Raw genomic sequence first — 57,671 nt, 5'->3', positions numbered from 1 at the left:
GTCACTGGTGGCGCTTCTACACCTACACAAGCTCGACTGTGTATTATTGCTAATCCCATTTATCTACCCAACTTATTTTATTAAAGACCAATCTGTATTGATTTTATGTTTTTGTTATATATAAGCGCTAAATGAACGAGAATTGTGAATTAAATGATAGTTTTTTCTTGTCATGAGAGCCATGTCTGTGTTACCACTAAGTTAATGTAACGAAATATCAAAAAGAAAACGTTTACGGATAGATTAAATGACCTTTTTTGCTCAACTGAATATTCTGATTATTAACATTCTAGTGGTGATTCTGGTCACCGCTCGGGGATGTGTGAGCAAAAAATAGAGTTACAAGCACACTAAAAACCCCCAAGCCAACAAGCAAGGGGGTTTTTTTATAAGTTCAGGAAGAGAAATGGGGGCACATGATGTGCGAGAGAAAACAGACAACCACTCACGCAGGGAGCGAAAGAGTATGAATGGCTCACAGTTAGTAGTTAAAGCCTTAAGAGACGAAGGGATTAAAACTGTCTTTGGTTATCCTGGTGGGGCGATCATGCCTATTTATGATGCATTATATGATGGCGGCGTTGAGCACATCTTATGTCGTCATGAACAAGGTGCAGCAATGGCTGCAATAGGAATGGCAAGAGCAAGCAAAGATGTTGCGGTATGCCTTGCAACATCAGGTCCAGGAGCAACAAACCTAATTACAGGTCTTGCTGATGCCATGTTAGATTCAATTCCTCTTGTTGCTATCACAGGTCAAGTGGCGAGTAATTTAATCGGTACTGATGCTTTCCAAGAAATGGATGTCATCGGTATGTCTCTCTCATGTACTAAACACAGTTATTTGGTTACTGATATCAATGAACTTGCTCCTGTGATTGCTGAAGCATTTGAGGTAGCAAAATCAGGACGTCCCGGTCCAGTATTAATTGATATAGCCAAAGATGTGCAACTCGCTGAAGCCCCAGTTACTTCTCTTCCATATTTTGAAGCGCCTAGTATTCCTGTTGTTGTTCCTGAAGCAATTGAAGCAGCAGAAGTGCTGTTAAAAGCCAGCAATAAACCCGTATTGTATGTTGGTGGTGGTGTTCAACTGGCACACGCAACCGACTCTGTTCGTGATTTTTTAATTAATAATCCAATGCCTTCAGTAAGCACATTAAAAGGCTTAGGTTCTATCGAAAGACACGATCCTCACTATCTTGGTATGGTAGGTATGCACGGCACGAAAGCTGCTAACTTAATCGTTCAAGAATCCGATTTATTAATTGTTGTTGGTGCCCGTTTCGATGACCGTGTGACAGGAAAATTAGAAAGCTTTGCTCCTCATGCGAAAGTAATCCATATCGATATTGATGCCGCAGAATTCAATAAGCTTCGCCACGCTCATTCAACACTACGCGGTGATATCAAGGTTATTCTTCCTCAATTGAAACTAGAGCAAGACCTAACCCCTTGGTTAGAGCATGTATCTTCTCTTCGTTCTGAATTTAAATGGCGCTACGATCACCCAGGTGAATTAATTTATGCCCCTCTGCTACTAAAGCAACTTTCTGACATGATGCCAGACAGCTCTATCGTATCGACAGATGTAGGCCAACATCAAATGTGGGCAGCTCAACATATCCAACCTCGAGCTCCTGAAAATTACCTAACCTCCGCAGGCCTTGGCACCATGGGGTTTGGGTTACCCGCAGCGATGGGAGCAAAAGTGGCTCGTCCTGATGATCAATCTATTCTGATTTCAGGTGATGGTTCTTTCATGATGAATGTACAAGAACTCGGCACGATTAAGCGTAAACAAATCCCTGTAAAGATGGTTCTTATTAATAACCAACGTTTAGGCATGGTTCGCCAATGGCAATCATTATTTTTTGATGGCCGCCACAGTGAAACCATTCTTGATGATAATCCTGATTTTGTTGCTCTTGCTGCCGCCTTTGGCATTCCTGGAAAAACCATCACAATAAAAGAAGAAGTAGAACCCGCTCTAAAAGAAATGCTTGAAAGTGACACTGCTTATCTGCTGCATGTTCTTATTTCAGAAGAAGAAAACGTATGGCCTTTGGTTCCGCCAGGTGCTGCAAACCAAGATATGGTGGAGGGAGAATAATGCAACGTTATATTTTAGAGATTGAAGCTAACGATAGACCGGTTTTATTAGAACGTGTATTACGCGTCATTCGTCACCGTGGTTTTATCATCAAGCAAGTATTAGCAACACAAAATCAAGCCAGCAAAGTAGCTGCAATTGAAATCATCGTAGAAAGTGACCGACCAATTAGCCTTCTTACTAATCAAATAGAAAAGCTTTGGGATATTACCGCCGTTAACGTTTCTACATTACATCGCGCATAAGGATAGTGACAATGTCAAAGACAGCAGATTTTATTTGGTTTAATGGTGAGATGGTTCCTTGGGCAGACGCAAATGTGCACGTTCTGACTCACGCAATGCATTATGGAACATCCGTTTTTGAAGGGGTGCGTTGTTATAACACGCCAAATGGTCCAATTATTTTCCGCCACCCAGAACACGCAAAACGTTTAAAAAATTCCGCTAAAATTTATCGCTTCCCAATTCCATATACTGAAGAAGAAATTATGGAAGCAACACGTGAAACCTTACGTCAAAACAAACTCGATTCTGCTTATATTCGTCCTTTAGGCTTTGTAGGAAATGTAGGTTTAGGTGTTTGCCCACCAGAAAACACGGAAATGGAACTCATTATTGCTGCATTCCCATGGGGATCTTACCTAGGAGAAGAAGCATTAGAAAATGGGGTTGATGCCATGATTTCAAGTTGGAACCGTGCTGCACCAAATACCATTCCAACCGCAGCAAAAGCAGGTGGTAACTATTTATCTTCTTTATTGGTTGGTGGTGAAGCCCGCCGTCATGGTTACGATGAAGGTATTGCGTTAAGTGTTGATGGCTATCTTTCTGAAGGTGCTGGTGAAAACCTATTTGTTGTTCGTGATGGTATTCTTTCTACACCTCCTGCAACCAGTGCCATCTTACCGGGAATAACTCGAGATTCTATCATGACGCTTGCAAAAGATATGGGGTATGAAATTCGCGAAGAAAACATCGCACGCGAAGCGCTTTATCTTGCAGACGAAGTATTTATGACAGGCACAGCGGCTGAAATCGTTCCAGTACGCTCTGTTGACAAGATTACCGTTGGTGAAGGTAAACGTGGTCCTATCACAAAAGAGATCCAAGCCGCTTACTTTGGTCTGTTCAATGGAACAACCGAAGATAAATGGGGTTGGTTAGATTACGTATACCCAGAAAATGCACCATCAGCTAAATAATTTATAAGGATATAACAATGCCAACTTATCGTTCAGCCACCACAACTCACGGACGTAACATGGCCGGAGCACGCGCTTTATGGCGTGCAACTGGCGTTAAAGAAGATGACTTTGGTAAACCCATCATTGCTGTTGTTAACTCATTTACTCAATTTGTTCCGGGTCACGTACATCTTAAAGACATGGGACAACTTGTTGCTGGCGAAATAGAAAAAGCCGGCGGTATCGCCAAAGAGTTTAATACTATCGCCGTTGATGATGGTATCGCTATGGGTCACGGTGGCATGCTTTATTCTCTGCCATCACGCGAACTCATTGCAGACTCTGTTGAATACATGGTTAATGCACACTGTGCTGATGCTATGGTATGTATTTCTAACTGCGATAAAATTACCCCAGGAATGATGATGGCTGCAATGCGTCTTAACATTCCAGTGATTTTTGTGTCAGGCGGCCCAATGGAAGCAGGAAAAACTAAGCTTTCAGATCAAATAATCAAACTGGATCTTGTTGATGCAATGATCCAAGGTGCCGATCCCACAGTTTCCGATGCTCAAAGTGAGCAGATCGAGCGTTCTGCTTGTCCAACTTGTGGATCGTGTTCAGGAATGTTCACGGCTAACTCAATGAACTGTTTAACCGAAGCACTCGGTTTATCTCAACCAGGTAATGGCTCAATGCTCGCTACTCACGCCGATCGCGAGCAGCTGTTTATTAATGCTGGTAAACGTATTGTTGAATTAACAAAGCGTTATTATGAGCAAGATGATGAATCAGCACTTCCAAGAAATATTGCCGACCGTGCTGCATTTGAAAATGCCATGGCACTTGATATCGCAATGGGTGGTTCTAGTAATACCGTTCTTCACCTTTTAGCTTCCGCTCAAGAAGGCGAAATTGATTTCGATATGGGTGACATTGATGAGATGTCTCGTCGAGTACCTCACTTGTGTAAAGTCGCTCCATCAACACCTAAATACCATATGGAAGATGTTCACCGAGCAGGTGGTGTAATGGCTATCCTTGGTGAGTTAGATAGAGCAGGGCTTCTGAACAATCAAACAAAAACGGTTCTTGGCTTAACCATGCAAGAGCAACTTGCACAATACGATATTATGCAAACTGAAGACGAAGAGATCCTTAAATTCTTCCGGGCAGGACCAGCAGGGATCCGAACAACAAAAGCATTCTCGCAAGATTGCCGTTGGGATCGCCTTGATGACGACCGAAAAGAAGGATGTATTCGAACCAGAGAAAATGCCTTTAGCCAAGAAGGTGGTCTCGCCGTTCTATCTGGCAATATCGCGGTTGATGGTTGTATTGTAAAAACCGCCGGCGTTGATGAAGAAAATCTAAAATTCCAAGGTCCAGCCATTGTTTTTGAAAGCCAAGACTCAGCGGTAGAAGGTATTTTAGGTGGAAAAGTTAAAGCGGGTGAAGTCGTTGTTATTCGCTACGAAGGTCCAAAGGGTGGTCCGGGTATGCAAGAAATGCTTTACCCAACCACTTACTTGAAATCAATGGGCTTAGGCAAAGCATGTGCGCTTCTCACTGATGGTCGATTCTCTGGTGGTACATCAGGTCTATCTATAGGTCACGCATCTCCAGAAGCTGCAAGTGGTGGCACAATAGGTTTAGTTAACGATGGTGATATCATTACCATCGATATCCCAAGCCGCTCAATTACGCTTGATGTACCAGAATCAGAACTGCAAGCTCGTCGAGCGAAACAAGATGAACTCGGTTGGAAACCTGTGAATCGTCAGCGTGAAGTCTCTTTTGCACTAAAAGCCTATGCAAGTATGGCAACCAGTGCAGATAAAGGTGCTGTACGTGATAAATCGAAGTTAGAAGGGTAAGCCTATGAGCAACTCTTCATATCAAACTGGCGCAGAATATCTGCGTCAGATCTTACGAGCACCAATTTATGAAGTGGCAACAGTAACACCACTTCAAGATATGCCTCGTTTATCTGAGCGCATTAACAACCGAGTTCAGTTAAAGCGAGAAGACCGTCAACCAGTTCACTCCTTTAAACTTCGTGGTGCTTACAATATGGTTGCAAATCTAACCCAAGAGCAAAAAAATGCTGGGGTTATTGCTGCATCTGCAGGAAATCACGCTCAAGGTATGGCGCTTTCAGGAACCAAGCTAGGCATTCAAACGACAATTGTGATGCCCAAAACGACACCTGATATCAAAGTTGAAGCCGTAAAAGGTTTTGGTGGTAATGTGGTTCTACATGGCAGTAATTTCGATGAAGCCAAAGCAGAAGCAGAACGCTTATCACAACTCCATGGTTATACTTTTGTACCTCCGTTTGATCACCCACTGGTGATTGCAGGTCAAGGAACAATAGGTATGGAGATGCTGCAACAAAATGGTCATCTCGATTATATCTTTGTACCTGTTGGTGGTGGTGGTTTAGCCGCGGGTATTGCAGTGCTAATAAAACAACTCATGCCTGAAATAAAAGTCATCGCTGTTGAGCCTGAAGACTCTTCTTGTTTAAAAGCGGCTTTAGATGCTGGTGAGCCTGTCATTCTTGATCAAGTGAGTATGTTTGCCGATGGTGTCGCTGTTAAACGTATTGGTGATGAAACTTTCCGTCTATGTCAAAAATACCTTGATGGCCATATCAGCGTATCAAGTGATGAAATTTGTGCTGCGGTAAAAGATATTTTTGAAGATACAAGAGCGATTGCAGAACCCTCAGGGGCATTGGCATTAGCTGGTCTGAAAAAATTTGCAGATCAATATCAATTAGAAAACAAACAACTAGGAACCGTACTTTCTGGTGCAAACACTAACTTCCATGGTTTACGTTACGTATCTGAGCGCTGTGAGCTAGGTGAAAAACGAGAAGGGCTATTGGCTGTTACTATTCCTGAACGTCAAGGTGCCTTCTTTGAGTTTTGTAATCTGATTGGTGGTAGAGCTGTTACTGAATTTAACTACCGCTACAACGACGATAAGCTAGCTAACATTTTTGTTGGTGTTCGCTTACAAGAAGGGCAAGAAGAGCTTGATAACATCATTAATGATCTACAAAAGGGAGAATACCCGGTTGTTGATTTATCTGATGATGAAATGGCTAAGCTGCATATACGTTATATGATTGGTGGTAAACCATCAAAAACAATGCAAGAGCGTTTATACAGTTTTGAATTTCCAGAATACCCAGGAGCACTCGTTCGCTTCTTAAGTACTTTAGGTACTCACTGGAATATCAGTCTCTTCAATTATCGTAACCACGGTGCAGATTATGGACGTGTGTTATGTGGTTTTGAGCTAACGGATTCTGATCTTATTAGTTTTTCAAAACACCTTGAAGAGCTTGGTTATCAATGGAAAGATGAGACAGATAATCTAGCTTATCGATTCTTTTTATCCTAAGACCGTACGGCGTAATAAGGCTAAGTAAAATTTAGCCTTATTTTCATTCAAATTTGAAATTATGCTATACAATCGGTTAAAAAATGCTATTATTTTGCTCGGCCTGTAAACAGACCTATTTATCTGTAATATTATGCTTTTGAAACCTTCGTTATACTGCTTTACCAGTTATGCTTGAAGCTTTTTATACATATGTTTTACCTCAAATAAATAATTCTTTATGGCTACAACTTCGCATTATGCGAATTATTTAATTTAAAAAAATTAGGATTTATTATGTCTAAATCAACTGGTATCGTTAAGTGGTTCAACGAAGAGAAAGGTTTCGGTTTCATTACTCAAGATAACGGCGGCGCTGACGTATTCGTTCACTTCCGTGCTATCGCAACTGAAGGTTTCAAAACTCTGAAAGAAGGCCAAGCGGTAACTTTCACTGTTGAACAAGGTCAAAAAGGCCCACAAGCTGCAGACGTTACTCCAGCTTAATTCGAATTTTTCGAATAGAATTTTTAAAAATGCTGACTTCGGTCAGCATTTTTTTTATCTCGATTCTGTCTATAGACTAGACAGATATAAAAAAAGAAGCCTAATGGCTTCTTTTTTACTATCAATAGATTATCTATTAATTATTTTTTAGTTGGACGCTGCCAATTAGCAATGCGGCGCTCTTTAGCTCGGCTGATGTAAAGTTCATTTTCATTCACATCTTTAGTCACTGTAGAACCAGCACCAACCGTTGCACCATTAGCAACAGTAACAGGCGCGATTAACTGACTATCAGAACCAACAAACACGTCATCACCAATGATCGTCTTAAATTTATTAGCACCATCGTAATTACAAGTAATCACACCAGCACCTACATTTACACGCTTACCAATTTCCGCATCACCAAGGTATGTTAAGTGATTCGCTTTAGAACCTTCACCTAAACGAACGTTCTTCACTTCAACAAAGTTACCAACGTGTGCATCATTACATAATTCAGCACCAGGACGTAAACGAGTAAATGGACCAACCGTACACTCTTCACCAACTGTAGCACCTTCAATTACACTGTAAGGACGAATAACTGTATTATCATCGATCTCACAATCTTTAAGTACACAACCCGCACCGATAACCACGTTATCACCTAACGTTACATTACCCTCGATAATTACGTTTGCATCAATCTCGATATCCATACCGCATTGTAATGTACCACGAAGATCAAAACGGCTTGGATCTCGAAGCATAACACCTTGCTCTAATAACTTTTGAGCTTGAGCTGCTTGGTAAGCTCTTTCTAATCGAGCTAGCTGAGCGCGATCATTTACACCTTCAACTTCAATAGGGCTAACAGGGTGAACAGCTTCGACTGCACGACCTTCATCATGCGCTGCTGCAATAATATCGGTTAAGTAATATTCACCTTGCGCATTTTCATTTTTAAGTGCTGCTAGCCAACGTTTTAAATCACCGCCTGTAGCAACCATTACGCCCGTATTAATCTCTTTGATGAGCTTCTGTTCTTCAGTTGCATCTTTCTGCTCGACAATCGCGATTACAGGGCCATTACGACGAATAATACGTCCATAACCCATAGGGTTGTCTAGAACTACGGTTAGTAAAGCAATGCCGCCAGTAGGTTGTGCATCTAATAAGTTTTCTACGGTTTCAGCACTAATTAATGGAACATCACCATAAAGAACCAGTACTTTTTCATCATCAGCAAATTCTGGTGCAGCTTGGTTTACAGCATGGCCTGTACCTAATTGTTCAGCTTGAAGAACCCACTGAACACGCTCTTCACCCAATTCAGCTTTCATCTGATCACCACCGTGACCATACACTAAATGAATATTTTGAGCGCCAAGTCCTTCACATGTATCAATAACATGTTTGGCCATAGGTTTGCCCGCTAAAGTATGAAGTACCTTAGGTTTATTTGAGTACATGCGAGTGCCTTTACCCGCTGCTAAAATTACTGCACTGAAGTTCATGAAAAGCCCATTCTATTATTATGCTGACTTAATTTGCCTAGCTTGTTAAAAACCAAAATACGAAATCCATTACTTACTAACGCAATAGATAATGGAGTTGATACTAAAGGTAAATTATATGCTAAAAAACCGATCTTCGGGTGAGATAAAAATAAGAAATAAACAAAATTCAAAAGAAAAGGCGACCAATTGGCCGCCTTCTTTCTAATGGTGCTTGATTAACGCGAACGTTTTGTCAGCTCGATAACTCGAAGCTGTGCGATCGCTTTAGCCAAATCACTGGCCGCTTGAGCGAAGTTAATGTCGCCATGCTGATTTTGGATATTCTCCTCAGCCTTGCGCTTAGCTTCTTCTGCCTTAGCTGCGTCTAGGTCTTCACCACGGATTGCGGTATCTGCAAGAACAGTTGCCGAACCAGGTTGAACCTCAACAATACCACCAGAAACATAAATAATTTCTTCGTGGCCATGTTGTTTAACAATACGCACCATACCAGGCGTGATAGCGGTCAGCAGCGGTGTGTGTCCATGGAAAATACCAAGTTCACCTTCGCTACCGGTCACCTGAATCGTTTCAACCAGTCCTGAAAATAACTTTTTCTCAGCACTTACAACGTCTAGGTGAAAGGTCATTGCTGCCATATCGCCTCCTAATCAGCCTTATAGCTTCTTCGCCTTCTCAAGCGCGTCTTCAATCTTACCGCAGTACATGAAGGCTTGCTCAGGAACGTCATCGTAATCACCAGCAAGTAGACCTTTAAAGCCAGCTAATGTGTCTTTAAGTGGTACGTAAATACCTGGGTCACCAGTGAATACTTCTGCTACGTGGTAAGGTTGAGTTAAGAACTTCTCAATCTTACGAGCACGAGATACAACTTGCTTATCTTCTTCAGATAGCTCGTCCATACCTAGGATAGCAATGATGTCTTTTAGCTCTTTATAGCGTTGTAGTGTCGATTGAACACCACGAGCCACATCATAGTGCTCTTGACCAACAACTAGTGGATCAAGTTGACGAGATGTAGAATCTAACGGGTCAATCGCTGGGTATAGACCCATTGCTGCGATATTACGGTTAAGTACAACTGTCGCATCTAAGTGAGCAAACGTTGTTGCTGGAGATGGATCCGTCAAGTCATCCGCTGGTACGTATACTGCCTGTACAGACGTGATAGAACCTTGCTTAGTTGACGTGATACGTTCTTGAAGAACACCCATTTCTTCAGCTAGTGTAGGTTGGTAACCTACCGCTGATGGCATACGACCTAGAAGTGCTGATACTTCAGTACCTGCTAGTGTATAACGGTAAATGTTATCAACGAACAACAGAACGTCACGACCTTCGTCACGGAAACGCTCAGCCATTGTTAGACCAGTCAGTGCAACACGTAGACGGTTACCTGGTGGCTCGTTCATTTGACCGTAAACCATTGCTACTTTTGACTCTTCAGGTTTTTCGATGTTTACAACACCCGCTTCCTGCATTTCAAAGTAGAAGTCATTACCTTCACGAGTACGCTCACCTACACCTGCAAATACAGATAGGCCAGAGTGTTGTAGTGCGATGTTGTTGATAAGTTCCATCATGTTAACGGTCTTACCTACACCTGCACCACCAAATAGACCGATTTTACCACCCTTAGCGAATGGACATACTAAATCGATTACTTTAACACCGGTTTCTAGAAGTTCAGTCGAGTTTGACTGCTCTTCGTAGCTAGGTGCTTCACGGTGAATTGCGTAATGCTCTTCAGCATCAATATCACCACACTCATCAATCGCGTCACCAAGAACGTTCATGATACGACCTAGGGTCTTAGTACCTACTGGTACAGAAATTGGTGCACCAGTATTTTCTACTGTTAAGCCACGACGTAAACCATCTGAGCTACCCATTACGATACAGCGCACAACGCCGCCACCGATTTGCTGTTGTACTTCAAGAACAAGACGTTCTTGTGCATCAACAACATTCAGAGCATCGTATACACGAGGTACTTCGCCCTGTGGGAACTCTACATCGACTACCGCACCGATGATCTGTACGATCTTACCTGTAGTCATCGTTAATCCTCTAAACTGTTTAAATACCTATGCTTAAACCGCTGAAGCGCCTGAAACAATTTCAGAAAGCTCTTGTGTAATCGCCGCTTGACGGGCTTTGTTATACACAAGTTGCAGTTCATCAATAATGTCACCAGCGTTATCCGTCGCTGCTTTCATCGCAATCATTCGCGCTACGTGTTCGCAGGCTAAATTCTCAACCACGCCTTGATATACTTGTGATTCAACATAACGAACCAATAAAGCATCTAGTAGTGGTTTTGGCTCAGGCTCATAAATGTAGTCCCAAGCATGAGTGCGTTGCATTGCTTCATCTTCAGATTTAGGCAAAGGAAGTAATTGTTCAATAGCTGGCTCTTGTACCATAGTGTTGATGAACTTATTGTTCACAACATATAGTCGATCCAACTGGCCTTCATCGTATTTCTTTAGCATCACGCCAACAGTACCGATCAGTTCTTCTAGGCTAGGGTGATCCCCAAGGCCTGAGTTCTGAGCGACAACGTTACCGCCGTAGCTATTAAAAAATGCTGTTGCTTTTGAGCCAATAACGGCTAAATCAATTTCAACACCATCTTCTGACCATGTTTTCATTTCTGCCATGACTTTCTTAAACAAGTTAATGTTTAAGCCGCCACACAGGCCACGATCACTAGAAATAACGATGTAACCAACACGCTTAGCTTCACGTTCCTCAAGATACGGATGACGATACTCAAGGTTACCAAGCGCTAAATGACCGATTACTTTACGCATTGTGTCAGCATATGGACGAGACGCTTCCATCGACTCTTGCGAGCGACGCATTTTTGAAGCGGCTACCATTTCCATTGCTTTCGTGATCTTTTGAGTGCTTTTTACACTCCCGATCTTGTTACGAATCTCTTTCGCACCGGCCATCGTTACTCTCCGTTTTCGGGTGACCCATTACAGGCCACCAACGAATTACCAGGTCTGGGTTGCTTTGAAATCTTCAACCAGTTTCACGAACTGAGCTTCAATTTCATTATTCCAAGCACCCGATGTGTCGATCTCTTTTGCTAGATCGGCAAACTGACCACGAGCATACGACAGCAATGCTTCTTCAAAATCTGCAAGCTTAGCAAGCTCAACATCTTTCAAATAGCCTTTTTCAGCTGCGAAGATAACTAAAGCTTGGTCAAAAACAGACATTGGAGCGTACTGTTTCTGCTTCATAAGTTCAGTTACTTTCTCACCATGGTCTAGCTGCTTCTTAGTCGCGTCATCAAGATCAGATGAGAACTGAGCAAACGCTGCAAGTTCACGATACTGTGCAAGAGCAGTACGAATACCACCAGACAGTTTCTTAATGATCTTAGTTTGTGCAGCACCACCTACACGCGATACAGAGATACCAGGATCTACCGCAGGACGAACACCAGCAGTGAACAGTTCTGTTTGTAGGAAGATCTGACCATCAGTAATCGAGATTACGTTGGTTGGTACGAATGCAGATACGTCACCAGCTTGAGTTTCGATGATAGGTAGGGCAGTTAAAGAACCTGTTTTACCTGTCACTTCACCGTTAGTGAATCGCTCAACGTACGCTTCACTTACACGAGCAGCACGCTCTAGTAGGCGAGAGTGTAAGTAGAATACGTCACCTGGGAATGCTTCACGGCCCGGTGGACGTTTCAGTAGTAGAGAGATTTGACGGTAAGCTACCGCTTGTTTAGATAGGTCATCATAAACAATCAGAGCATCTTCACCGCGGTCACGGAAGTATTCACCCATCGCACAACCTGAGTACGGTGCAAGGTATTGCAGCGCAGCAGATTCAGAAGCCGATGCAACAACAACGATAGTGTTTGCTAGTGCGCCGTGCTCTTCTAGTTTGCGAACTACGTTAGCAATTGTTGATGCCTTTTGGCCAATCGCAACATAGATTGAGAAAATACCAGAATCTTTCTGGTTAATGATCGCATCGATCGCCATTGCTGTTTTACCAGTTTGACGGTCACCGATGATTAGCTCACGCTGACCACGGCCGATTGGGATCATTGAGTCAACTGACTTATAGCCAGTTTGTACTGGTTGGTCTACTGATTTACGATCGATTACACCAGGTGCAATCACTTCTACTGGAGAAGTCAATTTAGCTTCAATTGGACCTTTACCATCAATTGGCTCACCAAGTGTGTTAACAACACGACCTAGTAATTCAGGACCAACAGGAACTTCAAGGATACGACCAGTACCTGTTACTTTCATGCCTTCCTGTAGGTCAGCATATGGGCCCATTACTACCGCACCAACTGAATCACGATTCAAGTTAAGTGCTAGCGCGTAACGGCCACCCGGTAATTCAATCATTTCGCCTTGCATTACATCAGCAAGGCCGTGGATATTGATGATACCGTCGCTTACCGACACGATAGTACCTTCATTGCGAGCTTCAGTTACAACGTTGAATTTTTCAATACGTTGTTTGATTAGATCGCTAATTTCCGTGGAATTAAGTTGCATGCTCCATTCCCCATCAAGACTGCAATGTTTCGCTCAGACGACCTAAACGGCCACGTGCTGAGTTATCAATGACTAGGTCTCCGGCTCGAATAATAACCCCTGCTAGAAGGGTCTCATCTACGCTACAATTCAGCTTCACTTTACGCTCTAGACGAGCTTCAAGTTTGGCACCAATGTCAGCTTTCTGCTGCTCTGTTAGTTCAATTGCAGATGTAACATCTGCATCAATCACTTTTTCAAACTCATGTTGTAAAAGGATAAATTGCTCTAACACTCCTGGTAGAACTTTCAAACGACCGTTTTCAGCCATTACATGAATTAAGTTCTGTCCAAACTCGTTCAGTTGTTCGCCACAAATAGAAATAAAAATTTCAGCTAATTGCTCTGATGCTACTGCACCATCCAACAATTGAGCGACGTCTTTATTTTTCGCGACTTCTGAACAAAAAGTTAGCATTTGAGCCCATTGGCTCAATTCGCCTTTTTCGACCGCAAAGTCAAAAGCTGCTTTCGCGTAGGGGCGTGCGATGGTTGCCATTTCCGACATATCTTGGCCCCTTTTCTTTACAATTTCGCAGTGATGTTATCAAGAATATCTTTCTGCGCTTCTACATCAATAGAACGCTCTAAGATTTTCTCGGCACCGATCACAGCCAGAGTTGCAACTTGTTTACGCAGTTCATCGCGGGCACGGTTGCGTTCAGATTCAAGTTCAGCTTCACCTTGTGTAAGAATCTTCTGGCGTTCAACCAGAGCTTCTTCACGAGCTTCGTCTAAAATTTGACTTTTACGCTTGTTAGCCTGTTCGATGATCTCAGTTGCAGCGCGCTTTGCTTCTTTTAATTGATCAGAAGCATTAGCTTGTGCCAAATCAAGGTCTTTAGCTGCGCGTTCAGCGGCAGATAAACCGTCAGCAATTTTCTTCTGACGTTCCTCGATCGCTTCCATGATTGGTGGCCATACATATTTCATGCAGAACCAAACAAACAGTGTAAAAGCGATTGCTTGACCAAGCAGAGTTGCGTTCATATTCACAACAGCTACCCCTCGTTAAGAATCAGCTACAAAAATTCAATTAGCAATGGCTGGATTAGCCTGCTAGTTGACCAACAAATGGGTTAGCAAATGTGAATAGTAGCGCGATAACGATACCGATCATTGGAACCGCATCCAATAGACCAGCGATGATGAACATCTTAACTTGTAGCATTGGAGCCATTTCAGGTTGACGAGCTGCGCCTTCTAGGAATTTACCGCCAAGAAGTGCGAAACCAATCGCTGTACCAAGTGAAGCAAGACCTACAATAATGCCCACGGCGATTGCAGAAAAGCTCAGTAAAGTTTCCATTTACTTTCTCCAGTTTTATGTTGTCGGCAAAGTGCCATTGATAAATAAATTGTCTAAATTAGTGATCAGAGTCTTCATGTGCCATCGACAGATATACGATAGTCAGCATCATGAATACGAAAGCCTGAATCAAAATAACCAAAATGTGGAAGATAGCCCAAGGTAGTGCACCTACCCATTGTAAATACCACGGTAGCATTGCCGCAATAAGAATAAACACCACCTCACCAGCAAACATGTTACCAAACAAACGCATACCTAATGAAAGAGGTTTCGCTAATAGCGAGATAACTTCCAATAGTAGGTTGAATGGAATCATTATTGGGTGATTAAACGGGTGAAGTGCTAATTCTTTAGCGAACCCACCAAGTCCTTTCACTTTGATGCTGTAATAGATCATCAATGCAAAAACACCTAACGCCATTGCCATAGTGATATTCACATCAGCAGAAGGAACCACTTTAAGATAAGGGATACCCAACCAATGCTCTGCAGGATATGGTAAGAAATCGATAGGAACTAAATCCATCAAGTTCATTAAAATAACCCAGCAGAAGATAGTTAGTGCCAGTGGGGCGATCAACGGATTGCGTCCATGGAAAGTTTCTTTTACGTTGTCAGCAACGAATTCCACTATCATTTCAACAAAACATTGTAGCTTTCCTGGTACTCCTGTTGTTGCTTTCTTTGCTACAGAACGAAAAACCCAAAGGAATAACATCCCTGTAAACACAGAAAAGAACAGGCTATCTATATGTACGTTCCAGAAACTTGCTTCATCAGCTACCAGACCTAGCTTAGCTAAAGATAGATTTGTTAAGTGATGCTCAATGTAACCAGATTGTGTTAGCGCTTCGCCTGGCGCAGCCATAACTTTTCCTATTTTCTGTTGTTAATAAAGAGAACTGGTGCAAAGATATTAATACCTAGTACCAGCAAATAGGTTAGTTTGAGGGGAACAAGTTCCACCTCCATATACACGTAGGCAACAGAAAATAAGACTACTGTAATCAGAATTTTTAGCACTTCGCCAGTATAAAAAGATACTGCAACCTTTTTAGCAGCTCTTGCTCCACTGAACATAAATGCACACCCTGCAAATACCGCATTAGCAATGACAAAAATGCCGCCACCAATGAGTGCAGAGATCCCCCAGCTAGCACTAACGGCTAAGCTCATTCCTACTGCCATAAAAATAACCACGCTAAGCTGGATCATTATGAGTCGTTTGGCTAGCAAACGGCCTGGTCTGGCTAACGTAGTTACCATGTATTCTTCCTTTAAAGCATCTTTGCTTTGATTTAAATCAAGTTAAAACAAAGATTTTACAAAAATTATACGTTGAGCTGATATGAATGCAATCAAATAGCATTAAAAAGTTACATTTATGAGAACATAACGGTGACTTTTACGACGTAAAGTACGGTTTTTATATCAACACACGTTTTATATCACATTTAGCTTTCTAGCTTTGCGATAAGTTGTTCTAATTTGTGAGCCTCGTCAAAGGTAATCGTTACCTTTCCTTTACCCGCTGCATTTCGACTTATCACAACTTTAGAGCCAAGAGTTGATGATAATTTATCCGAAATTGTCATCATTTCAGTATCAACTTCTTTTGGTTCTTCCTCTTTTTGAGGAGCCAATAGCTCTTTTACTTTTTGTTCAGTTTGACGAACAGTCAGCTTCTTTTTGATTACAAGGTGAGCTAATTCAACTTGCTGTTCATTTTCTAATGCTAACAATGCACGAGCATGACCCATCTCAAGTTCTTTCTGTTCAACTAAGCTTTTCACTTCATCAGTCAATGCATTTAAACGCAATAAATTCGTTACTGTAGTTCGAGACTTACCAATAACATCTGAAATTTGTTGATGAGTTAATTCAAATTCTTGTTGTAAACGCTCTAATGCTTGTGCTTCTTCAATCGCATTCAAGTCTTCACGTTGAATATTTTCAATTAAAGCCATTGCGATTGCGGCTTTATCTTCAACAGATTTAACCACACATGGAACGTGTTTTAAGCCTGCTTTTTTAGCGGCACGGAAGCGTCGTTCGCCAGCAATGATTTCATATTGTTGAGGTGCAACTTCACGTACAACGATCGGTTGAATGATACCTTGAGAACGAATAGAAGCAGAAAGCTCTTCAAGGGCTTCTTCTTCCATTACTTTACGAGGTTGATATTGACCAGCACTCAATTGGTGAATGCCTAACTCAACCAATTGAGCATCTTTAGAAATGGACTCGCTTTGTGCAGCAGCTGTCTGCTTTTCACGTGCAATTGAACTTGTTGCTAATAGGGCATCTAATCCTTTGCCTAAACCACGTTTATTACTCATGAATTTCTGTTTCCCTTTCTTTTTCCATTTCGTCACGGCGAATTATCTCTCCGGCAAGGGCTAAATAAGCCTTTGCACCATTTGAGTATTTATCATAATACATTGCAGGTTTACCATGACTAGGCGCTTCTGCTAGGCGAACATTTCGAGGGATCACAGTGCGATACACTTTTTCACCAAAATGTTTTTTCAATTGATCAGATACATCATTCGCTAAGCGATTACGAGGATCAAACATGGTTCTAAGCAACCCTTCGATCTTTAAATCAGCATTCACTACAGCGGCTAATTTACCTATGGTATCAATTAAAGCCGTTAGTCCTTCAAGTGCGTAATACTCACATTGCATAGGAACTAATACAGAATCAGATGCTGCCATGGCGTTAATTGTAAGGAGATTTAGAGCGGGAGGGCAATCGATAAAGATGAAATCATAGTTACCACGAATTGGGTAGATCATGTTGCGCAAGCGAACTTCTCGCGCAAACACTTCCATTAACTTGATTTCAGCAGCAGTCACGTCACCATTGGCAGCAATTAAATCATAGCCACCAGAGGTTTCCTCTATCACAACTTTGTCAAAAGGCACTTCGTCAACCAACAACTCGTAAGCGGTTGCATCCACATCATATTTATCAACACCACTGGCCATGGTTGCATTGCCTTGGGCATCAAGGTCAATTAATAAGACCTTTCGATGTGTTGCAGCCATTGATGCTGCAAGATTCACCGCTGTTGTTGTTTTACCTACGCCACCTTTCTGGTTCGCAATAGAGATAATTTTTCCCACACTAACCTCATTCCATTATTTTTTTCCGGCTAAGGTGACTAAATGTCTTTCACCCTCTAACTCCGGAACGATCAATGTCGCTACATTTTTAACTGAGCACCATTCAGGAAGATCATTCGCTTCTTCTTCTGAATAAATACCTTTTAATGCTAAAAATACACCATCTTCTTCTTTCGGTAGATGATGACACCAATTCACCATGTCTGTCATTGATGCAAATGCACGACTTAGGACTGCATCAAACTTTTCTTCAGGTTGAAACTCTTCAACACGGCTTTGAATCGGTGTTACGTTGGTGATTTTTAGCTCATGAATAACTTGTTTAATAAAGCGAATTCGCTTTCCTAAACTATCCAATAGTGTAAATGATTTATCTGGATTCATGATAGCTAATGGGATACCTGGTAACCCAGGACCTGTACCAACATCAATAAAACGTTCACCAGATAATTTTGGACTAACGACAATACTGTCCAAAATGTGCTTAATCACCATTTCACTTGGATTTCTAACTGAGGTTAAGTTATACGCTTTATTCCACTTGTGGAGTAGCGCAACATAACCAAGGAGTTGTTCTTTTTGCAATTCAGAGACATTTAAGTCAGTTTGAGCAATTAAACGGTCGAATTGTTGAGATAAATCGGTCACGTTACTCACCTTTCTTTAATAAACCGTGTTTTTTCAAATGAACTAATAAAATTGAAATAGCAGCAGGTGTGATACCTGAAATACGAGAAGCAATACCAATAGTTTCTGGTTTTGCATCACTCAGTTTAGCCACAACTTCATTTGAAAGACCTTTTACTTCTTTGTAATCAAGATCAAACGGTAATTTTGTATTTTCATGACGTAATGATTTTTCAATTTCATCACGTTGACGTTGAATGTAACCCGCATATTTTACTTGGATTTCAACTTGCTCAGATGCTTGTGAATCTTCAAGAGCAGGACCAAAGCCATCAATTGAAACTAGAGATTGATAATTAACTTCCGGACGACGTAGAAGATCCTCACCACTCGCTTCACGAGCAATTGGCGTCTTTAGGATCGCATTAACTTGATCCACTTGTTCTGATTTTGGATTGATCCAAATATCTTTCAAGCGTTGACGCTCTTGTTCCATGTTCTCTACTTTTTCGTTAAAGCGAGCCCAACGAACATCATCAACAAGACCTAAATTACGACCTTGCTCAGTTAAACGTAGATCAGCATTATCTTCACGAAGTAATAAACGATATTCGGCACGAGATGTGAACATACGGTACGGTTCTTTAGTGCCTAATGTTGATAAATCATCAATCAATACACCCATGTAAGCTTCATCACGACGTGGACTCCAACCTTCTTTGCCTTGAGCAAACAAACTTGCGTTAAGACCAGCCATTAAACCTTGAGCAGCAGCTTCTTCGTAACCAGTCGTACCATTGATTTGACCGGCAAAGAATAGACCTTCAATAAACTTAGTTTCATAAGTTGATTTTAAATCTCGAGGATCAAAGAAATCATATTCGATCGCATAACCTGGGCGCACAATGTGTGCATTTTCAAAACCTTTCATTGAACGTACGATTTGCAGTTGTACGTCAAATGGTAAACTTGTTGAAATACCATTTGGATATAGTTCGTGTGTTGATAAACCTTCTGGCTCAATAAAGATTTGGTGACTGTCTTTATCAGCAAAACGCATCACTTTATCTTCAATTGAAGGGCAGTAACGAGGACCAATACCTTCGATAACCCCTGCATACATAGGGCTTCTATCAAGGTTATTACGAATTACATCATGTGTTTTTTCATTAGTATGAGTAATGAAACAGTTCACTTGTTGTGGGTGATGTTCACGCTTACCTAAAAATGAAAAGACAGGGGTTGGATTATCACCTGGTTGGGCTTCTAATCCTGAAAAATCAACTGAACGTGCATCAATACGTGGAGGTGTACCAGTTTTTAGACGATCAATTCTAAATGGACGCTCACGTAGACGTTGAGCAAGAGTGATCGAAGAAGGATCTCCTGCACGGCCTCCTGAGAAGTTTTCCATACCAATATGTATCTGACCCCCTAAAAAGGTTCCAGCGGTCAATACAACGGATTTAGCACGGAATTTAAGGCCCATTTGAGTTACAGCACCCATCACCTTATCGTTTTCGATAATAAGATCATCAACGGCTTGCTGAAATAGCGTTAAGTTTGGTTGGTTTTCTAATACTGAACGAACATAAGCTTTGTATAACGCTCTGTCTGCTTGTGCGCGAGTTGCTCGAACCGCTGGACCTTTTGAAGCATTCAATGTTCTAAATTGAATACCACTATGATCGATGGCTTGTGCCATTAAACCACCTAAGGCATCAACTTCCTTTACCAGATGTCCTTTGCCGATCCCACCAATTGCAGGGTTACACGACATTTGACCTAATGTATCAATGTTATGAGTGAGTAGAAGTGTATTTTGTCCTGTTCTTGCTGCAGCAAGTGCTGCTTCAGTACCAGCATGACCACCGCCAATAACAATGACATCAAAGTTGTCTTGGTAAAACATGATTCGACCTTAGGAGTAATGAAAAGAGTTAGAAGAATTTAACTTAAGAGATGTATTTTACCCTTTTTCTAGCTTGGAAAGAAATGAAAAAGTGATGAAGTTCAAAAAAGAAAGATCACTTAATATATATAAGATCTTTTAAAGAGATCTTTTATTAGATCTATTATATAGATCGTCGATCTCTGTGGATAAGTGATAAATGATCAATAGGATCATATACTTTAGATGGATCCAAAGTTGTTATCTTTCTTTGATCTTCGATCGGACAGCTTGAGGACAAAAGAGTTAGTTATCCACAAGGGGGGAGGGCGTTAGATCTTATTCAATGGATAACTATAACTTGATCACTGGATCTTTCTATAGTTATCCACATAGTAGGTATCATCTATTTAATAACTTTTATAGATCGGATAACACTTTTTATTAACAAATGTGTTGTTTTAGCCACAATTCTGCTGGTTCTTCTGGGATACTATTTTGAGTTACATCTATCTCTAATAGAGGGTACTTTTCGATAGCGCCATGCTCTTTTAAGGTATTTTGAAGTGATTTTCCTGCTGCGCAGAAAGTGTCATAACTTGAATCACCGATAGCAACAACAGCAAATTCAACGCTCGATAATGGCTGAGTCACGCTTTCTAACTGTTGAATAAATGGCTTAATATTGTCAGGATAATCGCCTGCACCATGAGTTGATACAACAAGAAGCCATAAGCTATTGGTATTAATATCATCTAAATTAGGTTGATTATGGATGTCTGTGGCAAAATCCATTTCTTCTAATAAATCAGCAAGATGGTCGCCAACATACTCAGCTCCACCAAGAGTACTTCCTGTAATAATAGATACTTTTTTCATGAATTTATCCTATAAAAAATGGGCCTACATCGGCCCATTATCAATCTTATTAGTATTGATATTATTTACCAATACAGAACGAAGTAAATATACGTCCAAGTAAATCATCTGAGGTAAATTCACCAGTGATCTCACTTAGATGTTGTTGTGCAATACGAAGTTCTTCTGCAAGGATTTCTCCTGCCATGTAACCTTCTAATTGCTGTTGACCTATATCAAGATGTTGAGCGGCTTTTTCTAACGCTTCTAGATGGCGTCGACGAGCCATAAAGCCACCTTCTTGGTTACCTGAGAAGCCCATGCACTCTTTTAAATGGTTACGTAGAGCATCAACCCCTTCACCCGTTTTTGCGGATAGACGAATCAATGTTGGATCATTTACATGACAAATACCGAGATCTTCACCGGTTTGATCTGCTTTATTTCTGATCACTGTCATGCCCATGTTTTTCGGTAGACGATCAAGGAATTCTGGCCAAATTAATTTAGGGTCTGTTGCGTCTGTTGTTGTTCCATCAACCATAAATAAAACACGATCAGCTTGGGCTATTTCATCCCAAGCTCTTTCAATACCAATGCGTTCAACCTCATCAGATGCTTCACGAAGGCCTGCGGTATCAATAATATGCAATGGCATACCATCAATATGAATGTGCTCTCTAAGCACGTCACGGGTTGTACCAGCTATGTCAGTAACGATGGCAGTATCTTTGCCTGATAATGCGTTAAGAAGGCTAGATTTACCTGCATTTGGACGACCTGCGATAACAACCTTCATACCCTCACGCATGATGGCGCCTTGGTTCGCTTCTTTACGAACCGCATTAAGGTTATCAATGATACCTTGTAAGTCACCACTGACTTTGCCATCAGCAAGAAAATCGATTTCCTCTTCAGGGAAGTCGATTGCTGCTTCAACGTAAATACGTAGATAGATAAGGGATTCAACTAAGGTATTAATCTTATTTGAGAAAACACCTTGTAATGAATTTAAGGCTGATTTAGCCGCTTCTTCAGAGCTTGCATCAATTAAATCAGCAATCGCTTCTGCTTGAGCTAAATCCATTTTGTCGTTTAAGAAAGCTCTTTCTGAGAACTCACCTGGACGTGCTGTACGGATGCCATCAATCTTTAGAATGCGTTTGATTAGCATATCCATGACGACAGGACCACCATGGCCTTGAAGTTCTAATACGTCTTCACCGGTAAATGAATGTGGGTTTGGGAAGTAAAGGGCAATACCCTGATCAAGCTCCAATCCATTTTCATCTTTAAATGGCGCATATTCTGCGTAACGAGGTTTTAGTTCTTTACCAATAACAGCAAGCGCAACGTCTTTTGCTTTTGGACCTGATACGCGAATGATACCAACGCCGCCTCGGCCTGGTGCTGTTGCTTGTGCAACAATGGTGTCTGTATGTAGTGTCATGATTATTCTTTATGTCTATTGCTTACTGATATTGTATGCTCATTGAACAAAAAAGGCGACCAATGGCCGCCTTTTGTTTTACTTCAAGAGTGAAAGGTTACTTAGAATGTAAGCCTTTTTTCTCTAGAGCACGGTAAATCAGAGTTTGCTGAATTAACGTTACGATGTTTGATACTAACCAGTAAAGAACTAGGCCAGATGGGAACCATAAGAAGAATACAGTGAACATAACAGGCATAAACGTCATGATCTTCTGTTGCATTGGATCCGTTACTGTTGTTGGGCTCATCTTCTGGATTAAGAACATACTTGCACCCATTAATAATGGCAGGATGTAGTATGGGTCTTGTGCTGATAAATCCGTGATCCAACCAAAGAATGGAGTATGACGAAGTTCAACAGATTCCATTAATGCCCAGTACAGTGAAATGAAGATTGGCATTTGAAGAAGAATTGGTAAACAACCACCTAGTGGGTTTACTTTTTCTTTCTTGTAAAGCTCCATCATTTCTTGGCTCATACGCTGACGGTCATCGCCAATACGTTCACGCATCGCTGTCAACTTAGGTTGAAGCATACGCATTTTAGCCATTGATGTGTATTGTGCTTTCGTTAGTGGGTACATTGCACCACGAACGATGAAAGTAAGAACAATGATTGCTAGACCCCAGTTCACAACGATGCCTTGGATGAAAGACAGTAGTTTATGAAGTGGTGAAGCGATAAACCATAACCAACCGTAATCAACTGTTAGGTCTAGGTAAGGTGCTGTTGCAGCCATTTCTTTCTGAAGTTTTGGACCAGTCCAAAGTGTTGCAGAAAGTGTTGCTTCTTGACCTGCTGGAATAGTTACAGAAGGCATACGAACGCCAATGTAACCATAGTCACCTGCTACGCGAGATGTCAGTTTTGCATCATTTACGTTGCGAGGGATCCAAGCTGAAGCGAAGTAGTGTTGTAGCATACCCGCCCAACCTTGACCGTTTGTCATGTCGATAGATAAGTTTTTATCTTCCATGTCGTCAAAGCTGTATTTTTTATAGCGTGTATCTTCTGTTGAATAAGCAGCACCACGGTATGTTGGCATAGTAAGACTACCACCATCATCCATTAAGTTTTGCTTTAGGTTTGTGTACATTTCAACAGTTGCTGGTGCTGAAGATTGGTTATCAACCGTGTAATCAACATCAATAGCGTAGCTGTCGCGTTTAAGGATTAGTGTTTTAGTATAAGTAATACCGTCTTTCACTAATGTTAAAGGAACGCGTAATTCGTTTTGGCCTTCAGCTAAAACGTAATCTGTTTTTTGTGCTGTAAATTGAGCACGGCCAGAGTTTGAATCGATACCTTGAGGACCGATTAGACCACTTTGAGCAACGTAGCTGTGTGTTGCGTCGTTCTTAAGAAGAACAAACTTAGCTTTAGAGTCTAGTTCTGCGTCGTATTTATTAAGAACAGATTCAATGATGTCACCACCCAATGTATCTACTTTTAAAGTAAGCACATCAGTTGTGATTGTGATCAGCTTATCAGACTGTGCTGAATCGGCTGGTGTATCACTGTTTGCTGTTGAAGAAGTTGGAACATCACCATCCGTTTGTGTTTGTTGAACGGTACTAACTGTAGCTGGTTGCTGCGGATTAGTTTCTACTTGCCATTGTTGGAAAAGTAAAAAAGAAACTAAAGCCAGTGCTAGCAACAGAATATTACGTTGGGTATCCATCGTTATTGTTCTCTGTCTTTATGCTGCTTGGGTGGGACGGGGTCATAGCCCCCATCATTCAAAGGATGACATTTTAATAGACGTTTGCCAGATAGCCAACACCCTTTTACTAAACCGTGTGACTTTAGTGCTTCAATTGCATAATGTGAACACGTTGGAGTAAATCGACAGCGAGGTCCAATCATTGGACTGATGACGAGTTGATAAAAACGGATGAGACCGATTGCTATCCACGAGAAGGGCGAGACAGGCGATGCCATAATTTGTCTAATAGCTTGTTGAAGTCTTCGTTACTCAATTCTTGAGCACTCTTTTTAGCGATAACTACAAAGTCTTTCGCAGGTAAGGAATGTTGCTTATTGCGGAAACTTTCACGAACGATACGTTTGAACTTGTTGCGACCAACAGCAGTTTTAATTTGCTTCTTAGGAACAGCGAGACCTAAACGAGGATGTGAAAGAGAGTTTTCTCTAGCAAGAATGGTGAAATGAGGCGAGCCAGCTCGATGAGCTTGCTTGAAGACAAATTTGTAATCTTCGGGAGTTAACAAGCGTAACTCCCGAGAGAAATCGTAATTCATCAAAATAATCTAGGATTACTTAGATAGACGCTTACGGCCTTTAGCACGACGAGCGTTAATTACGTTACGACCGTTCTTAGTAGCCATACGTGCACGGAAACCGTGAGAGCGTTTACGCTTAAGAACTGAAGGTTGGAAAGTGCGTTTCATTGGTATTACCTTATTACTGATCAGTAGTTATTAGGTTTAATTAAACCCGGCGTGGGACGTACATTCCGACGCCTCTCAACAAAGAGGCGGAATTGTAATCATTGACTCATAAATAGTCAACAAGAGGTTCCACGTATTTTCCGGATGGTGAATTATACGTTTTGTGAGCCAGAGCGCAAGGATCTTTATTCGATCCCAACTTGATTTAAGAATTTCTGCAATTTAGGATCCTGTGGATAACCAAAAATTTGCTCTGGCGTTCCTTGTTCGACGATCTTTCCATCAGACATATAGATGACACGATCGGCCACTTCTCTTGCAAATTGCATCTCATGAGTGACAACTAGCATCGTTTGGTGCTGTGTAGCCAGTTTCTTCATTAAAGTTAGCACTTCATTAACCCATTCAGGATCCAGTGCTGACGTGGGTTCATCAAAGAGTAAGAGCTCCGCCTCTAATGCCATAGCACGGCCAATACCGACTCGTTGTTGTTGGCCTCCTGATAAAGCGGCTGGGTAACTGTCTCCTTTATCACCGAGACCAATATCATCTAATATTTGCTGTGCTTTTTTGAGAGCGTCGTCTTTTTTCCACTTGTGGACAGTTATTAGACCTTCTGCAATGTTTTGACGAGCAGTTAAATGGGAAAAAAGAGCGTAGTTTTGAAAGATAAATCCTGTTTTTCTTCGTAATGCCAGTACTTCACTTTTTGTATGTTGTTCGCTATCGACGCTAACATCATCAATACTGATCACGCCTTTGTTTGCTGTTTCAAGAAAATTAATACAACGAAGTAGAGTGGATTTACCTGTCCCACTAGAACCGATAACAGCAATGATCTCTCCTTTATTTATTTCAAGATCGATTCCTGCAAGAACTTGAGTATCACCAAAGCTTTTATGTAAATTTTTAATTTTAATCATCGTACATACGCCTTATTTAGTTTTTCTTCAGCCCAAATCTGCACTCGAGTCAGAATAACAACAACCCCCCAATAAATAAGTGCTACGGCAAGAAAGGCTTCAAAGAATTTAAAGCTTGATGAAGCCTCCATTTGTGCTTTTGCCATGATTTCTGCCACACCTAAAGTAAAAGCTAGAGAGGTGGATTTGATCATATCGATGAAGTAATTCATTAAAGAAGGCAGAGCGACGCGAGTTGCTTGAGGTAAAATTATGCGGCGCATCGCCTGATAAGTCGTCATACCTATGGATAAACTTGCTTCCATTTGACTACGGTCAATACCAATAATCGCCGCACGAATGCTCTCAGCCATGTAGGCTGCAAAATGAAGAGTAAGGCCTATAACTGCGGCACTAAAAGCATCTAATCCTACAAAGATAGGAAAGACTTGAGGAAGTCCGTAATAAAGGAGGAAAAGCTGAACTAATAATGGCGTTCCTCGAAAGAAGCTAATATAAAGTTGGCTTAGTTGATCAAATACAGGCACTTTAAATACTCGTAAGTTAGCGAGTACTAACGCAAGGATTAAGGAAAAGAGTAATCCCCATAACGCCATTTCCATTGTGGTACCTAAATATTTAAATAATATAGGTAACAACTCAATCATGTAGGTAAAATCAAATCCCATAATGCTCTCTGTAATTATTTTTAGAAGTAAAGTGGGTAATTCAAAGAAAGATGAAACCCACTAGTAATATAGTGGGCTTATTTGATGAATGGTGAGTAATCGCTTACTTTGCGATCAGATTAGCTTATTGAGTGATGTCTGAATCGAACCATTTCTGAGAGATTTTTGCTAATGTACCATCCTCTCTCATGGCGTTTAATGCTTGATTCACTTCTTTTTGTAGCTTTTGGCCTTTTTCATTGTTTACAAATGGCCATGCATTCTCAATGGTTTCAAATGGTTTACCTGCTAGTTGCAAAGGAAGACCTGATTTCTTGATTAATTGAGCTGCAGAAAGGCGATCCATCACAAAAGCGTCTGCACGTCCTAAAGCAACATCATGCTCAATACCTGTATCGTATGTTTTGATATTGATTTGCTCTGATTTGTCGTGATCACGCAATAATTTCTCAAAGTTTGAACCTAAATTAACGGCAACGGTTTTACCATTTAAATCATCAATACTTTTGATGCTGTCATTACCTTTACGTACCGTAATTTGCGCACCATCTACGACATAAGGGTCAGCAAATAGATACTTTGCTTCTCGTTCTTTAGTTTTGGTTATTTGATTTGAAATCGTATCAATTCGACCCGTTTCTAATAAGCCGAACAGACCTGAAAAGCTAGCAGTTACGTATTCAACGTTATAATCGTTGCGGCGACCAATCTCATCCCATAAATCGACTTCAAATCCTTGCAGTTTATCTTGCTTCACAAAAGTAAATGGGAAATAGCGTCCTGACATTCCAACCTTAACTTCTGTTGCTGCTTGTGCAAATTGAGTTGCTGCTAATGTTAGTGCTAATCCTGCTAGGATATTTTTAGTCCATTTCATGATTGATACTCCTATTATTCATTCAGTATCAGGATGATACTTTTTTTGCGACTGAGCTCTAAATACCCGATGGTTATGTGTAATAACTAAATCATTAAATTATGATCATTTTTTCCGCATTGTTGATGGTTTTGGGTATAAGTCAGGTAAAAAGTGTGTTGATCTAGGTAAAAAAGCGTGATCAGTGTGAATAACTTCGATCTTATTCACTGGATCATCGATCTAACACTGGCACTATAGTTATCCACAGTATAAAATTAACGACCTTTTGAAATTAATTATGAGTGGGGTTGTCCGTGTCTTCATCGCTTTGGCTGCAGTGTTTACAGCGCCTTCAAGAAGAATTACCTTCCGCAGAATTCAGTATGTGGGTTAGACCACTACAAGCAGAATTAAATGACAATACCCTAACGCTATTTGCGCCGAATCGATTTGTACTCGATTGGGTACGTGATAAGTACTTAAATAGCATTAACTCATTATTAAATGAGTTCTGTGGTAATGATATTCCTACCTTACGTTTTGAGGTGGGGAGTAAACCTGTATCTGCTCCTGCTGTACCAAAGCAGACCGCTGCTGATGTTGCTGCGGCAACTTCGGCTCCAGCGCAGCTTCAAGCGCGTCAATCTGTCCATAAACCGTGGGAATCGGAGGGTGCAGGCCCTGTTGCTGCGGATCTAAACCATCGCTCAAACGTCAACCCTAAGCATAAATTTACTAACTTTGTTGAAGGTAAATCGAACCAACTTGGTTTGGCTGCGGCACGTCAGGTTTCTGATAATCCAGGTACAGCTTATAACCCTCTATTTTTATATGGTGGTACAGGTTTAGGTAAAACGCACTTACTGCATGCGGTAGGTAATGCGATTGTCGATAGTAAGCCTAATGCACGAGTGGTTTACATGCACTCTGAGCGTTTTGTTCAAGATATGGTTAAAGCACTACAAAATAACGCAATTGAAGAATTCAAACGTTATTACCGTAGTGTTGATGCTTTGCTTATCGATGATATTCAATTCTTCGCAAATAAAGAGCGTTCTCAAGAAGAGTTTTTCCATACCTTTAATGCGTTACTTGAAGGTAATCAACAAATCATTCTTACGTCAGATAGATACCCTAAAGAAATTAATGGGGTTGAAGATCGTCTTAAGTCTCGTTTTGGTTGGGGTCTTACAGTTGCGATTGAACCGCCAGAATTAGAAACCCGCGTTGCTATCTTGATGAAGAAAGCAGAAGATCACCAAATTCATTTAGCGGATGAAGTTGCCTTCTTTATTGCTAAGCGCTTACGTTCAAATGTACGTGAATTAGAAGGGGCATTAAATCGTGTTATTGCGAATGCCAATTTTACTGGTCGTGCAATTACGATTGATTTTGTACGTGAAGCATTACGTGATTTATTAGCGTTACAAGAAAAGCTAGTTACGATTGATAATATTCAAAAAACCGTTGCTGAATACTATAAGATCAAAATGGCGGATTTATTGTCTAAACGTCGTTCTCGTTCTGTTGCTCGTCCACGTCAACTTGCAATGGCGCTGTCAAAAGAGTTAACTAACCACAGCTTACCTGAGATTGGTGATGCGTTTGGTGGTCGTGACCATACAACGGTGCTACATGCTTGTCGCAAGATTGCGCAACTTCGCGAAGAAAGTCATGATATTAAAGAAGATTATTCTAATTTAATTCGTACATTGTCATCGTAAGCCATAACCTACTTTATATATAGACGAGTATTATGAAATTTTCTATTGAACGCAGTTTGTTACTAAAACCACTGCAACAAGTATCTGGTGCCCTTGGTGGCCGTCCATCACTGCCTATTTTAGGAAATATCTTACTTCAGGTTGAAAATGGTCAGTTGTCGATGACAGCAACCGATCTGGAAGTTGAGTTAATCAGCAAAATTACTCTAGAAGGCGATTTTGAAGCAGGTGCAATTACTGTTCCTTCTCGTAAGTTTTTAGATATTTGTCGTGGTTTGCCTGATAGTGCGAACATTACCATTGTATTAGAAGGTGATCGTGTTTTAGTTCGTTCAGGACGTAGTCGATTCACACTTGCTACATTACCAGCAAATGATTTTCCAAACATTGAAGGTTGGGAGAGTGAAGTTGAAATTACACTTTCTCAAGCACAACTTCGTAAGCTAATTGAGAGTACTCAATTCTCTATGGCTAACCAAGATGTTCGCTATTACCTAAATGGTATGATGTTTGAAACTCAAGGTAATATTTTCCGTTCAGTTGCGACAGATGGTCACCGAATGGCGGTATGTAACATGCCAGTTGAATCAGAATTACCTGAACAACAAGTGATCATGCCACGCAAAGGTATTCAAGAGCTGGTTCGCTTACTTGACTCACCCGATCAGAGTGTTACTTTACAGTTTGGTAATTCAAATGTGCGCGCAGAGGTGAATAACTTTGTCTTCACATCGAAGCTTGTTGATGGTCGTTTCCCTGATTATCGACGCGTAATGCCACAAAGTAGTAATAAGACGCTAGAAGCGGATTGTGATGAACTGCGTCAAGCATTTGCGCGTGCAGCGATTTTATCAAATGAAAAATTCCGTGGTGTTCGCGTTAATTTAGCAAATAACCAAATGCGTATTACAGCGAACAATCCAGAGCAAGAAGAAGCGGAAGAAATCCTTGATGTGGATTTCCAAGGCGATGATATCGAAATTGGTTTTAACGTAAGCTATGTATTAGATGTTCTGAATACTCTAAAATGTGAGCGTGTGCGAATTTCAATGACAACAGCTAATGCCAGTGCATTAGTGGAAGATTGTGCTAATGACGAAGCACAATACGTTGTTATGCCAATCCGTCTGTAGATTTTAACCGTCGATGCCATTATCTCGTTTAATCATTAATGATTTTCGTAATATAACAACGTGTGATATTCAATTATCACCTGGTTTTAATTTTGTTATTGGCCCTAATGGCAGTGGGAAAACCAGTGTCCTTGAAGCGATTTATTTGCTCGGACATGGTCGTTCATTTAAGAGCTCGTTAACAGGTCGAATTATTCGAAATGACTGTGACGAGCTTTTTATTCATGGACGATTCACCACTCCAGAGCTGTTTGAACTACCTATTGGTATAAATAAACAGCGTGATGGCACAACTGAGGTTAAAATAGGCGGAGAAAGTGGTCAAAAACTGGCACAATTAGCTAAAGTTTTACCACTTCAATTGATTCACCCTGAAGGGTTTGAATTAGTTACCGATGGCCCTAAATTTCGCCGTGCATTTATCGACTGGGGAGTGTTTCACGTGGAACCTGCATTTTATGATGCATGGAGCCGAGTGAAACGATTAACCAAACAACGTAATGCATTATTAAAAACGGCAAATAGCTATCGTGAATTGAGTTATTGGGATTTGGAACTTGCCCAACTGGCTGAGAAGATCGATCAGTGGCGAGTGGATTACATCAATCACATATCTGAAGCAACTCAACAAATATGTCAGGCATTCTTACCAGAATATGACATAAAGCTGTCATACTATCGCGGTTGGGACAGAGAAACCCCATACGCAGAATTGCTCAAGAAGAACTTTGAGCGTGATAAACAGCTGGGCTATACCGTTGGCGGCCCAAATAAAGCCGACTTAAGAATTAAAGTTGCAGGCACTCCTGTTGAGGATGTGTTGTCTCGCGGTCAACTTAAGTTGATGGTGTGTGCATTACGATTAGCACAAGGACAACATTTAACTGAGGCAACAGGAAAGCAGTGCATCTATTTAATAGACGATTTTGCTTCTGAACTGGATAGCCATCGTCGCCAATTGCTGGCTCAATATTTGAAACAGACAAAGGCGCAGGTGTTTATCAGTTCGATTACTGCTGAACAGATTGCAGATATGCATGATGATGAAAGCAAGATGTTCGAGATTGAACATGGCAAAATAGCCCAAGGATAAAAACGCGAGAGTAACTCATGTCAGAAAATTATGATTCATCGAGTATTAAAGTACTAAAAGGCCTAGATGCGGTACGTAAGCGTCCGGGTATGTATATCGGCGACACCGACGACGGTACAGGTCTTCACCACATGGTGTTTGAGGTTGTCGATAACTCAATCGATGAAGCTCTTGCTGGTCACTGTAAAGATATTATTGTAACTATCCACGAAGATAATTCAGTTTCAGTAAGTGATGATGGTCGTGGTATTCCTACGTCAATTCACGAAGAAGAAGGCGTATCAGCAGCAGAAGTTATCATGACGGTACTTCACGCTGGTGGTAAGTTCGATGATAACTCTTATAAAGTATCTGGTGGTCTTCATGGTGTAGGTGTTTCTGTTGTAAACGCCCTATCTGAAAAAGTAGAATTAACGATTCACCGTGCAGGTGAGATTCACCAACAAGTTTACCACCATGGTGAGCCAGAAGCGCCATTAGCGGTTATTGGTAAAACAGATACAACGGGTACTAAAATCCGTTTTTGGCCAAGTGAAGAAACATTTACTAACGTAGTATTTGTTTATGAAATTTTAGCTAAGCGTCTTCGTGAGCTGTCTTTCTTAAACTCTGGTGTATCTATCAAGCTACAAGATATGCGTGAAGAAGATAAAGCTGATCACTTCATGTATGAAGGTGGTATTCAAGCGTTTGTACAACACTTGAACCGTAATAAAACACCTATCCACCAAAAAGTATTCCACTTTGATTCAGAGCGTGAAGACGGTATCTCTGTTGAAGTGTCTATGCAATGGAACGATGGCTTCCAAGAGAACATCTACTGCTTTACTAATAACATCCCACAACGTGATGGTGGTACGCACTTAGCTGGCTTCCGTTCTGCGTTAACACGTACGTTAAACACGTTTATGGATAAAGAAGGTTTCTCTAAGAAAGCAAAAGCAGCGACATCTGGTGATGATGCTCGTGAAGGTCTAACAGCTGTTGTTTCTGTAAAAGTACCTGATCCAAAATTCTCAAGCCAAACAAAAGATAAGCTAGTTTCTTCTGAAGTTAAATCAGCAGTTGAATCAGCAATGGGTGAAAAACTGTCTGAATTCTTAGCAGAAAACCCAAGTGAAGCTAAGATGGTTTGTTCGAAGATCATTGATGCTGCCCGTGCGCGTGAAGCGGCTCGTAAAGCTCGTGAAATGACTCGTCGTAAAGGCGCGTTAGATATCGCAGGCCTTCCAGGTAAACTAGCTGATTGTCAGGAAAAAGATCCTGGTCTATCTGAACTATACATTGTGGAAGGGGACTCTGCTGGCGGTTCAGCTAAGCAGGGGCGTAACCGTAAAAACCAAGCGATTCTACCTCTTAAAGGTAAAATCCTAAACGTTGAGAAAGCACGCTTTGATAAAATGCTGTCTTCTCAAGAGGTGGGCACACTAATTACTGCACTTGGTTGTGGTATTGGTCGTGATGAATACAACCCAGACAAACTGCGTTACCACAACATCATCATCATGACCGATGCCGATGTCGATGGTTCTCACATTCGTACGCTTCTTCTGACGTTCTTCTACCGTCAAATGCCTGAACTTATTGAACGTGGTTACATCTATATTGCTCAGCCACCACTTTATAAAGTGAAGAAAGGTAAACAAGAACAATACATTAAAGATGAAGATGCAATGGCGGAATACCAAATTGCACTAGCTCTTGATAATGCTTCTCTATTTACTAACGCTGATGCACCAGCAATTGCAGGTCAAGCATTAGAAGATCTTGTAGTTCAATACAACAGTGTAATGAAGCTAATTGATCGTATGTCTCGTCGTTACCCAGTATCTGTGCTGAATCGTCTTGTTTACACAGGTCGCTTAACACAAGAAATGTGTGCTGATGAAGCGTCTGCACAAGCATGGACTGAAGCGTTTGTTGCTGAGTTAAATGCAAACGAAGTAGGTGCAAGCCAATACAATGCTGCTCTTTTATTTGATGAAGAAGCAAATGCATATCAACCTAAACTGGTTGTTCGTACTCACGGTGTTGAGCATGAATACGTACTAAGTATTGATCTACTGAACTCTAAAGAGTACGCACGTATTGCTGATTTAGCTGAAGCATTAGATGGTCTTCTAGAAGAAGGTGCTTACGCACAACGTGGTGAGCGTAAACAACCAGTTTCTAGCTTTGAAGATGCATTGGCATGGTTAACTAAAGAGTCTCGTCGTGGTTTCTCTCTACAACGATACAAAGGTCTGGGTGAGATGAACCCTGAGCAACTTTGGGAAACAACGATGGATCCAGAATCTCGTCGTATGATGCAAGTAACGATTAACGATGCAGTAGCGGCTGATGAGTTGTTTACTACATTGATGGGTGACCAAGTTGAACCTCGTCGTAACTTTATCGAAGAGAACGCATTACGCGTATCTAACTTAGATATCTAAGCTGAGTAAATATTTGCTGTAATCACTGATTTCTGCGTTGAAGGTGCTCACTTATGTTCATAAGCTCCGCGCCTTCTCCTTGAACTAAGCGATTACAGCGGCAATTTATCTCAACTTAGAATTTAGATATATGAGGAAGCACTGCTGTTGGCGGTGCTTTTTTTTATCTGAAATTTGAGGCGTTATTTTTATTTATTGTTCATAGAGTTAGTGGTGTTTTTGGTTTAAATCGAAAAATAAATAGCCTTTATCTCTTGAAAGTAAAAACAGTAAACCACATATCTAGTTATGAAGAGGATGCCGATAGGGTCTTCTGAAAATGACTTGTCCAAAAAGGAAAGTCTTACAATTTATTAGAGTCAACTAAAGACCCAAAGTTAGGGGTAGTTGTACTCACTATTGCTTAAATTAAAGGATAGTATTATGCGTAATGTAGATTTCACTCCACTGTACCGTTCAGCTATTGGTTTTGACCGTCTTTTCAATCAAATGGAAAATCATTCAGCTAAAACAAATGGCGGTTACCCTCCATACAACATTGAACAGCAATCTGAAAATAAATACCGTATTACAATGGCGGTAGCAGGCTTTGCTGATAATCAAATCGATTTAACTCAACACGAAAATATGCTGATTGTTCGTGGTGAACGTCCAAAAGACATTGAAGAAAAAACGTATTTATACCAAGGCATTGCTGAGCGTGACTTTGAACGTAAATTCCAATTAGCGGATTACGTGAAAGTGGTGGGCGCAACCATGGAAAATGGATTATTACACGTAGATTTAGAGCGTGAAATTCCAGAAGCGATGCAGCCTCGTAAGATTGCAATTAATGGTAATAACTTGCTTGAAGGCTAATCTGTTACTGTAAATACAGTATGCTTATAAATATATGTTGAAAGCTAAGTGAAATCACTTAGCTTTTTTTATTTTATTGTTGCTATATGAATAAAGTGTTTTTATGTGTGACATTTGGTGTTGAGATTGCTCTCTCTTCTGTTGAATTATTTTTAGTTTTATTTAAAGTTCGTTAACTATTGTACGATAAATTAAGCAGTTTGTTATATTGATTAAATACACAATAGGCTTAATTTATGATCAAGAGTATCTTTCTTAAAGTTTCAACAACTATTGTTGGTTGTTTCTTATTGATATGCTTATTAGTTTTTGGTGCGTTAAGTCAAAGTTTTGATTTAATTAATAAAAATTATAGTACGGCATTATTTGATAGTAGTAAAAAGGGACTACAGTCCTTTGTTTATCAAGCCATTTCGGGAATAGATGAAAAAAGCGGATTAAATTCAGATGAGTTTCGGGACTATATAGCGGCATTGCGTTTTGACGGTCATGAAAGTTCTTTTTTTTATGTTCATGATCTTCAAGGCAATGTGATAGCACATGGTCTAGAGGGTAATGTTGGTAAAAATCAAATAGATTTAAATATTAATGGAGTTTATTTAATTCGAGAAATCATTAAAAATACAACGACTGGAGATGGTTTTACAACGTTTAAAGGAATGAAACCAGGAGTTAATGGTCTAGTTGATAAAGTTTTATTTAGCTCATTTATCCCAAATACTCAGTGGATCTTAACAACAGGGATTTATTTAGATGATGTTTATAATGAAATTAATAAAATTAGTGAAATTAGTGAATCTCATCAAAAAACAACATTGAGTTACATTGTTCTTATATTGGTCGCTCTTAGTTTATTTATTTGTGGGATTTTATATTTTACATTGCTAACTAAAGTTAGAAATTCTGTTCTTGGTAGTGATTTAGAGTTATTCCAATCTGAATTTACAAATATGGCTAATGGCGGCTTTTATGTAAATAATGTGAGTGATAAGAGAGGGTTAATCAAGGTTCTTTATGAATTTAAGTCCATAATTAACCAAAAAGTATCTGGAATATTGTCGGTATTATCTTCAGTTTCTTCAAATCAAGTAGATATAGCTAGTGCTATTGAAGATAACTATAAGAACTCTCAAAAAGAACTTTCTTTGATTGAACAGGTTGCAACCGCAACAACGGAGCTTGCTTCTGTTGCTTCTGATATTGCACAAAATGCATCTACTGCAGATACGATAGCTTCAGATACCATGATGGTAATAACCGATAGCTCTGCTACGTTACAGCGTTCAGAAAAAGTAACAGAGCAAGTAAATAATTCTATGTTAGAGTCTTCAATTATAGTTAATGAATTGAGAGAGTACTCGGAGAAAATTAGCTCTGTTGTTGATGTGATTAATTCAATATCAGAACAGACAAATTTACTTGCATTGAATGCAGCTATTGAAGCCGCTAGAGCTGGTGAACAGGGTAGAGGTTTTGCCGTTGTTGCTGATGAAGTTCGTGCATTAGCATCGAAAACACAACAATCAACTATTAATATCCAAGAAATTATTCAGCAATTACAAGAGCAATCTAAAAAAGCTGATGAATCGATGCGTCATAATTCTGAATTAATGTCGTCTTTTAAAGTTGTAGCGAGTGAATTAACAGAAGCTTTTGAGTTGATAACTGAAAGAGTTTCACGCATTTCTGATATTAATACTCTAGTTGCAACTGCATCTGAAGAGCAAAGCTCCGTGACTCAAGATATATCTGTACAAATTGAAGATATTAATTGTATTGTTCAAAATAATTTAAATGCGATAGGTCAAACAAAGAATTCAAATGAACATATTTCAGAGTTAACTCAAGAACTTTGTAATGAGCTAACGTTCTTTAATATTAATAAAAATAGTTAATGTGGATTCATTAATGGAAGGAAGGCATCATTGCCTTCCTTTATGTTTGAATAATATCTAAATTGAATACGCTTTCAACACTTCTTCAGCAATGATATTAATGCCTTTTTGCATCATGTCTTCATCTTGAACGTAATTCATACGTAAGCATTGATGAGCGTGCTCCCAGCTGTCATCTTGCCCAATAAAAAAGTATTCACCCGGAACAATGAGTACACCACGCGCTTTCAAGCGTTTGTACAGTTCCATCGTCGTGATAGGCAGTTCATCAAACCATAGCCATAAGAAAATAGCACCTTCAGGTTTATGGATGCGGAAACGTGGATCAGTTATCGCTGTTTGTAGCATATTCACCGCTGTTTGCGACTTTTCACGATAGAAAGGCTGTATTACGTTTTCACTTAAACGCAATAAATCACCGGATTCAATCATGTGTAATCCCATTGCTGGACCAACACTACCAGGAGCAAGATTGATAATGCCGTTTAGATTTGTAATGGCTTCGGTCATCTTCTCATTTGCAATCACAATACCGCAGCGTAATCCCGGTAATCCTAACTTAGATAGGCTCATACATAGGATGGTATTGTCGTTCCAGAATGGTGTGACTTCTTCAAAGATAATGTTAGGGAAAGGGGTGCCATAAGCATTATCTAGAATCAGTGGGATGTTATTTTCACGCGCTAATTTATCCAGCTTAATCACTTCTTCGTCTGTAATTACATTACCTGTAGGGTTCGTAGGGCGAGAAACACAAATAGCTCCGATAGATTCATCAACGGTGAGTTGACTGAAATCGACGTGATATTTAAAGAGTCCGTTGTCTAATAATTCAATTTCAGGACGATAAGAAATAAAACTATCAAATTCCAACTCAGAATCGGCGTATCCAATGTATTCCGGAGCAAGAGGAAGCAATATTTTCTTTTTTGAACCGTCCGCGTAAGTACCAGCTAATAGATTGAATAAGCTAAAGAAAGCACTTTGAGATCCATTAGTTAAAGAGATGTTTTTTTCTGAAATATCCCAGCCGTAAGTCTCTTTTAATAGGTTTGCTAATGCTTTTACAAAGCTGTCTTTACCTTGAGGACCATCGTAGTTGGCCATTGCCGCAATGAGCTCACCAGAGTCGAGCATTTTTTGTGAGGCGTCTTTAAAGTAGTCGAGCATGGCGGGAATACCAGCAGGGTTACCACCGCCGAGCATGATGGCTCCTGGAGTACGTAAACCATCATTTAAATCATCCATTAATTGAGTGATCCCGCTGTAACGAGTAAATTTTTCGCCAAATTGAGTAAACTTCATTACGACTACCGCGCTAATTGTTGAGTCTGAGTATTGATTGTTTTAACAACATACCTCAACACCAAACAGAGATAAAGAGCCAAGATAAGCCCTTATTTTATTGATTAGGTCGTAAACTCACGGCGAATTTTGAGAAAGTGCTTATTTTTGCTACTCCCAAAGAGTCTCGTAAGGTATAGTTACTCGTTATATTTTTATTTATTACTAACGAATCGCGCGAATTAAATTATGCAAAAATACGATATCAAAACCTTCCAGGGAATGATCCTCGCGCTGCAGGATTATTGGGCACAAAACGGTTGTACTATTGTGCAGCCTCTAGATATGGAAGTAGGTGCAGGCACCTCTCACCCGATGACTTGTTTACGTGCACTTGGCCCAGAGCCAATGTCAACAGCTTACGTACAACCATCTCGTCGTCCTACTGATGGCCGTTACGGTGAAAACCCGAACCGTCTTCAGCACTACTACCAATTTCAAGTTGCTTTGAAACCATCGCCTGACAACATTCAAGAGTTGTACTTAGGCTCTCTAGAAGTGCTTGGTATCGACCCATTAGTTCACGATATTCGTTTCGTTGAAGACAACTGGGAAAACCCAACACTAGGTGCATGGGGTTTAGGTTGGGAAATCTGGCTAAACGGTATGGAAGTAACGCAATTTACTTACTTCCAACAAGTAGGTGGTCTTGAGTGTAAACCAGTAACGGGTGAAATCACTTACGGTATCGAGCGTCTTGCAATGTATATTCAAGAAGTAGACTCTGTTTACGATCTTGTATGGAACATTGGCCCAGATGGTACTGCAGTTACTTACGGTGACATTTTCCACCAAAACGAAGTTGAGCAATCGACTTATAACTTCGAGCACGCAGACGTTGATTTCTTATTTGGTTTCTTCGACCAATGTGAAAAAGAATCTAAAGCGCTTTTAGAGTTAGAAAAACCGCTTCCTCTTCCTGCTTATGAGCGCATCTTAAAAGCGGCTCACGCATTTAACTTATTAGATGCACGTAAAGCGATCTCTGTAACTGAACGTCAACGTTACATCCTTCGTATTCGTAACCTAACTAAAGCGGTTGCAGAAGCATACTATGCATCACGTGAAGCCCTAGGTTTCCCAATGTGTAAGAAGAACGAGGAGAAGTAATCATGGCGAAGAATTTTCTAATTGAATTAGGTACAGAAGAGCTTCCACCAACAGCACTTCGTTCATTAGCTGAAGCGTTTGCATCAAACTTTGAAGCAGAATTAAAAGCAGCTGATTTAGCACATCAAGGTGTTAAATGGTATGCCACACCACGTCGTTTAGCGCTTAAAATTGCTGAACTAGCAGAAAACCAAGCGGATAAAGTTGTTGAGAAGCGCGGTCCTGCTGTTTCTGCTGCATTTGATGCTGATGGCAACCCAACAAAAGCGGCTCAAGGTTGGGCTCGTGGTAATGGTATTACAGTTGAACAAGCTGATCGTCTAAAAACAGATAAAGGCGAGTGGTTACTTCATAAAGAAGAAGTAAAAGGTAAACCAGTACAAGAACTTGTTGTTGATTTTGCAGCAAAAGCATTAGCTGGCCTACCTATCCCTAAAGCAATGCGTTGGGGTAACTCTGACATTCAATTCATTCGTCCAGTAAAAACACTGACTATCCTATTAGGTGATGAACTTATTGAAGGTTCTATCTTAGGTGTGAGTTCTGCTCGTACTATTCGTGGTCACCGTTTTATGGGTGAGCGAGAGTTTACGATTGATTCGGCTGATCAATACCCTGCTATTTTAGAAGAGCGCGGTAAAGTAATGGCTGACTACGATGCGCGTAAAGCGATCATCCTTGCTGATTCTGAAAAAGCGGCAGCGGCAGTAGGCGGTAAAGCAGATTTAGAAGACGATCTTGTAGAAGAAGTCACGTCATTAGTTGAATGGCCTGTAGTTCTTACGGCTAAGTTTGAAGAAGAGTTCTTGAAAGTACCTTCTGAAGCATTAGTGTACACAATGAAGGGCGATCAGAAGTACTTCCCTGTATACGATGAGAACAAAAAACTGCTTCCTAACTTTATCTTTGTATCTAACATTGAGTCTAAAGAGCCTCGTCATGTTATCGAAGGTAACGAGAAGGTGGTTCGTCCACGCCTTGCTGATGCTGAATTCTTCTTCAATACAGACCGTAAGCGTCCGCTTATCGACCGTCTACCTGAATTAGAACAAGCTATCTTCCAGAAGCAATTAGGTACGATCAAAGATAAAACTGACCGTATTACTGAGCTTGCAGGTTACATTGCTGAACAAATCGGTGCTGATGTTGAGAAATCTCAACGTGCAGGTCTTTTAGCTAAATGTGACTTGATGACATCTATGGTATTTGAATTTACAGATACACAAGGTGTAATGGGTATGCACTACGCAACTCATGATGGTGAAGATGAGCAAGTAGCATTAGCTCTTTACGAGCAATACATGCCACGCTTTGCTGGTGATGATTTACCAAGTACTGATATTTCTGCATCAGTAGCAATGGCGGATAAATTAGATACGCTGGTTGGTATTTTCGGTATTGGCCAAGCACCTAAAGGCTCGGATCCATTTGCACTTCGTCGTGCGGCTCTAGGTGTTCTACGTATTATCGTTGAGAAAGAATACAACTTAGATTTAGTTGATCTTGTTGCAAAAGCACAATCTCTGTTTGGCGATAAACTATCGAATGCAAATGTAGCGACTGACGTAATTGACTTCATGTTAGGTCGTTTCCGTGCATGGTACCAAGATGAAGGTTTCAGTGTAGACATCATCCAAGCGGTTCTTGCTCGTCGTCCGACAAAACCAGCTGATTTCGATAAGCGTGTGAAAGCGGTATCTCACTTCCGTGAATTAGATGCAGCAGAATCACTAGCAGCAGCGAACAAGCGTGTTGGTAATATCCTAGCTAAATTTGATGGTGAGCTTGCTCAAGATATTGATCTTGCTCTTCTACAAGAAGATGCTGAGAAAGCATTAGCTGAGAAAGTTGAAATCTTAGCTGAAGCGTTAGAGCCAGTATTTGCAGCAGGTAACTACCAAGAAGCGTTAAGTCGTCTTGCAGAACTACGTGAGCCTGTAGATGCGTTCTTCGATAACGTAATGGTTATGGCTGATGATGAAGCGCTTAAGACAAACCGTCTAACACTTCTGAATAAGCTACGTAACTTATTCTTAGATATTGCTGATATTTCTCTTCTTCAAAAATAAGAAATAGCCTTATCAAATGAAATACCTCGCTAATGCGGGGTATTTTTTTGTCTAAATATCGTATTTTCGAAAATTAGAGATTAATAATGTTGTTAACAATGGCTACAATTGAGTCACTGTTATTATTTTTAGGTTTCTGATTTCGATGAAATTGTCTGTTTGTGCAACACTTATTTCGCTGTCTTTATTAGTTGGGTGTCAAAGTACGCCATCAACTGATAATTCTTCTTTATCAGAAAACTCATCAAATTCATCATCTGACATAGTTAAGTCAACTAATAACGATGCGGCTGATAGCGTAGATATCATTTGTCCTCAGCTGGGCATTCAACCTGTAACCGTCACTGTTTCTGATTTGTGGGCCGATGGTGAGGTTGTCACCGATGCTTACACTGGGCGTATTGCTCAAGTGAAAAATGGTAGCGTTACTTTAACGCCAAGTCGTCATAGTGGTGGCTTATTACTGTTAGAATCAAAAAAAGAAGAAGTCTCTTTTCAATGGAAGAATGCCACTTTCTACCACATCGCAACGGATAGATTCTTTAATGGTAACAGTTGGAATGATCACAGCTATGGCCGACAAAAAACGGCACAAGGTTTTCAAGGCGGTGATATCGCAGGACTTACTCAAAAGCTAGATTATTTAGCTGAGTTAGGTGTCGATGTTCTTTGGCTTTCGACGCCATTAGAGCAAGTACATGGTTGGCTTCCAGGGAAAAACGGTAATTCTCCTGAATATCCATATGCAGGTGGAGCTACATTAGATTGGACTCAGCTTGATACCAATATGGGTACTGAGCAAGAAATGAGAACATTTGTGGATTCAGCTCATCAGTTAGGTATGCGAGTTGTATGGAGTGTTGATACCGTTCCATCAGAGCCAAGCCTTGCAGACTTACAACAATTTAATATCCAACCTAAAGATACAAGTGACCTTCCTAGTTACTGGAATGAATGGCAACCGAAAGATGGCCAAAACCTGACTAATTATCTTGATGCATTTAAAGACGAAAATGGACAAATACCACAGTGGTGGTCACCTGCGTGGTCAGATCCTAACAGTGAAGGCAATATTTCAACGCCTGAGTTCTTTGCAAATAAACCCGTAACCAATGTAGCTCAAGTGAGCCGGGCTAAAAATGAATTACTAACTCAATGGATAACGATGTGGGTTGCTAAATTTGGCATTGATGGGGTGGTTTTATCGGATTCGACACCACAATTGACTCAAAAGATAGAGGCGAGTGCGAGTAAAAGTTTTGAATTATGGAAAACACATAATCAATATAAGGCGCTTGAATCCTCTTCTTTCCTAGTTGTTGATTTAAATGAGAAGGAACCATTTAAACCGCAAATAGTGTCGATGCAGAAAAATAAAGACCAGTGTTTTAGCCAATTTACTTATCGTTTATCTGCGACTGAGAAATCACATGAGTTATATGCGATTAATTGGTTTGAAGAACGTGGTTTAGATGATCTATCTGAAGCAAATTACTCTGAGTTCAGAGATACAGCTTCAGCACTGTTATTATCACAAGGTAATATTGCTATTTGGTATGGTGATGAAACGGCTAAAAGCGGTGAGGCTTACAGTGAGATGAATTGGGATGAAATGACAGGATTACGCTTATCTCTTATGTCTCATTGGAAAAAACTATTAGCTTTTAGAGCAAACCATTCCGCATTATCTGATGGAGAATATCAGGTTATTGAAAACAATAGTTACTATGCTTTTATCCGAAAAAATAAGTCAGACAATGTGATGGTTGTATACACTGGTGAATAGTTAAGTTGTCACCAAAGTTTCATAAAATCAGAATAAGAGTGTGATACTAGACACATAGCTTTTGTTCTAGAGGTGATAATCTACGGTTAGAATAAGTTGTATTGGTAGATGTTTCTTAAGGAAAGGAGCTTATCATGACTCGTTTTTTAGCTATATCCCCTCAAAGTCAATGCTATCTATTTACTGTCGCATTAGCTCTTAATTTATTAGGAATGGTACTTACAGATATGTGGGTTCCAATGGTGGTCGGTGCAATCATTACAACAGGGTTGTCAGTTGATGCTTGGGTCCGGGTACATTATGTATTACCGATGAGAAAAGAGTTGAGAAACTTGCAGAATCAAATCGAAGCTATCCAAAAGCTAGCACGAGATATCAATACGTAGTTTATAAGAGAAAGGCAGCCATAATGGTTGCCTTTTTTTGTACGTATTATTTTGAAAGTCCTTTTCGGATTAAATAACGATAAGGAAGAGAGTCTGTGTCTTCTGCGATAAGTTCGTGATCCATAAAACGGCAAAAACTAGGAATGTCTCTTGTTGTTGATGGATCATCGGCTTTAATTAATAACGTTTCACCATCTTCCATCTTTCGAATCGTTTTTCTAACCATCATGACAGGTTCAGGGCAGCGTAATCCTTCTGCTTCTAGTGTTTGTGTTGCTGTATCAAAGTTGATGGTCATGTTTGTATCTCTTTACAGTTAAAGGCGACCGAGATCATACTGCTGTAAAAAAAATAATCAATACGCGTTGGCAAAGAACTGAAAAGGGAGTAGATTTAATTTAACAATAAATTAACATTGGAACGTTAACTTGTTGTTTTATCCATTCTAACACTCGGTTAGAAAGCAACAGAAGGATCGTTATTATGCTTACTCAAATAGATCGCTTAACTATTTATTGTGTTCTTTGTCTTGTTACTATTAGTTCATTAGTATTGCGTACTCCTGAAAACATCAGTTTGTTTCCACTTATTAGTTTGGCATCTGTGATGGTAGCGCTAACAGTAGAATTAAAAACATGGTCAGAAGCAGAAACTGCGGAAGAACAAGATTCTTAACTTACTTCTAAATAACAAAAAGACTCTCCAGTTTCCCGTTTTTTTCATCATTCTTAATACCACATAAGAGTTGAATGAAATGCGGGATTTTTTTTATCCAGAAAACAGTTACACTCACTACGTTGATTAAGCCTAGTAGGTCAGGTTATGGAATTAGAAGAAGTTTATCGTCGTGATTTAAATTTGTTAATTGCACTTAAAGTCTTGTTAGAAGAAAACAGTGTTAGCCAAGCTGCGGTTCGCCTTAATTTGAGTCAGTCGGCAATGAGTCGAGTATTAGGTCGATTGCGTGATTTGCTTGGAGATCCATTGTTTACTAGACAAGGTCAGCATCTAGTTCCGACCCAAAAAGCATTAGAGATAAATGAGCAGATAAACCTCCCATTAGAATCATTACGTCAGTTGCTTACACCAAGTGACTTTACGCCTATGCATTGTGATCAGCATTTTCTAATCGCAACCACCGATTATGCAATGCAAACAATCTTACCTTATGCATTACCAAAAATTTATGAACAAGCGCCAAATATCTCATTAGAGTTTGCACCTTTAAATCATGAAAACTTATTTAAGCAACTTAGCACTGAAAAAGTAGATATGGCTATTTGTCGTCCTATCGGGTCTGTATTACCACTAAAACAGGAAGTGTTAGGGCAGGTAGGTGTGTTGTGTTTGCTCTCTAAAAATCATCCGTTATCTGGCTCAATCCTGACCTTGGATGATTATCTGTCTTTGCCACATGCAATGATAGCAATTAGCGATGGAGTCAAAGCGTTAATTGATGCGGCTTTATCAGGACAAAGAGAAAGAAGACAAGTACTTAGGGCTTACCATTTAGAAGCGGCGTTAGCGATTGTCGATAAAATGCCATTGGTGATCACTGTGCCCGCAGATTTGGCGTATTTAGTGGCTGAACGCTACGATTTAGTGATTAAACCATTACCTTTTGAATTTACTCCGTTTGATTACTCGCTGATTTGGCATTCGCGTTGTGATACATCACCAGCTCAAACTTGGCTACGACGAGTGGTTAAAGAAGAGTGCGGTAAGTTAATTGAAAAACGTATTGAAGATATTGGTTTTGCATAACGTGTAGTACTCTGTATTTGATGTAATTAATAGAATTCATAATGAATAATGCTTCCCAGAGTCATTCGTTAGGTTCGATTTTCTTTGCTCTCTCGCATAACGTTATGGTTTTGAGGAGGGAGTTATGGAACAACATCATCAATATCACCAACCAACAAGCGCATTTATCATGGCATCATGGGGAGCGTTTGTTATTGGTTCTTCTGCTTATTTATTTGGTTTATGGAAATCCACCATGGAGCTGAATGAAAAGGGTTATTACTTTTCTTTATTACTGCTGGGTTTATTTGCCGCAATATCATTACAAAAAACCATTAGAGATAAACAAGAAGGGATAAACGTCACTTCAATGTACACGATGAGTTGTCGTGTTGCTTTGATTTCAGCGTTGGTGTTAATGGCTATTGGTTTAAGAAATGCGGAATTATTACTCAGTGAAAAGGGCTTTTTTGCAATGGCTTATACACTGTCATTATTTTCAGTTGTGACGATTCAAAAAAACATTCGAGATGTTGCAGCTAGTACAAGTGATGAAGGGTTGTCTGAAGTAAAAGATGAGTCAGTAGAGTAATACTCATTATCCGTTCATTATGAGTTAAATAGATAATTACATCGATATAAAAAAGGCAGCGATTATGCTGCCTTGAATTACTGATGTTATCTAAAACTAAGTTAGGTAGGACTTAGTTTTAAACCTTTTAGATTTTAATTACGACTTAGATTTTAATTACAACGCGACCTGTGATTTGACCGTTGGTAATGTCTTCAGCAGCTTGAATTGCATCATCAAGAGACACTTCTTTTGTTGCTTGGTCAAAGAATGATGCTGGTAGTAGTTCAGCTAATTGTTCCCATGCTTTAATGCGTTTTTCGCGAGGGCACATTACAGAGTCAATACCTTGTAGACGAACATTGCGTAGAATGAATGGCATTACCGTTGTTGGTAAATCAAAACCACCAGCAAGACCACATGCCGCTACTGCGCCGTTGTAATCTACTTGTGCTAATACTTTTGCCAATACTTTGCTACCAACAGTATCGATAGCGCCAGCCCATAATTGTTTTTCTAATGGTTTTGCTGGTTCTTCTAATTCGCTACGCTCAACAATACGAGTAGCACCTAGAGATTTTAGTAATTCGCCATTTTCAGAAGCTCGGCCTGTTACTGCTGCAACTTTATAACCCAATTGGTTTAGAAGTGTAATTGCAACACTGCCCACACCGCCGCTTGAACCCGTTACTAGGATTTCACCGTCTTCAGGTTTAATATCGGCATCAACAATAGCTTGTACACATAGCATTGCCGTGAAACCAGCTGTACCGATTGCCATTACTTTTTTAGCATCTAGGCCTTTTGGCATAGGTACTAACCAGTCACCGTTTAGGCTTGCTTTCTCAGCCATACCACCCCAGTGACCTTCACCAACACCCCAACCAGTAAGAACAACTTCATCACCTGCTTTATAGCGAGGATCATCTGATTGAGAAACCACACCTGATAAGTCGATACCAGGAACCATTGGGAAGTTACGAACAATGCGTCCTTTACCAGTGATCGCTAAGCCGTCTTTGTAGTTAAGAGAAGAGTAGTTTACGTCGATTTTAACATTACCTTCAGGTAGTTGAGATTCATCGATCTCAGTAACTGCTGCAATTGTATTTCTATCTTCTTGATTTAGAACTAATGCTTTAAACATAACGAACTCCAATAAGGATAATAACGAACATCAAACGGTCTGTTTGACCAATGAGAGTAAGTGTAGGTGAGTTTTGAAAAGAAAAAAAATGATACTTAAACATGAGCTATATGCGTTTTATGCATAGATCACTAGTCTAGAAAATAAACAAAAAAATGAAAATAAGATCTTTACTTTTTTCTAGTTCGTGGTAATTTTGCGCCTTGCTCTAATGTATAGAGTTATTAATACAAGCAATAAGTACAAGTAAAACCCTCAGAAATATCTTCAAAAAAGTATTATCTCCGTGTTTCATTTCACTTTTCCAATCATTAATAATTGAACATTTCAGCAGATCGTTAGCAACGAATAAGCCTAACTGGATCTATTTATAATGTAATGTGACCGTGTGCAATCGAGGTTGTGAAAATGCGTCGGCTTTATACCTAACTAATGCTGTTAGGCTGCTTCCGTTACAAAGCAGAAAGATAAAGGACGTACAATCTCTCTAGTATAAATTACATAAGATAAATATCTCTTCTCAGGCTAAACGAAAGCATCACTTTGATGCATGTTTATACTTAAGTTAAGAAGGATATCTCATGTCTAAATCAACAGGCAGAAAGCGTTTTTGGTTCCACCAATCTCGTGATACAAAAACTACATTCAAAAAGTAGTCTGTTTATAGCACTCTGCTATAGATAGAAAAAAAAAGTCGCTTCAATGTTCATAGAACAGAGAGCGACTTTTTTTGTTTTTAACGTTTGAATTTACTTAGTATTAAGGGCGCTCAAACACAGTTGCGATTCCTTGCCCTAATCCAATACACATTGTCGCAACACCTAACTTGGCTCCAGTTCGCTCCATGTTATTGATTAATGTGGTGGCAATGCGAGATCCAGAGCAACCTAGAGGATGACCAAGAGCAATAGCACCACCATTTAAGTTGACCTTTTCATCCATCACATCAAGTAAGCCTAAATCTTTAATACAAGGTAGTGATTGAGCGGCAAACGCTTCATTCAGTTCGAATAACTCAATATCATCCAGTGATAATCCGGCACGTTTTAATGCTTTTTTCGTCGCTGGAACAGGACCGTATCCCATAATAGATGGATCGCAACCAGATACCGCCATTGAGCGAACTTTCGCTCGAATAGGTAAACCTAACTCATTGGCTTTCTCTTCGCTCATAACTAGCATAGCTGATGCGCCATCCGATAATGCCGATGAACTGCCTGCTGTAACCGTACCATTTGCAGGATCGAAAGCTGGTCGTAATGCAGCTAATCCTTCTAATGTTGTTTCTGGTCGAATAACCTCATCATGTGTGACTAAGGTTAACGCACCATTTTCATCGTGTCCTTCTATTGGAAGGATCTCCGAATCAAAATAGCCTTCAATGGTTGCTTTATGTGCTTTTTGATGGGATGCGAGCGCAAAGGCATCTTGCTGCTCTCGAGATATACCGTGCATCTTACCTAGCATTTCAGCTGTCAATCCCATCATTCCTGATGCTTTCGCAACACTTTTTGAAAGTCCTGAATGGAAATCAACACCATGATTCATCGGTACGTGCCCCATGTGTTCAACGCCACCAATAATACAAATGTCGGCATCGCCAACCATGATGGCACGTGAAGCATCATGCAAAGCCTGCATAGATGAACCACATAAACGGTTAACGGTTGTTGCTGCAATGCTTTGTGGTAAACCTGCGAGCAGTGCGGAATTACGTGCAATATTGAAGCCTTGTTCTAAGGTCTGTTGTACACATCCCCAATAAATATCTTCAATGTCATTAGGGTCGACACTTGGATTTCGTTCAAGCAAACCTTTCATTAGATGCGCCGATAAATCTTCAGCGCGAGTATAACGAAATACACCGTTTTTTGAGCGACCCATAGGTGTTCGAATACAGTCAACAATAACTACGTTTTTCATGATTAATCCTTCCCTAGGCTGACGGTGCTGATAATGATTGAGGCGCTGGGTAATAACATTCACCATCGGCTGCTTTTTGTTTGATGCTTTCTGGTACTTGATAAACGGCACCTAGATGTTCAAATTCTTTTGCCATGTCGAGATAAGTGGTTAATCCAATAGCATCAAGATAGCGGAATACTCCTCCTTTAAATGGAGGGAAGCCCAAACCATAAACCAATGCCATGTCAGCTTCTGCTGGAGAGGCAATAATTCCTTCATCCAAGCAGCGGATGACCTCATTAATCATAGGTATCATCATGCGAGCACTGATCTGCTCTGATGTATAAGGTTGCGTTGTATTGGTTACTGTCGCAATAATGCCTGCTGTGCTTTCATCAATGTTCTTTTTAGGTTTGCCTTTTCTATCTATGCTATATGCATAAAAACCGCTTCCATTTTTTTGACCATAGCGATCGGATTCGAACATCGCATCAATCACATCTTGTCCATTTTTTGCCATTCGCTCAGGGAAGCCTTGTGCCATGACGGCTTGTGCGTGATGTGCTGTATCAATCCCAACGACATCAAGTAAATAAGCAGGTCCCATTGGCCAACCAAACTCTTTTTCCATGACTTTATCTATTTGTTGATAGTCACCACCATCACGCAGCAACAAACTGAACCCTGCGAAATAAGGGAAAAGAACTCGGTTAACAAAAAATCCAGGGCAGTCATTGACGACAATAGGTGTTTTTCCCATTTGAGAAGCGTAAGCAACAACACGATCAATGGTTTGCTGTGACGTTTTTTCACCACGGATCACTTCAACGAGTGGCATCCGATGTACAGGATTGAAGAAGTGCATGCCACAGAAATTTTCTGGGCGTTTTAATGATTTTGCTAGTAAGGAAATAGGTATTGTCGATGTGTTTGAGGCTAAGATGACATGCTCATTCACTTCATTTTCAACTTCAGCTAATACTGCAGCTTTAACCTTTGGATTCTCAACGACGGCTTCTACGACAATATCTTTGTTTTCAATACTGGCATAGTTTAGTGATGGGGTAATAGAAGAGAGTACTTGTGCCATCTTTAAACCAGATAAACGTCCTCGTTCTAATTGTTTATTAAGCAGTTTAGAGGCTTCACTCATGCCTAAATCTAATGATTGTTGAGCAATGTCCTTCATTAATACAGGGACGCCTTTTGATGAGGATTGATAAGCAATACCTCCACCCATAATTCCAGCACCAAGAACCGCTGCGCTAGTAACGGGTTCACTATTTTTTATGGCTTGTTTCGCTTTACTCTTCACTAATTGATCGTTTAAGAAAATACCAACCAATGACTTAGCCACATCTGTTTGAGTGAGTGCAACGAAGTTTTTATTTTCAACTTCAAGTGCAGCATCACGATCCATGAAGGCACTATTTTCAATGGACTTTACTGCTGTCATTGGTGCAGGGTAATGTTTACCTGCCATTTTCATTATCATGCCTTTTGCGACATTAAATGACATTGCAGCCTCTAGAGAAGAGAGTTTTAATGGTGCTTTTTTCTGTGTACGACGAGATTGCCAATCCAGTTGACCCTCTATCGCTTTTTTAAGCATAGTGACAGAATCTGTTATCAAGGTTTCACGTGAAACAACACCATCAATCATTCCCAGAGCTAAGGCATCTTTTGCTCGTTTTGGCTTACCCGTTGTGATGACTTCCATTGCAGGGTCGGCACCAATTAAGCGAGGTAAACGCACAGAGCCACCCCAGCCGGGCATGATCCCAAGCTGTGTTTCGGGTAGACCAATCGATGCCGTTTCATCTGCTAATCGAAAATCCGTAGCAAGGACACATTCACAACCGCCTCCTAAAGCAAATCCAGTAATAGCAGATAAAGTAGGTACTGGAATGTCTTCTAGACGATTAAAAATGGCGTTAGCTTGATGTAACCAATCACTGAGTTCTTCTGTTGGAATATCAAACAAACCAAGAAACTCTGTAATATCAGCACCAACAATAAATGCACTTTTATCTGATGATAGAAGTAGACCTTGTAAGTCCTTTTGTGAGTAGAGTGCATCTATGGCTTCACCAACTGATTGTAGGGTGGCTAAGTTGAGCTTATTTACACTGCCTTTAGCATTAAATACTAAGTGAGCAATGCCCGGTTCGATGTAGTCTACAGAGAGGTTTTCACCTTGATAAATCATTTTCTATCTCCATGAAATAAAAACCAGAGAGGTGTATTCATTATTATATTAATCTGGTTTGACCAGTTAATATTGGTTCTTATTTAAACAGATTTCAAATTAAATTTAACAATTTGTTTACGTTTGTCTTGTTTGATCACAAATTTGTTTGATGCAAACAGAGAATAAACATCAGCTTAAAAGAGTAAATTTCGACAGAAGTGATACACTTTAAGGTTCCGTTTTTGCTATCAGTGTAAGCTATGAATGACCAGCCATATCAAGTACCCAAGGCCATGGTGATATTTGAAGAAGAGATAAAAAAAAGCATCTTTATAACGTATTTAGCTCGAACGTCTTCCGTTGATGACGCGAAAGCATTTGTTGCTGAAATAAAAGCTAAGCATTCAGATGCTCGTCATAACTGTTGGGGGTTTGTTGCGGGGCGACCTGAAGATTCTATGAAATGGGGATTCAGTGATGACGGTGAGCCGTCTGGTACTGCAGGCAAACCAATATTAGCTCAACTGAGTGGCAGCAGTATCGGTGAGATAACAGCAGTTGTTACCCGTTATTACGGTGGTGTGCGTTTAGGTACTGGCGGTTTAGTAAAAGCTTATGGCGGCGGAGTTCAACAAGCATTAAAACTGATAGAAACTGAAGAAAAAAGAATTACTGATACGGTTATTTTGCACTGTGATTATAACTTAGTGAGTTTGGTCGAAACTTTGTTGAGTCAATTTGAAGGTATTCAAGTGGATGCACAATACAGTGATAAGGTAGTGATGAGCGTTGAGCTAGAAAAGCGCGTTATTGAAGAATTTAAGATTGCCATTATCAATAAGAGTGGCGCAAAAATTGAATTTCCTTCAGATACATGAAATTCAAATACCATTAATTATTTAGGATATGAGTGACGTCAAGCGTCCAATAAACCATGCAGTTTCGTTCAATTATTCGAATCGTGGGTATTTTACTCGCGGTATTCAGTTTTTTCATGTTGGCTCCTGCCTTTATCGCGTTTATATATCGTGATGGTGCCGGTGTGCCATTTGTTATTACCTTCTTCTTATTATTAGCAGGTGGCGGGGCTCTTTGGTTTCCTAACCGCCAGCATAAACATGAATTAAAATCACGTGATGGTTTTTTAATTGTCGTTCTTTTTTGGATGGTAATCGGTAGTGCAGGAGCATTACCATTTTTGTTTTCAGGTTCACCAGATATTTCGGTAACTAACGCCTTTTTTGAATCATTTTCAGGGTTAACGACAACGGGTGCAACGGTACTAACTGGATTAGATCATTTACCAAAAGCGATTTTATTCTATCGCCAATTGCTCCAATGGTTTGGTGGTATGGGGATCATTGTATTAGCTGTAGCTATCTTACCGGTTTTAGGTATTGGTGGGATGCAGCTATATCGTGCTGAAATTCCTGGTCCAGTTAAAGATTCCAAAATGACGCCACGTATAGCGGAAACTGCAAAGGTGCTTTGGTATATCTACCTAACCTTAACTATTGCCTGCGCATTGGCATTCTGGATTGCGGGAATGGGGTGGTTTGATGCTATTTCTCATAGTTTTTCAACCATAGCGATTGGTGGATTTTCTACTTATGATGCCAGTATGGGACACTTTAATAGCCCTGTGATTAACGCTATTACGGTCGTGTTTTTATTGATATCGGCTTGTAACTTTTCACTTCACTTTGCTGCGTTTGCATCGGGTGGTGTTCATCCAAAATATTATTGGCGTGATCCTGAATTTAGAGCATTTATTTTCATTCAAATTCTCTTATTCTTAATTACTTTTTTATTGTTGCTAAAGCACAATACATATAACTCGGTCGGAACCGCAATTGATCAGGCGTTATTCCAAACCGTGTCAATTTCAACGACAGCAGGATTTACGACGACTAGTTTTGCTGAATGGCCACTGTTTTTACCTGTTTTATTACTGTTTTCTTCTTTTATTGGTGGTTGTGCTGGTTCAACCGGTGGCGGTATGAAAGTGATTCGTATTTTATTACTGTCATTGCAAGGCATGCGTGAAATTAAGCGATTGATTCACCCAAGAGCGATTTATACGATTAAGATTGGAACTAAAGCACTACCTCAGCGTGTGGTTGATGCGGTATGGGGTTTCTTCTCTGCTTATGCCTTGGTGTTTGTTATTTGTATGCTGGCATTAATTGCTACAGGGATTGATGAATTAACTGCTTTCTCTGCAGTTGCAGCAACATTGAATAATTTAGGACCAGGTTTGGGTGAAGTTGCGGTTCACTTTGGTGAAGTAAATGATGCCGCAAAATGGATACTGATTATTGCCATGCTGTTTGGACGTTTAGAGGTATTTACGCTTCTTATTTTGTTCACACCAACGTTTTGGCGTAGCTAGTTTTTATAATTAAACAGATTAAAGGGTTTACTGTGGAAAGAGTATTACTTCTTCACTCAAGTCGTGAAGGTCAAACGATTAAAATATTGAACTATATTGCGACAAAGTTAGGAAGTGATGTTCAGTGTGAATTAGTTGATTTACACCAACCGCTATCGGTTTCATTTTCTGATTATGATCGTGTTGTTATTGGTGCTTCAATTCGTTATGGCCACTTAAATAAAAAGCTGTATCAATTTATCACTAAGTACCAAACGGAATTAGAACAGGCTAAGGCTGGGTTCTTTATTGTTAACTTAACCGCTCGTAAAGAGGGGAAAGATACGCCTGAAACGAGTGTGTACTTTAAGAAGTTCTTACTTAAATCGCCTTGGGTTCCTGCGTTACAAGATACGTTTGCTGGTGCATTGTTTTATCCTCGCTATAACTGGTTTGATCGCGTCATGATTCAATTCATTATGAAAATGACGGGAGGTGAAACGGATCCAACTAAGGAAGTTGAATACACTAACTGGCAACGAGTTGATCAATTCGTAGAGAAGATTAAACGCGGTTAAGTTTTGCCCATTTTGGATAAAATAGTGCGATATAAGTAGAATTTTTGTTTTAGATTCAAATTTTTAGCTTCAAAAGTATGGATTTTATTATTGAAGTGATTACAATAGCACGCACAACAGGGGTGTAGCTCCAATTGGCAGAGCAGCGGATTCCAAATCCGCGTGTTGGGAGTTCGAATCTCTCCACCCCTGCCATATTTAGAAAGGCTCATATCGAAAGGTATGAGCCTTTTTGCTATCTGGGGTTTGAGAAAAGAGCCACGGATTCCTCCACCATAAGAACGCGCGTGTTGGGAGTTCGAATCTCTCCACCCCTGCCATATTTAGAAAGGCTCATATCGAAAGGTATGAGCCTTTTTGCTGTCTGGGGTTTGAGAAAAGAGCCACAGATTCCTCCACCATAAGAATGCGCGTGTTGGGAGTTCGAATCTCTCCACCCCTGCCATATTCAAAACCTCAGCAGAAATGCTGGGGTTTTCTCGTTTATAGAGTAATAGAAATTGAGAAAAGGCTCATATCGAAAGGTATAAGTCTTTTTGCTATCTGGGGTTTGAGAAAATAAACGAGCCCAACACCTTATTGATAATAATAACTATTTCCTTTTATGCCTTGCAATTATGCCTAATTTATATTCAGATACGTAACTTATAAAATATAAATATAACTACTAGGATGTATTATGAAAGGTTATTGGTTGGCGTTTATTGCTTGCTTGTTTATTTCAGGGTGTGCAACCACATCAGTTACAGAACTTAAATCTGATCCTCGTTGGGTCAGTGGTCAGCTTGATAATGGGTTCCGTTATCATATTTATCCTGATCGAGAAAAAGAAGTATCTATTCGTTTTATTGTACATGCCGGCTCATTTCAAGAGACACAAAATCAAAAAGGCTACGCTCATTTTGTAGAGCATATGGCTTTTAATGGTAGTGAACACTTTTCGCAAAATGATGTTATATCTCTATTTGAAGATGCAGGATTAAGTTTTGGAGCGGATATTAACGCTTACACTTCTTATGCTGAAACCGTGTATAAACTTGATTTACCTGATAACTCCCAACTTAACAATGCACTTGTTTGGATGAGAGATATTGGTGATGGTATTGAACTGTCATCTAAAGAAGTAGAAAAAGAGAAAGAGGTTATTCTTGGTGAGTTTCGTTACTCAAGGTTAGAAGATAAGCCTATTTCGGCTCAGTTTTATGAGCATATGACCGCAGGAACTGTTTATGAAAATAGCGATCCTATTGGGAATAAGGAGTCGGTTTTATCTGCGTCCTCAACACAACTTACAGAGTTTTATCAGCAGTGGTATCAACCTCAATTAACTGAAATTGTTATTAGTGGCGATGTTATTCTTGAAGATGCGATTACACTGATAACTAAACATTTTGAAAGTTGGAAGAAAGGTTCTTCAGCTGTAAGTACGATGCCATTAGAGCCTCTAAATCAAAATGAATTTATTGCTAAAGTGGCAAGTGGTGAACCACCAAGTATTGCTCTGGTTATTGATCGTGGTGATTTTAGAGTAAATACAAGAGAACAGCAGCATCAACGATGGTTAGATGAAATTGCTCATTCAATTATTCAGCAAAGGTTAGGTGGTGTATTCCTTGACGCTGCAATGCCTGTTCAATGGATTTACTCGACGGATTACTATGTATCTGATCAGCGCTATTTTATTTCTTCAGTTTCATTTCCTGCTAGTTATAGAACCCAAAGCCAAACACTATTTTTAGATACGTTAGCTTCATTACGAGATCATGGTGTGTCACATGGTGAGTTGGATAACTTACTTCAACATTATCATTATCAACTTGATAATCTTGATGCAAATCTTGAAAACTTAACGCCTTATGATCATGTTGAAAACAGAGTTAATGGTGTTGTGAGTCAGCAGATAAGTCAATCCAGTTTAGATTACAAGGCAAGTTTGACTTCATTTTTAGCAGCGACAGATTTGAAGGTTGTTAATGATCATATTGATGAGTTGCTTTCGTCTTCATACCAATTTGCTATTGGTGTTGATGCCGTTGAATCTCTCTCTCAAATAGAATTAAGTATTCCTGAGTTAAAGTCTGTGTATGCAAAATCGGGAAGTGAACCACTAATTAATAATGTTAGTGCCGCTTTTCCTGTTCCAATGAGCAGTGGAATGATTTTGTCTGAAACTAAATTATTTGAGGAGGTTGATTTAACTCGCTGGACACTAGATAACGGATTAAATGTTCTTTATTTGAGAAAAACCGATGCCGGTGATGACGTGGTGTTTTCGTTAGCAAGCCAAGGCGGAATAGCTGCATTGCCTTCAGAGTTGATACCAGCAGCGAATATTGCCATACCAGCAGTGACTCGTAGCGGTCTTGGTAAATTCACAGGCTCTCAGTTAGATGCTCATTTGAGAAATGAAGGTATTGAGCTTTATCCTTTTATTAATTTTACTCATCACGGTCTTGAAGGAATTACGGATAAGGAAGGGCTTGCTGAGACGTTTGCTGTAATTACTGCAATTATGTCTGAAATTAATGTTGATGAAGAGCAGTTAAAAGCGGTAAAGCAGGAGTTTGAACAAAACAGAGAGGCTTATATCTCTACATCTCTTGGTCAGTTTACTAAAGCTATTAATAGGAACACTTATTCTTCTACTAATCGACATCAACTACTTGATGGGGAGGATGTAAATCTCGTTACTAGTGAACAGATTAAACGAGTACATCAGTTATTATTTCAACAGAATCGTAATTATCAGTTAGTGATTGTAGCTGATTTAAAACCGTCTGAGTTAAAACCATTACTTCGTCAGTACTTAGCAAATATACGTTTAGGTGCTGCAAAGAAAACGAATTACGCCGTTACTTATAAGTCAGATTCTGTACCGAGTATTACCATGGCGGTAAATACTGAACAGAGTAGTCATTATATTTCTCAGTTTATAGCGGCTCAGGGCTTGGAAGATCACTCTGCAAAATCCATTTTTATTCAGGATATGCTGCAAAGAATAGTATCTAAGAGATTGATGCACTATGTTCGAGAAGAGCTAAGTTTGGATTACGCTCCATATGCGCTTATGGTGAATGCTGATAGTGAGTTTAAGCCTCATTGGGTTATGGGCGCACAAGTTGACCCTAAGAATGCACAACTTATTGAGTCTGCCATTGATAAGGTAATAAAAGATTTATTACGTGGAGTAACAGAAAATGAGGTAAATGCTGCAGTTAAACAGTTAGTGGTTGATTTAGAACCATTAAAAAATAACAGCACTCAGCAAGCATGGCTGCTAAATCGTTACACCATACATAACTACGGAATTGAAGCTCTATTTGGTATTTCAGAAACAGCAAACTCAGTTAACGCAGAAGATATAAATAGATTGATAAAATATTCATTTGGTAAAAACAGTCATCAATTTAAGTATCTATCGACGCCAATTTGATTTTTTTGTGATCTATATCTTGTTTTTTAGGGCGTAGATAGTAAAATCGCTGCTTAATTAATCATCTAGGGTTTTGTTTAAATGGGTTACGATTTAGGTACTGTTTATCTTGGTCAAATGGCTGCAAAAAAAATGCTTAACGAAGAAATGTATGGCAAACAGCAACCAAGAACAAAGAAAACAGCAGTAACAAAAAAACTTTGGAAAGGATTCGAAAATGTTAATACTAAAATGGCAAACATGGTGAGTGGATACACTCCTGTATTAACTTGGTAAATGATTTACTGAATAGTTTGAAAGGGCATACCTAAGGTGTAATGCCGATCGTTTAAGGGACTTGAACGATCCTTTGCAGCCTTCATAATCGGTCTTAAATTTATTTTAAGGCCGATTTTTTATGTCTGAGTTTTCTCGTGAATTACAATTAACTGCAGAATTTCAC

At 40.0% G+C, this 57,671-nt stretch carries 52 protein-coding genes, 1 tRNA gene and 1 pseudogene (1 of these 54 running past the window's edge); 25 read left to right on the top strand and 29 right to left on the bottom strand.

Annotated elements, in window-relative coordinates; all coding sequences use genetic code 11:
* Positions 1 to 59: pseudogene (locus HC728_RS16070) on the bottom strand (YifB family Mg chelatase-like AAA ATPase) (its annotated part extends 856 nt beyond the left edge of the window); the annotation flags it as partial.
* Positions 60 to 466: 407 nt separating this feature from the next.
* Between HC728_RS16070 and ilvG the strand changes: the two are divergent.
* The 6 genes from ilvG (at position 467) to HC728_RS16040 (ending at position 7,199) form a co-directional block, all read left to right on the top strand.
* Positions 467 to 2,113, top strand: coding sequence for an acetolactate synthase 2 catalytic subunit (gene ilvG / locus HC728_RS16065; RefSeq protein ID WP_065604322.1), 1,647 nt, complete (start codon positions 467 to 469; stop codon positions 2,111 to 2,113).
* On the top strand, positions 2,113 to 2,358 hold the full coding sequence (ilvM, locus tag HC728_RS16060; protein WP_005421570.1) for an acetolactate synthase 2 small subunit: 246 nt from the start codon (positions 2,113 to 2,115) through the stop codon (positions 2,356 to 2,358). The genes ilvG and ilvM overlap by 1 nt, the downstream gene beginning before the upstream one ends.
* Positions 2,359 to 2,369: 11 nt before the next feature.
* Complete coding sequence (locus tag HC728_RS16055; RefSeq protein WP_017018726.1) at positions 2,370 to 3,317, top strand: branched-chain amino acid transaminase; 948 nt, start codon at positions 2,370 to 2,372, stop codon at positions 3,315 to 3,317.
* 17 nt (positions 3,318 to 3,334) lie between these two features.
* Positions 3,335 to 5,176, top strand: coding sequence for a dihydroxy-acid dehydratase (gene ilvD / locus HC728_RS16050; RefSeq protein WP_017018725.1), 1,842 nt, complete (start codon positions 3,335 to 3,337; stop codon positions 5,174 to 5,176).
* A gap of 4 nt (positions 5,177 to 5,180) precedes the next feature.
* Positions 5,181 to 6,713 (top strand): threonine ammonia-lyase, biosynthetic, encoded by a 1,533-nt coding sequence (gene ilvA, locus HC728_RS16045; protein ID WP_190395747.1) that lies wholly within the window; start codon positions 5,181 to 5,183, stop codon positions 6,711 to 6,713.
* Positions 6,714 to 6,989: 276 nt separating this feature from the next.
* Complete coding sequence (locus HC728_RS16040; RefSeq protein WP_005421580.1) at positions 6,990 to 7,199, top strand: cold-shock protein; 210 nt, start codon at positions 6,990 to 6,992, stop codon at positions 7,197 to 7,199.
* Positions 7,200 to 7,339: 140 nt separating this feature from the next.
* Here the strand turns inward: HC728_RS16040 and glmU are convergent, their stop codons facing one another.
* The 23 genes from glmU to HC728_RS15925 form a co-directional block, all read right to left on the bottom strand.
* Positions 7,340 to 8,698: a bifunctional UDP-N-acetylglucosamine diphosphorylase/glucosamine-1-phosphate N-acetyltransferase GlmU gene (glmU, locus tag HC728_RS16035; RefSeq protein WP_017018723.1), complete on the bottom strand. Its 1,359-nt coding sequence runs from the start codon at positions 8,696 to 8,698 to the stop codon at positions 7,340 to 7,342.
* A gap of 218 nt (positions 8,699 to 8,916) precedes the next feature.
* Positions 8,917 to 9,339: a F0F1 ATP synthase subunit epsilon gene (locus tag HC728_RS16030; protein ID WP_005421584.1), complete on the bottom strand. Its 423-nt coding sequence runs from the start codon at positions 9,337 to 9,339 to the stop codon at positions 8,917 to 8,919.
* An 18-nt stretch (positions 9,340 to 9,357) separates the two neighbouring features.
* Complete coding sequence (gene atpD, locus HC728_RS16025; protein ID WP_005421586.1) at positions 9,358 to 10,761, bottom strand: F0F1 ATP synthase subunit beta; 1,404 nt, start codon at positions 10,759 to 10,761, stop codon at positions 9,358 to 9,360.
* 33 nt (positions 10,762 to 10,794) lie between these two features.
* Complete coding sequence (gene atpG, locus HC728_RS16020; protein WP_063644955.1) at positions 10,795 to 11,661, bottom strand: F0F1 ATP synthase subunit gamma; 867 nt, start codon at positions 11,659 to 11,661, stop codon at positions 10,795 to 10,797.
* Between the two features lie 45 nt (positions 11,662 to 11,706).
* Positions 11,707 to 13,248 (bottom strand): F0F1 ATP synthase subunit alpha, encoded by a 1,542-nt coding sequence (gene atpA / locus HC728_RS16015; protein WP_065595599.1) that lies wholly within the window; start codon positions 13,246 to 13,248, stop codon positions 11,707 to 11,709.
* Between the two features lie 13 nt (positions 13,249 to 13,261).
* Positions 13,262 to 13,795 carry a F0F1 ATP synthase subunit delta gene (gene atpH, locus HC728_RS16010; protein WP_005421590.1) on the bottom strand — a complete coding sequence of 178 codons (534 nt, stop codon included), beginning with the start codon at positions 13,793 to 13,795 and terminating at the stop codon, positions 13,262 to 13,264.
* 17 nt (positions 13,796 to 13,812) lie between these two features.
* Positions 13,813 to 14,283 carry a F0F1 ATP synthase subunit B gene (gene atpF, locus HC728_RS16005; RefSeq protein ID WP_005421591.1) on the bottom strand — a complete coding sequence of 157 codons (471 nt, stop codon included), beginning with the start codon at positions 14,281 to 14,283 and terminating at the stop codon, positions 13,813 to 13,815.
* Between the two features lie 55 nt (positions 14,284 to 14,338).
* Positions 14,339 to 14,596, bottom strand: a complete 258-nt coding sequence (atpE, locus tag HC728_RS16000; RefSeq protein ID WP_005372317.1) for a F0F1 ATP synthase subunit C — start codon at positions 14,594 to 14,596, stop codon at positions 14,339 to 14,341.
* A 58-nt stretch (positions 14,597 to 14,654) separates the two neighbouring features.
* Entirely contained in the window at positions 14,655 to 15,467 is an 813-nt protein-coding gene (atpB, locus tag HC728_RS15995; protein ID WP_005421592.1) for a F0F1 ATP synthase subunit A, read from the bottom strand.
* An 8-nt stretch (positions 15,468 to 15,475) separates the two neighbouring features.
* The gene (locus HC728_RS15990; RefSeq protein ID WP_005421593.1) at positions 15,476 to 15,865 is read right to left on the bottom strand and encodes a F0F1 ATP synthase subunit I; all 390 of its coding nucleotides are present in this window, start codon (positions 15,863 to 15,865) and stop codon (positions 15,476 to 15,478) included.
* Positions 15,866 to 16,053: 188 nt separating this feature from the next.
* Entirely contained in the window at positions 16,054 to 16,938 is an 885-nt protein-coding gene (locus tag HC728_RS15985) for a ParB/RepB/Spo0J family partition protein (RefSeq protein ID WP_065640458.1), read from the bottom strand.
* Complete coding sequence (locus HC728_RS15980) at positions 16,931 to 17,728, bottom strand: ParA family protein (RefSeq protein WP_005421597.1); 798 nt, start codon at positions 17,726 to 17,728, stop codon at positions 16,931 to 16,933. Before HC728_RS15980 ends, HC728_RS15985 begins: the two co-directional genes overlap by 8 nt.
* Positions 17,729 to 17,743: 15 nt before the next feature.
* Positions 17,744 to 18,376: a 16S rRNA (guanine(527)-N(7))-methyltransferase RsmG gene (rsmG, locus tag HC728_RS15975; RefSeq protein WP_017018721.1), complete on the bottom strand. Its 633-nt coding sequence runs from the start codon at positions 18,374 to 18,376 to the stop codon at positions 17,744 to 17,746.
* Between the two features lies 1 nt (position 18,377).
* On the bottom strand, positions 18,378 to 20,267 hold the full coding sequence (mnmG, locus tag HC728_RS15970; RefSeq protein ID WP_005421602.1) for a tRNA uridine-5-carboxymethylaminomethyl(34) synthesis enzyme MnmG: 1,890 nt from the start codon (positions 20,265 to 20,267) through the stop codon (positions 18,378 to 18,380).
* 423 nt (positions 20,268 to 20,690) lie between these two features.
* The gene (mioC, locus tag HC728_RS15965; RefSeq protein ID WP_065640456.1) at positions 20,691 to 21,125 is read right to left on the bottom strand and encodes an FMN-binding protein MioC; all 435 of its coding nucleotides are present in this window, start codon (positions 21,123 to 21,125) and stop codon (positions 20,691 to 20,693) included.
* 61 nt (positions 21,126 to 21,186) lie between these two features.
* Positions 21,187 to 22,554, bottom strand: a complete 1,368-nt coding sequence (mnmE, locus tag HC728_RS15960) for a tRNA uridine-5-carboxymethylaminomethyl(34) synthesis GTPase MnmE (RefSeq protein ID WP_005416772.1) — start codon at positions 22,552 to 22,554, stop codon at positions 21,187 to 21,189.
* Between the two features lie 97 nt (positions 22,555 to 22,651).
* Positions 22,652 to 24,277, bottom strand: coding sequence for a membrane protein insertase YidC (gene yidC / locus HC728_RS15955; protein ID WP_005416774.1), 1,626 nt, complete (start codon positions 24,275 to 24,277; stop codon positions 22,652 to 22,654).
* A 2-nt stretch (positions 24,278 to 24,279) separates the two neighbouring features.
* The gene (gene yidD, locus HC728_RS15950; protein ID WP_005416776.1) at positions 24,280 to 24,537 is read right to left on the bottom strand and encodes a membrane protein insertion efficiency factor YidD; all 258 of its coding nucleotides are present in this window, start codon (positions 24,535 to 24,537) and stop codon (positions 24,280 to 24,282) included.
* Positions 24,504 to 24,857 (bottom strand): ribonuclease P protein component, encoded by a 354-nt coding sequence (rnpA, locus tag HC728_RS15945; protein WP_011260895.1) that lies wholly within the window; start codon positions 24,855 to 24,857, stop codon positions 24,504 to 24,506. The genes yidD and rnpA overlap by 34 nt, the downstream gene beginning before the upstream one ends.
* A gap of 15 nt (positions 24,858 to 24,872) precedes the next feature.
* Positions 24,873 to 25,007, bottom strand: coding sequence for a 50S ribosomal protein L34 (rpmH, locus tag HC728_RS15940; protein WP_005416778.1), 135 nt, complete (start codon positions 25,005 to 25,007; stop codon positions 24,873 to 24,875).
* Between the two features lie 185 nt (positions 25,008 to 25,192).
* On the bottom strand, positions 25,193 to 25,930 hold the full coding sequence (locus tag HC728_RS15935) for an amino acid ABC transporter ATP-binding protein (RefSeq protein WP_190395746.1): 738 nt from the start codon (positions 25,928 to 25,930) through the stop codon (positions 25,193 to 25,195).
* Positions 25,927 to 26,598, bottom strand: coding sequence for an amino acid ABC transporter permease (locus tag HC728_RS15930; RefSeq protein WP_190395745.1), 672 nt, complete (start codon positions 26,596 to 26,598; stop codon positions 25,927 to 25,929). Before HC728_RS15930 ends, HC728_RS15935 begins: the two co-directional genes overlap by 4 nt.
* A 124-nt stretch (positions 26,599 to 26,722) precedes the next feature.
* Positions 26,723 to 27,475 (bottom strand): amino acid ABC transporter substrate-binding protein, encoded by a 753-nt coding sequence (locus HC728_RS15925; protein ID WP_069594972.1) that lies wholly within the window; start codon positions 27,473 to 27,475, stop codon positions 26,723 to 26,725.
* A 296-nt stretch (positions 27,476 to 27,771) separates the two neighbouring features.
* Here HC728_RS15925 and dnaA point away from each other — a divergent pair, with 296 nt between their 5' ends.
* The 6 genes from dnaA to HC728_RS15895 all read left to right on the top strand — a co-directional run bounded on the left by dnaA (position 27,772) and on the right by HC728_RS15895 (position 36,595).
* Entirely contained in the window at positions 27,772 to 29,181 is a 1,410-nt protein-coding gene (gene dnaA / locus HC728_RS15920) for a chromosomal replication initiator protein DnaA (protein ID WP_017018715.1), read from the top strand.
* A gap of 32 nt (positions 29,182 to 29,213) precedes the next feature.
* On the top strand, positions 29,214 to 30,314 hold the full coding sequence (gene dnaN, locus HC728_RS15915; RefSeq protein ID WP_190395744.1) for a DNA polymerase III subunit beta: 1,101 nt from the start codon (positions 29,214 to 29,216) through the stop codon (positions 30,312 to 30,314).
* A 13-nt stretch (positions 30,315 to 30,327) separates the two neighbouring features.
* The gene (gene recF, locus HC728_RS15910) at positions 30,328 to 31,407 is read left to right on the top strand and encodes a DNA replication/repair protein RecF (RefSeq protein WP_155671914.1); all 1,080 of its coding nucleotides are present in this window, start codon (positions 30,328 to 30,330) and stop codon (positions 31,405 to 31,407) included.
* 17 nt (positions 31,408 to 31,424) lie between these two features.
* Entirely contained in the window at positions 31,425 to 33,842 is a 2,418-nt protein-coding gene (gyrB, locus tag HC728_RS15905) for a DNA topoisomerase (ATP-hydrolyzing) subunit B (RefSeq protein ID WP_012532776.1), read from the top strand.
* Positions 33,843 to 34,265: 423 nt separating this feature from the next.
* Positions 34,266 to 34,700, top strand: a complete 435-nt coding sequence (ibpA, locus tag HC728_RS15900; protein WP_005416787.1) for a small heat shock chaperone IbpA — start codon at positions 34,266 to 34,268, stop codon at positions 34,698 to 34,700.
* A 236-nt stretch (positions 34,701 to 34,936) separates the two neighbouring features.
* A complete protein-coding gene (locus HC728_RS15895; protein ID WP_017018713.1) occupies positions 34,937 to 36,595 on the top strand; it encodes a methyl-accepting chemotaxis protein in 1,659 nt (552 codons plus the stop codon).
* A 57-nt stretch (positions 36,596 to 36,652) separates the two neighbouring features.
* Here HC728_RS15895 and HC728_RS15890 read toward each other — a convergent pair whose 3' ends face one another.
* Positions 36,653 to 37,900 (bottom strand): valine--pyruvate transaminase, encoded by a 1,248-nt coding sequence (locus HC728_RS15890; protein WP_190395743.1) that lies wholly within the window; start codon positions 37,898 to 37,900, stop codon positions 36,653 to 36,655.
* Positions 37,901 to 38,128: 228 nt separating this feature from the next.
* Between HC728_RS15890 and glyQ the strand changes: the two genes are divergently transcribed.
* The 4 genes from glyQ to HC728_RS15870 all read left to right on the top strand — a co-directional run bounded on the left by glyQ (position 38,129) and on the right by HC728_RS15870 (position 43,290).
* The gene (gene glyQ / locus HC728_RS15885; RefSeq protein ID WP_017018711.1) at positions 38,129 to 39,049 is read left to right on the top strand and encodes a glycine--tRNA ligase subunit alpha; all 921 of its coding nucleotides are present in this window, start codon (positions 38,129 to 38,131) and stop codon (positions 39,047 to 39,049) included.
* Between the two features lie 2 nt (positions 39,050 to 39,051).
* Entirely contained in the window at positions 39,052 to 41,118 is a 2,067-nt protein-coding gene (glyS, locus tag HC728_RS15880; RefSeq protein WP_190395742.1) for a glycine--tRNA ligase subunit beta, read from the top strand.
* A gap of 145 nt (positions 41,119 to 41,263) precedes the next feature.
* Positions 41,264 to 42,904 (top strand): alpha-amylase, encoded by a 1,641-nt coding sequence (locus HC728_RS15875; RefSeq protein ID WP_190395741.1) that lies wholly within the window; start codon positions 41,264 to 41,266, stop codon positions 42,902 to 42,904.
* A 134-nt stretch (positions 42,905 to 43,038) separates the two neighbouring features.
* Positions 43,039 to 43,290 (top strand): hypothetical protein, encoded by a 252-nt coding sequence (locus HC728_RS15870; RefSeq protein WP_005416798.1) that lies wholly within the window; start codon positions 43,039 to 43,041, stop codon positions 43,288 to 43,290.
* Positions 43,291 to 43,336: 46 nt separating this feature from the next.
* On the opposite strand, the gene tusA is transcribed toward HC728_RS15870, so the two are convergent.
* A complete protein-coding gene (gene tusA, locus HC728_RS15865) occupies positions 43,337 to 43,588 on the bottom strand; it encodes a sulfurtransferase TusA (protein WP_005416800.1) in 252 nt (83 codons plus the stop codon).
* 185 nt (positions 43,589 to 43,773) lie between these two features.
* Between tusA and HC728_RS15860 the strand changes: the two genes are divergently transcribed.
* The 3 genes from HC728_RS15860 (at position 43,774) to yiaA (ending at position 45,625) form a co-directional block, all read left to right on the top strand.
* Complete coding sequence (locus HC728_RS15860) at positions 43,774 to 43,965, top strand: hypothetical protein (RefSeq protein ID WP_005416802.1); 192 nt, start codon at positions 43,774 to 43,776, stop codon at positions 43,963 to 43,965.
* Between the two features lie 147 nt (positions 43,966 to 44,112).
* Positions 44,113 to 45,054: a LysR family transcriptional regulator gene (locus HC728_RS15855; protein WP_011260906.1), complete on the top strand. Its 942-nt coding sequence runs from the start codon at positions 44,113 to 44,115 to the stop codon at positions 45,052 to 45,054.
* A 124-nt stretch (positions 45,055 to 45,178) separates the two neighbouring features.
* Positions 45,179 to 45,625 (top strand): inner membrane protein YiaA, encoded by a 447-nt coding sequence (gene yiaA / locus HC728_RS15850; RefSeq protein WP_065604330.1) that lies wholly within the window; start codon positions 45,179 to 45,181, stop codon positions 45,623 to 45,625.
* A gap of 145 nt (positions 45,626 to 45,770) precedes the next feature.
* Here yiaA and HC728_RS15845 read toward each other — a convergent pair whose 3' ends face one another.
* From HC728_RS15845 to fadB, 3 genes are all read right to left on the bottom strand, one after another.
* Positions 45,771 to 46,751: an MDR family oxidoreductase gene (locus HC728_RS15845; protein ID WP_005416807.1), complete on the bottom strand. Its 981-nt coding sequence runs from the start codon at positions 46,749 to 46,751 to the stop codon at positions 45,771 to 45,773.
* 759 nt (positions 46,752 to 47,510) lie between these two features.
* Complete coding sequence (gene fadA, locus HC728_RS15840; protein ID WP_069594975.1) at positions 47,511 to 48,674, bottom strand: acetyl-CoA C-acyltransferase FadA; 1,164 nt, start codon at positions 48,672 to 48,674, stop codon at positions 47,511 to 47,513.
* Positions 48,675 to 48,687: 13 nt separating this feature from the next.
* Positions 48,688 to 50,865 (bottom strand): fatty acid oxidation complex subunit alpha FadB, encoded by a 2,178-nt coding sequence (gene fadB, locus HC728_RS15835; protein ID WP_190395740.1) that lies wholly within the window; start codon positions 50,863 to 50,865, stop codon positions 48,688 to 48,690.
* A gap of 242 nt (positions 50,866 to 51,107) precedes the next feature.
* Here fadB and HC728_RS15830 point away from each other — a divergent pair, with 242 nt between their 5' ends.
* The 6 genes from HC728_RS15830 (at position 51,108) to HC728_RS15805 (ending at position 57,505) form a co-directional block, all read left to right on the top strand.
* A complete protein-coding gene (locus HC728_RS15830; RefSeq protein WP_190395739.1) occupies positions 51,108 to 51,725 on the top strand; it encodes a YigZ family protein in 618 nt (205 codons plus the stop codon).
* Positions 51,726 to 51,781: 56 nt separating this feature from the next.
* Positions 51,782 to 53,239: a TrkH family potassium uptake protein gene (locus HC728_RS15825; RefSeq protein ID WP_017018705.1), complete on the top strand. Its 1,458-nt coding sequence runs from the start codon at positions 51,782 to 51,784 to the stop codon at positions 53,237 to 53,239.
* 32 nt (positions 53,240 to 53,271) lie between these two features.
* Positions 53,272 to 53,796, top strand: coding sequence for a menaquinone-dependent protoporphyrinogen IX dehydrogenase (hemG, locus tag HC728_RS15820; protein WP_005416815.1), 525 nt, complete (start codon positions 53,272 to 53,274; stop codon positions 53,794 to 53,796).
* 118 nt (positions 53,797 to 53,914) lie between these two features.
* Positions 53,915 to 53,991, top strand: a tRNA-Trp gene (locus HC728_RS15815).
* 484 nt (positions 53,992 to 54,475) lie between these two features.
* Complete coding sequence (locus HC728_RS15810) at positions 54,476 to 57,229, top strand: pitrilysin family protein (RefSeq protein WP_190395738.1); 2,754 nt, start codon at positions 54,476 to 54,478, stop codon at positions 57,227 to 57,229.
* An 81-nt stretch (positions 57,230 to 57,310) separates the two neighbouring features.
* The gene (locus tag HC728_RS15805) at positions 57,311 to 57,505 is read left to right on the top strand and encodes a hypothetical protein (protein ID WP_005416817.1); all 195 of its coding nucleotides are present in this window, start codon (positions 57,311 to 57,313) and stop codon (positions 57,503 to 57,505) included.
* Positions 57,506 to 57,671: the final 166 nt, after the last annotated feature.

It is taken from the genome of Aliivibrio sp. S10_S31, from assembly GCF_014694495.1.
Classification (GTDB): Bacteria; Pseudomonadota; Gammaproteobacteria; order Enterobacterales; family Vibrionaceae; genus Aliivibrio; species Aliivibrio fischeri.
Note: the sequence above shows the minus strand (reverse complement) of the source record. Positions and strands in the feature narration are given on the sequence as shown.

Coding starts and splice junctions, on each gene's coding strand:
- HC728_RS16040 (WP_005421580.1), top strand. CDS start 6,990: ATGTCTAAATCAACTGGTATCGTTAAGTGGTTCAACGAAGAGAAAGGT.
- rpmH (WP_005416778.1), bottom strand. CDS start 25,007: ATGAAACGCACTTTCCAACCTTCAGTTCTTAAGCGTAAACGCTCTCAC.
- dnaN (WP_190395744.1), top strand. CDS start 29,214: ATGAAATTTTCTATTGAACGCAGTTTGTTACTAAAACCACTGCAACAA.
- HC728_RS15830 (WP_190395739.1), top strand. CDS start 51,108: ATGAATGACCAGCCATATCAAGTACCCAAGGCCATGGTGATATTTGAA.
- atpE (WP_005372317.1), bottom strand. CDS start 14,596: ATGGAAACTTTACTGAGCTTTTCTGCAATCGCCGTGGGCATTATTGTA.
- ibpA (WP_005416787.1), top strand. CDS start 34,266: ATGCGTAATGTAGATTTCACTCCACTGTACCGTTCAGCTATTGGTTTT.
- atpH (WP_005421590.1), bottom strand. CDS start 13,795: ATGTCGGAAATGGCAACCATCGCACGCCCCTACGCGAAAGCAGCTTTT.
- yidC (WP_005416774.1), bottom strand. CDS start 24,277: ATGGATACCCAACGTAATATTCTGTTGCTAGCACTGGCTTTAGTTTCT.
- HC728_RS15845 (WP_005416807.1), bottom strand. CDS start 46,751: ATGTTTAAAGCATTAGTTCTAAATCAAGAAGATAGAAATACAATTGCA.
- glyS (WP_190395742.1), top strand. CDS start 39,052: ATGGCGAAGAATTTTCTAATTGAATTAGGTACAGAAGAGCTTCCACCA.
- atpA (WP_065595599.1), bottom strand. CDS start 13,248: ATGCAACTTAATTCCACGGAAATTAGCGATCTAATCAAACAACGTATT.
- mnmG (WP_005421602.1), bottom strand. CDS start 20,267: ATGTTTTACCAAGACAACTTTGATGTCATTGTTATTGGCGGTGGTCAT.
- ilvA (WP_190395747.1), top strand. CDS start 5,181: ATGAGCAACTCTTCATATCAAACTGGCGCAGAATATCTGCGTCAGATC.
- recF (WP_155671914.1), top strand. CDS start 30,328: ATGCCATTATCTCGTTTAATCATTAATGATTTTCGTAATATAACAACG.
- HC728_RS15890 (WP_190395743.1), bottom strand. CDS start 37,900: ATGAAGTTTACTCAATTTGGCGAAAAATTTACTCGTTACAGCGGGATC.
- atpG (WP_063644955.1), bottom strand. CDS start 11,661: ATGGCCGGTGCGAAAGAGATTCGTAACAAGATCGGGAGTGTAAAAAGC.
- HC728_RS16030 (WP_005421584.1), bottom strand. CDS start 9,339: ATGGCAGCAATGACCTTTCACCTAGACGTTGTAAGTGCTGAGAAAAAG.
- ilvD (WP_017018725.1), top strand. CDS start 3,335: ATGCCAACTTATCGTTCAGCCACCACAACTCACGGACGTAACATGGCC.
- HC728_RS15930 (WP_190395745.1), bottom strand. CDS start 26,598: ATGGGATTTGATTTTACCTACATGATTGAGTTGTTACCTATATTATTT.
- HC728_RS15935 (WP_190395746.1), bottom strand. CDS start 25,930: ATGATTAAAATTAAAAATTTACATAAAAGCTTTGGTGATACTCAAGTT.
- gyrB (WP_012532776.1), top strand. CDS start 31,425: ATGTCAGAAAATTATGATTCATCGAGTATTAAAGTACTAAAAGGCCTA.
- HC728_RS15825 (WP_017018705.1), top strand. CDS start 51,782: ATGCAGTTTCGTTCAATTATTCGAATCGTGGGTATTTTACTCGCGGTA.
- mioC (WP_065640456.1), bottom strand. CDS start 21,125: ATGAAAAAAGTATCTATTATTACAGGAAGTACTCTTGGTGGAGCTGAG.
- HC728_RS15870 (WP_005416798.1), top strand. CDS start 43,039: ATGACTCGTTTTTTAGCTATATCCCCTCAAAGTCAATGCTATCTATTT.
- mnmE (WP_005416772.1), bottom strand. CDS start 22,554: ATGACACTACATACAGACACCATTGTTGCACAAGCAACAGCACCAGGC.
- HC728_RS15925 (WP_069594972.1), bottom strand. CDS start 27,475: ATGAAATGGACTAAAAATATCCTAGCAGGATTAGCACTAACATTAGCA.
- HC728_RS15860 (WP_005416802.1), top strand. CDS start 43,774: ATGCTTACTCAAATAGATCGCTTAACTATTTATTGTGTTCTTTGTCTT.
- HC728_RS15855 (WP_011260906.1), top strand. CDS start 44,113: ATGGAATTAGAAGAAGTTTATCGTCGTGATTTAAATTTGTTAATTGCA.
- HC728_RS15985 (WP_065640458.1), bottom strand. CDS start 16,938: ATGAGTAATAAACGTGGTTTAGGCAAAGGATTAGATGCCCTATTAGCA.
- HC728_RS15810 (WP_190395738.1), top strand. CDS start 54,476: ATGAAAGGTTATTGGTTGGCGTTTATTGCTTGCTTGTTTATTTCAGGG.
- HC728_RS16055 (WP_017018726.1), top strand. CDS start 2,370: ATGTCAAAGACAGCAGATTTTATTTGGTTTAATGGTGAGATGGTTCCT.
- atpD (WP_005421586.1), bottom strand. CDS start 10,761: ATGACTACAGGTAAGATCGTACAGATCATCGGTGCGGTAGTCGATGTA.
- ilvM (WP_005421570.1), top strand. CDS start 2,113: ATGCAACGTTATATTTTAGAGATTGAAGCTAACGATAGACCGGTTTTA.
- fadA (WP_069594975.1), bottom strand. CDS start 48,674: ATGAAAAACGTAGTTATTGTTGACTGTATTCGAACACCTATGGGTCGC.
- glmU (WP_017018723.1), bottom strand. CDS start 8,698: ATGAACTTCAGTGCAGTAATTTTAGCAGCGGGTAAAGGCACTCGCATG.
- HC728_RS15805 (WP_005416817.1), top strand. CDS start 57,311: ATGGGTTACGATTTAGGTACTGTTTATCTTGGTCAAATGGCTGCAAAA.
- rnpA (WP_011260895.1), bottom strand. CDS start 24,857: ATGAATTACGATTTCTCTCGGGAGTTACGCTTGTTAACTCCCGAAGAT.
- yiaA (WP_065604330.1), top strand. CDS start 45,179: ATGGAACAACATCATCAATATCACCAACCAACAAGCGCATTTATCATG.
- HC728_RS15875 (WP_190395741.1), top strand. CDS start 41,264: ATGAAATTGTCTGTTTGTGCAACACTTATTTCGCTGTCTTTATTAGTT.
- tusA (WP_005416800.1), bottom strand. CDS start 43,588: ATGACCATCAACTTTGATACAGCAACACAAACACTAGAAGCAGAAGGA.
- yidD (WP_005416776.1), bottom strand. CDS start 24,537: ATGGCATCGCCTGTCTCGCCCTTCTCGTGGATAGCAATCGGTCTCATC.
- HC728_RS15990 (WP_005421593.1), bottom strand. CDS start 15,865: ATGGTAACTACGTTAGCCAGACCAGGCCGTTTGCTAGCCAAACGACTC.
- ilvG (WP_065604322.1), top strand. CDS start 467: ATGAATGGCTCACAGTTAGTAGTTAAAGCCTTAAGAGACGAAGGGATT.
- atpB (WP_005421592.1), bottom strand. CDS start 15,467: ATGGCTGCGCCAGGCGAAGCGCTAACACAATCTGGTTACATTGAGCAT.
- glyQ (WP_017018711.1), top strand. CDS start 38,129: ATGCAAAAATACGATATCAAAACCTTCCAGGGAATGATCCTCGCGCTG.
- fadB (WP_190395740.1), bottom strand. CDS start 50,865: ATGATTTATCAAGGTGAAAACCTCTCTGTAGACTACATCGAACCGGGC.
- HC728_RS15895 (WP_017018713.1), top strand. CDS start 34,937: ATGATCAAGAGTATCTTTCTTAAAGTTTCAACAACTATTGTTGGTTGT.